Genomic DNA, 57671 nt, shown 5'->3' with positions numbered 1-57671 from the left:
GGCCGATCCGCCCGGCCCCCACCCCGTGATCGAGTCCACGATCAATGCTGCTCTCACTCACCCGTCCATCCCGAGTACGGACCAGTTGCCAAACAGACGGAGGCGACTGCCGCAGAAGCCTTGGCCGGTACCGCGCGACTGGAACCCTTGGCCGACGAGTGGAGCCCCGGTCGCCCTGCGGCCAGGGCAACGTCGTTGTTGGTCTCGGTTGTGGAGCGTCGGATGCGCCGCGTCCGAGAATCTATCGAGTACGTGCTCCGCTACGTCGCAGTCTCCCGGCGGACCCGGCACCGCCTCCTCGTCAAGGCGGTGATTTTCAAGCGTGAGTGCGGCAGTTCGTGGGAGGATCTCGCCGCTGACGCACCCGAGCTCCTCACCCCGCCGTCGACCGATGGCAGCGCGCGTTCGACGAGCCGTACTCCTTGGACGAAACCGGCCGCAAGTGCATCCCCCAGTTGCCGACCGCGGCCTACGACCCCGGGACCGAGTGGCTCCACGTCCGCATCGCGAACGACACAGGTGCAATGGACTCCGAACCGCGCTTGCAAATCGACACTATGTTCGAAAGGTTGAGCCAACCGCTCATTCACTCCCGGGCTATTCCGTGATTGGGCCGACGTCGTTGTGATCGCCGCAGCGCCTACAGATTGCTCCATAGCCAACTGACGTTCAGGAGGCACCACGCTTGGGAACGGGTCGGCGATCGATCGGTGTCAGCCCGTGCATCTACGTTAGCCCTGCGGCACAGCCCAAAAGCAGGACGTACGTGCGTCCCCTGAACCGGGAAACCAGGTGGATCTGCTGCGTTCCTCCACCAGTCGCTACTCTGCATATGTCGAGGGGCCATGAACGAGACCGAACTCCGTCGGGCGGAGCAAGAGCTTCGGGACGCTGTGACGGGCAGTCAGCTTGCATGGGTGCTAGATGAAGTCGACGCAGCCATCGCTGACGGCGTGCCAGAGGAGAAGGTACTTCGACGCCGATCCCAAGCTTCCGCCGCAGTAGCTGTCGGAGGCCTTGAAGCTGAGGCCGCCCGTTACGAGACGGTATCTCGGCTCGCAATCGGCGACACAGAATACGAAACGTTTCGCAAGAGGGGCTCACTTGTGATTACGACTCGACCGATGAGCCCGCAGGAACGGCTCCAGCTTCTTCACAGTGCCCTGCAACGGGTCTTGATCGAAGTACCGTCGATCGAAGCCGAAGCTCTCAAAACTCTTCGCGAAGTTCCTGCCACAGATGCAGACTCAGACAGGCGCGATGCGGTAACCAGCGTGAGATTTATTCCCGATGGAGACACCCCACGCCGGACCGAGCGCGAGGTCAATCTTTCCGGCACACGTCTTCGGCCGACTGAACGAGAGCACTTGGCCGACCTGTTCACCGACGCAGGACGAGAGTCAACTCCATGAGTAAAACCGAAGATCTCCTCAAAGAAATCCGTGCCCTGCTGGCGACCGGCCGCATCTCGTACCAATCGGCATCGGATATTTGGGACGTTTACGAAGGATTCATATTCTCTCTGGTCGTAGCCACGGCCAGCAGGCATGGCGCCACAGTCACGTACGAAAACGTAAAGGGCGTTCGAGTCAAGGACCTCGTCTTCCGTACGAGCCCGGGTCAGCTGTACAGCGACGGTGCCGCCTACACGCACGCCGTCGTCCGCTTTGACGGGGCACCACCGCTGGAGGTACATGTCGGGGTACGAGTCCAAGGCACCTCGGGGGTCCTGCACGAGTGTGACGTGCTCGTGCTGCCTGCAGCCGAGGCAACACTCAGCCGTGTGCAGCGGATTGCCCCTCGCGGCAGCCAGTGCGTCCTCGTAATCGAGTGCAAGTACTACACATCGGGGCTCGGGATCGGCCAAGCCAGGAACTTCGAGGGACTTCGTGCCGATATTCGGACTCAAGATGAGTTGTTCGTCTCCAATATCGGTGCGATGAGCGTGGTGAAGTATCTGGACGCCCGCAAACGCCAGTTCGAGCGCAATGTGCTCCCCGGCACGTCGCAAACCGGATATGTCCAGGCTGGAATTCGTAACGCGTTCAAGAGCTACCTGAGCAAAAATGCGCCATCGACACTCATCTGAGCCTAGCGCCGGCCTAATCTGAAACGAGCGCCATACTTGACACCTGCGTCCGCGCCGGTGTGACCGCGGCCGTGGTTTGTCAAGCCCCCGATCCGGCCGTCATCGTCGATCTGCGAAGACAGGAGCAAGAAGCGGGAACCCATGACGGTCTGGTCTCACTTCTGGTCTCATTCGCTGATGTTCACCACCGGCCACCGCCCGGATGATGACCCACTCCGCACCAGGTCAGAATGCTGGCGAATCGCCCATGGCACCACGATGGTGAATTGGAAAGCGTGTTGGGTTCACCCCCTCACGAGTTCGAATCTCGTATCCTCCGCCAGCCTCAACAGGCAAAACGTTGCCCCCGGTCGCCCTGCGACCGGGGGCGACGTCGTTGGCGGTCTCGGTTCTGGCCTCGGTTGCAGCGCGTCAGCCCCTCGCTCCCGTCCCCGGCCTTCGCGCGCCGAGCCGGCGCCGGGCGCGGCGGCGGCATCGCGGGTTGCGGCGTCAGGCGGCGTGCAGGAGCCGGGCGAGCCAGTCGGTGCGGGTGCGGCGGGCCGTGGCCGAGATGTGCGCCTGCGGGTACAGGGCGTCGAAGCCGTGGAAACCGCCTGCCCAGACGTGGAGTTCGGCCTGTCCGCCGGCCGCCCAGATCCGGGTGGCGTAGTCGGTGTCCTCGTCGCGGAACACTTCGGCGGAGCCGGTGTCGATGTAGGTGGTCGGCAGGTTCGAGAGATCGTCGGCCAGCGAGGGTGAGACATACGCGGGCACGTCGTCATCGGTGAGGTCGCCGAGAACGCAGCGCCAGCCGAAGTCGTTCATCTCGCGAGTCCAGATGCCGGGCCCGCCGGAGTACTGGTGGCTGGAGGTGCTGGTGTTGCGGTGGTCGAGCATGGGGCAGGTCAGTATCTGCGCGGCGATCGCCGGAGTGCCGAGGTCGCGGGCCAGCAGGGTGACGCCGGCCGCCAGGCCGCCGCCCGCGCTGGCTCCCGCGACGATGATCCGGGCGGGATCGACGCCCAGTTCCTCGGCGTGTTCGGCCACCCAGAGCAGTCCCCGGTAGCAGTCGTCGACGGGGACGGTGCCGGTGGCCTCGGGCGCCAGCCGATAGTCCACGGACACCACGACCGCGCCGAACTCGTCGAGCCACTCCAGCGGGATGTCGATCTGCGAGAAGCGGTCACCCATCACCATTCCGCCGCCGTGGATCCAGTACACGCAGGGCGCGGCGGTGGTGCGGTCGGCGCTCCCGGGGGTGAAGACCGACAGGGGTATCGGAGTGCCGTCCTTGGCGGGCACGGTGACCTCGCGCCGGTCGACCCGTCGGTCGGCGAGCAGGGACTCGACCGGCGTCGAGGGGTACTGCCGCAGTTGTGCGAGCAATTCCATGGTGAGCTCGGGCATCAGCGGCATGTCGGAGAGGAGGTCGCGCAGTTCGGGGTCCAGGGCGGGGCGCGCTGTGGTCATGGTCGTCGGCCTTTCGCGGGGTGGTGCGGGGGCGTTCGGGCGGGATCTCGGGTGGAGCGAGGGCCGCCTCGGCAGGCGCAGGGGCGGCCTCCCCGGGGCCTAGAAGGCGGCCTTGCCGCAGACCGGGACGTAGTCGGTGTTCTCCGGCTCCTTGGCCAGCAGTCCGCCGATCCGCGCCACGATCGCCTGGGCGGCCTCGCCGGCGAACGTCCGGTGGTGGTCCTCCTCGCTGGTCCATCCCTCGGTGACGTGGACGACGTCGGGGTCGGAGGCGGAGCGCGAGACCAGGTAGACGACGCAGTGCTCGCTCGCGCCGGGGCTGCCCTCGTCCAGGCCCGTCGACAGCAGATCGACCAGCCGGTCGCCCATGCCGGGAGCGGCGGTCAAAGTGGCATTGAATCCGTAGTTGGCAATCATGGGGAGCCTTCTTCGTTTCGGTGGAATGGGCTGGTTCCATTCAATGCCTCTGACCTGCGGAAACGTTAGAACGATTCTCTCCCGCTCTTGCACGATCCTCGCGAACCTGGGAATGCTCTCGCGCATTGCTGCTGAAATGGGCGCATGTCCCTCGATGAGTTCCGCGACCTGCTGGCCCGGCACGCCCGCCCCGACTGGACCACCGCCGTCGACGGGGTCCTGATCTCGAAGGTCGACCGGCCCGACCCGCCCGCGCCCTCCATGTCCGGCACGGTCCTGGCGGTCATCGCCCAGGGCGCCAAACGGCTCGCGCTGGGCGACCGGGTCTACGAGTACGGCCCGGGGCAGTACCTGGTCGCCTCCGTCGACCTGCCCGTCACCGGACAGTTCACCCAGGCCGACCCCGGCCGCCCGGCGCTGGGTTTCGGGCTCGTCCTCGAACCGTCCGCCGTTGCCGAGCTCCTGCTGCAGGCCGGCCCCGGAGACATGCCCCGCACCGGCGGAGGCCCGCCGTCGGGGATCGCCGTCAGCAATGCCCCGCCCGCCCTCCTGGACGCGGTGGTCCGGCTGCTGCGCCTGCTCGACGAACCCCGCGACCGCGCCGTACTGGCCCCGCTGATCAAACGCGAGATCCTGTGGCGCGTGATCACCGGCGAGCAGGGTGCGACGGTGCGCCAACTGGGCATCGCCGACAGCGGCCTCAGCCATGTCTCACGCGCCGCAGGCTGGATCCGTGAGCATTACGCCGAGCCCTTCCGGGTCGAAGACGTGGCCCGCTTGTCCGGCATGAGCGCCTCCGCGTTCTACCGCAACTTCCAGGCGGTGACCGCGATGAGCCCCATCCAGTTCCAGAAGCAGATCCGGCTCCAGGAGGCACGACTGCTGCTGGCCACCCACCCGGGCGACGTCGCCGGGGTCGGCCGGCGCGTCGGCTACGACAATCCGTCGCAGTTCAGCCGCGAATACCGCCGCCGGTTCGGCGCGCCCCCGGGCCGGGACGCGGTCCGCCTGCGGGACGTCGCCCGCAGCCCGGCAAGCGTCACGCCCTGAGTACGGCCGGACAGAATGGGAGAATCGTGCAAGGAAGGGCGAGGATAGTTCTACTGTTTTCCCAGCTCAGAGCGATTCAATGGGATCACTGAAACCTCAGCCGAGCAGGAATGAACATTCCGGTTCGCGGATCCCACCGCATCGCAAGGGGCACGACATGAACACCGTTCTGATCACCGGGACCTCGTCCGGCTACGGCCGCGCGACTGCCCTCCACTTCCACGCGCAGGGGTGGAACGTCATCGCGACGATGCGCAGCCGGCGCCCGGATGTCCTGCCCGAGTCGGACCGGCTGCGCATCGTCGAACTGGACGTGACCAAGCCCGAGACGATCACCGCCGCGCTCGAGGCCGCCGGGCCGATCGACGCCCTGGTCAACAACGCGGGCGTCCCCTCGATCAGCGTGTTCGAGGGCACCTCGATGGCCCGTGTGCGGGAGGTCTTCGAGACCAATACGTTCGGCGTGATGGCCACAACGCAGGCGGTGCTGCCCCAGTTCCGCGAGCGCGGATCCGGCGTGGTGGTCAACGTGACCTCCAGCGTGGTGCTGGGCGACATGCCCCTCTCGGCCGTCTACAAGGCGAGCAAGGCGGCCGTCGAGGGGTTCACTTCGTCCCTCGCGCTCGAACTCGCACCCTTCGGCGTACGGGCCAAGACGGTCCAGCCGGGCGCCTGTCTGACGACGAACTTCGCGGGGAAGGCCATGGACGGCGGGCCGCTGGACGAGCTGGTCCCGCCGCCCTACACGCCGTTCGCAAGGAAGGCCATGGCCGACTTCACCGGCCAGGATCTGTTCACCCAGGAGAGCGACGTCGCCGAGACGGTCTGGCGCGCCGCCCACGACACGACCGGCCGACTGCGTTTCCCGGCCGGCCCCGACGCCGTCCGGCTCGCTCAGGCGACGTGACCGAACCGGACGCACGCTCACGTGCACCGGCGTGGGGCTGTCCGAGACAGGCATGGGGGGACTCGACCCGCTGGGCGCGGCGACCGTCTTCACCCGCCGGCAGCGGCGCTGTACGCGCCTTCCTCCCAGAGCTGCCACAGACCGCCCGCAGCATCACCGAGTCGTGGAGCGCGGGCCCGAGAACCCCATGGGCGCAGGAGAGGCTGTCAGCTTGATCAACTGCGACCAAGAGCCACCACCCTGGTTGCGGTTCTGGTTGCATTCACCGGCGTACAGCGGTGTTCGCGAGGCTGACAGCCGCCGACTCCACCGCGCGTCAGGACGTTGGCGAACGTCGCCGGAACGACAGATGACCCCGTGGAAGCGTGTTGGGGGCAACCTCTCACGAGTTCGAATCTCGTATCCTCCGCATCCGCCCACCTGGGCAAACGAAGGTCCCTGCCGCTGAAAGGCAGGGACCTTCGTTGTTGTGTGGTCTCAGTTTTGGTCTCAGTCGCGCAGGGTGGCCAGCGGCGGGACCCTCAGCCAAGGGACCCCGGCCAGGCACAACAGCGTCATAGCATCAGGACGGCGCGCACCCCTATGCAGTAGCGAATCCACGTCCACCCGGAGGTTCAGTTTCATGGTCCCCAGCGACGCAGGCCATGCGATCGACCGGTTGCGCAAGCACCTGACCGGTGCCACGCGCGTGGACTCGCTGTCGGAATCGTTCTCCCTCTTCGTTTACGAGGCGCTCCAGGACGAGCTGACCGATGTCGACTTGCGTCTGCTTCTGCACGGCCACAGCCTTGAGGACTTCCCCCTCAATGGGCTCGAGCAGGAAAACCTGAAGCGTGCACGCCTGGATCAGCATCGCATCGCCCGTGCGTTCGTGGCCTGGGCCGAAGAACATCTCCAAACCAGGACACTCAAGCGACGCGCTCGCGGCACCTGGACGAGCGTCGCCGGCCCATTCCCCTACGTCGTGGACGGTGCGGGTTTCGAGGCCGAGAGTCTCGGCCTGGTGGCGCCCCAAAGCCTCTACTTCCCTCAGGAGTCCACGGACGCGGACAAGGTGGCGCAGACTGTCGTCAACTTCGAGCGGATGTGGCACGACGATGCAACGACCTGCACCATCCAGAAGGAGTTCCTCGACGCAGCCCGGGCCCTCTTCGAGGACAGAGCCCCTGAGTCCGTCTACTTGCGTGTCCTGACCTCCCTGTTCCGGGATTTTGTCGAAGAGTCCGGCGAGGAGACTGCCGAGCATGGCAAGACCGGCTTCTATGACTCCGTCGTGTGGAACAAGCTCTACAAGTTCCAGCGTGACGGAGTGCTCGGCGCGATCGAAAAGCTTGAGCGCCACAACGGCTGCGTCATCGCCGACAGCGTGGGTCTGGGAAAGACCTTCGAGGCTCTCGCGGTCATCAAGTACTACGAGCTCCGCAACGACCGCGTCCTTGTCCTGGTGCCCAAGCGGCTGCGGGAGAACTGGACCGTCTACCGCGGCAACGACAACCGCAACCCGCTGGCTGACGATCGCTTCCACTACGACGTCCTCAATCACACCGACCTCAGCCGCACGAACGGACAGTCCGGGGACATCGACCTGGCCAACATCAACTGGGGCAACTACGACCTCGTCGTGATCGACGAGTCCCATAACTTCCGCAACAACCCACAGGTCAAAGGGCGGTTGACGCGGTACCAGCGCCTCATGAGCGAGGTCTTCAAGAACGGCGTCAAGACCAAGGTCCTCATGCTCAGCGCCACACCAGTGAATACCCGCTTGGCCGACCTCAAGAACCAGGTCCTGTTCGCCACGGAGGGGGACGACCAGGCCCTTGCCGCAGACGGGATCAAGAGCATTGAAGCCACCCTGGCCAGGGCACAGAAACACTTCAACGAATGGCAGCGCACGCCTGCGGCTGCCCGGAGCACGAGGTCCCTGGCCGGCACCCTCGGCATGGACTACATCCGCCTGCTGGACCTGGTGACGATCGCCCGCTCGCGCAAGCACATCCAGAAGTATTACGGCACCAAGGACGTAGGGGAGTTTCCCGAGCGTCTGGCCCCGATCAACCTCACCCCACCCATAGACGCGGCCAACGCCATGATCCCGCTGGAACAGATCAACCAGTCGATCCTGCGCCTGAACCTGGCGGCCTACAAGCCCACCTCCTACGTCAGCGCGAAGCACGAGAGCAAGTACGCCGCCCTCTACGACCAGAAGGTGCGTACCGGCGGCCATCGCGTATGGAAGCAGACCGACCGCGAGAACAACGTCGTCCATCTGCTGCGGGTGGGACTACTCAAGCGCTTGGAGTCCTCGGTCAACTCCCTGGGTGAGACTCTCGGAAAAATCCTCGGCACCATCGACCGTGCCATAGCCAGCATCGACGCCTACGAGGCGACCGGAGGTGAGAGGACCTCCATCGACAACCTCGCAGACCTCGAGAACATCGACCTGGACGACCCCCAGTTCGAGGACACCGTCGGCGGCAGCGTCAAGGTGTTCCTCGCCGACATAGACCGGATCAGATGGCGGCAGGAACTCCAACAGGACCGGGACACCGTGGCCACCCTGCTGGCCGAGGTGTACGCCGTCGATGCCGCCCGCGACGCCAAACTGGCTCAGCTCAAGGAGTTCCTGCGCGACAAGGTTGAGCATCCTACCAACGAAGACAACCGCAAGGCCCTGGTGTTCACAGCGTTCAGTGACACCGCCCAGTATCTCTACAAGCATGTGGCCGGCTGGGCCAACGACGAGCTGGGCGTGCACGTCGCCCTGATCACGGGGCAGACCACCCGGACCACGCTCCCTATGCAGCGCACCCACATGATCGACGTGCTCACCGCATTCTCCCCACGCTCCAAAGGCGGTGACCAGGCTTCCCCGCAGATCGACATCGTGATTGCCACCGACACCATCTCCGAGGGCCAGAACCTGCAGGACTGCGACACGGTGATCAACTACGACATCCACTGGAACCCCGTACGCATCGTCCAACGCTTCGGACGCGTGGACCGCCTGGGCACCACCAACACCAGTGTTCAACTCGTTAATTTCTGGCCCGACATGGCTCTGGACGCCTACATCAACCTCGAGTCGCGCGTATCGAGTCGCATGACCCTCTTGGACGTATCCGCAACCGGCGAAGAGAACGTCCTGGACGTCGCCTCCGGTGACATGAACGACCTGGACTACCGGCGCAAGCAGCTGCAGCAGATGCAGAACGCCGCCCCCACCATGGAAGACCTCGCCGGCGGGCTGAGCATCACCGACCTCACCCTCTCCGACTTCCGCGTGGACGCCGCTGCCCGCCCGCACGAAGAGGTCCGGGAGATCACCGGCTGGCCCTTGGCCCTGTTCAGCGTCACCCGTTTCGACAAAACGCTGGCCGAAGACGGGCTCGCTCCCGGGGCGGTCTTCCTTCTGCGAGTGCGGGACAACGCATTCGGCTTCTCCAAGGCGTACCCGCTGGCCCCGTATGTGCTCGCCTACGTGACCGACGACGGCGAGCTCGCCCACCCCATCGAGGAACCCAAGCCGGCTCTCGACATCTTGCGCCACCACTGCCTCGGCAGCGCTGAACCGGACAGCACCGTCTTGGCAGAGTTCGGCAAGACAACCGGGTCGGGCAGATCCATGAAGCACTACCGCGATCTGCTGGACGTCGTGGTCCGAGCGGCGTCCGGCAAGACGGAGGAGAGCATGGTGGCCTCCCTGTTCTCCGCGGGCCCTTCTCAGCTCGGAACAGACGCCAGCGCGCCCGGACTGGAAGTCGTGGATGTGGTCGCTTGGCTGGCGGTCATCCGGTGACCGACACACCTCGTGGACTCGACGGTGCCGACCTGCTCGGCTTGCCAGAGGCAGCACGCCAACAGCACCGAATCACGAAGAAGATGCTCGCCGCGCAGTTCGAGGATCAGGCGCCTGCCGATGCGCGCCTGATCACCAAGGCCGTGGCCTCAGCACAGCTCATCGGGATCCTCCGCCCAGAGACCATCCAGGTGCCGGCGCACCGGGGCACCGAGCGCACCGTCGTCGATATCCCGGTCCTGGAAGTCGTCCTGGCCGACACGACAACCGCAGCCGATCGCAGCCGCGTGATCCAGCTCGTCCATCGCAGCATGTCCAAGCCAGTGGTGCTGTTCGCGCTTCTGCCGGACGGCACCACGACGCTCTCGTTGGCACTCAGCCATGTCGGCCGCACGGACCCCACTCGGTCGACATCCGTGATCGACGCACACGTCCTGGTGCCCGCCGGGCAGATCGAACCCGGCGCTCTACAGCTGGATCGGCTCGACCGCACGGACATGTGGGCGCTGTACCGCGACCTCGTACGCACCGCCGCAGCGGACGGACGACCCGCCAGAACAGCCCTGCAAGCGGCAGAGGCCATCTCACTGCGCCGGGGGCTGACCGACCTGGAGACGGAACTGATCACCGTCGTACGGGACGCCAGACGGGCGAAGAACCAGCAACGACGTATCGAGCTCAATACACAGGCGCGGACGCTGCGTGCACAGATCGAGATCGTCCGAGACACCCTTTACAGTGCGGATCGCGACCAAGGCGTCACCTGACAGACGGCTCCCAACTCCACCCCTCCACAGAGAAGAAAGACACCCGCTGTGACCCTGGACTTCGAACCGGTCAACGACGTGACCGGCCGCGGCGAGGCCAAGTCGAACCTCGACCTTCTGGCCCGTCTCTTTCCTGACGCCGTCATCGATGGCACCGTCGACATCGACGTGCTCCGGGACCTGCTGGGCGACGACGCCGCTCCCAGCAGCGCCGAAGCGTTCGGCCTGCGCTGGCCCGGTATGGCTGAGGCCCGTCGCCTGTCGACCCTCCCCGCGACAGGAACGCTCTTGCCTATGCCCGGGGAGTCCGTGGCTTGGGATACCACACGCAACATCGTCATCGAGGGCGACAACCTCGAGGTCCTGCGCCTGCTGCGCCGCGGACGCACCAACTACCAGGCCGACGTGATCTATATCGACCCGCCTTACAACACCGGAAGCGACGACTTCGTCTACGCCGACAAGCGCGCCACCTCCCAGAGCGAGCACGAAGCAGCGGCAGGTCAGCGCGACGAGGAGGGCGCGCTGCAGACCGGCCGGGGTTCGGATCGCGCGCAGGACCGCAGGGCGGGGGCGTCAAGGCACACAAAGTGGCTTTCGATGATGTATCCGCGTCTCTTGGTGGCGCACCACCTGCTCAAGGAGACGGGCGTCATCATTGTCGCCATCGACGATACGGAGCAGGCCCGACTGAAGCTACTTCTGGACCGAGTATTCGGCGCGGAGAACTTCGTCGCGAATGTCATCTGGCAGGGTGGCCGGAAGAACGACTCCCGTTATGTATCGGTCGGCCACGACTACATGATCATCTATGCGAAGAACGAGAGCTCACTTCGCGAGAAGGGCGTCCGCTGGAGGGAAGAACGGTCGGCAGATGAGGCCACCCGCGAGGCGGCAAAAACCGCCTGGGCCGAATCCGGTCAAGATCAGAAAAAGGCAACCACCCTCATGAAGGCGTGGATCTCCGCACTGCCAGAGGGGCACCCCGCAAAGGAGAACAACAGGTTCTACGAGTTCGAGCCGGATGGCAGAGTTTTCCGCAAGCGTGACATCTCCTGGCCTGGCGGTGGTGGGCCTCGGTACGATGTCGTTCATCCAGTCACCGGTCTTCCCGTGAAGGTTCCCAGCCGAGGGTGGATCTACTCCAAGCCCGAGCGGATGCAGCAGGACATTGACGCCGGCCTCATTGTCTGGGGCAAGGATCACAACGAATACATCAACCGAAAGACCTACCTGGACTCCGAGGAAGGGGTAGTCCCCACCTCGGTCTTCGAGAAGAAGCGGACTAGTGCATCGAAGTCACTTGATTCACTTCTCGCCCCCGGGGTCTTTGACTTCCCCAAGGATGTGAACGTGCTCTCCCGTTGGCTTGGGCTCGTGACCGAGGGCTCGAAAGACGCTCTCGTCCTCGACTTCTTCGCGGGATCCGGCTCCACAGGCCACGCGGTTATGGACCTTAACGCCGCCGATGGCGGCAACCGCCGATACATCTTGGTTCAGCTCGACGAGTCGGTCGACAAGGACGGCTACGACACGATCGCGGACATCACGCGCGAGCGGCTGCGTCGCGCGGGCCGGCAGATTGCCGCCAAGCAGACCCCCGATGCCCCGGACATCGACACCGGCTTCCGGTCGTACCGCCTGGCAACCAGCAACGTGAGGGCCTGGGACGGCACACCCGACCAGCTCGACCTGCTCGGAGCCGTGGACAACCTCGTCACGGGGCGCACCACGGACGACCTCTTGGTCGAGATGATGCTGCGCCTGGGCGTGGACCTGACCACGCCGCTGGAGACGCGCGAAGTTGCCGGCAGCACGCTGTACAACCTGGCTGGCACGCTGTTTGCGTACTTCGGCACCGACATCACGGTCGAGCGTGCGAACGAGGTCGCCAAGGTCTTGGTGACGTGGCGAGACGAAGACCCCGGCGACGCCGACACCACGGTCGTCGTCCGTGACACGGGCTTCGTTGACTCCGCCGCCAAGCTCAACTTCGCCGCTGCTGTCGAGCAGGCGGGCTTCACCACGGTGCGGAGCCTCTGAATGAGGTTCTCCTTCGACGCGGACCTCGACTACCAGCGTCAAGCCATCGACGCGGTCACGGGCCTGTTCAGGGGCCAGGAGGTCATGGCCTCGCAGTTCACCGTGCACGCCCATCCCGCCGCCCACGCCGCCTTCGAAGGGTTCTCCGACCTGGGCTACGGCAACATGCTGCGTTTGGACCCCGAAACGATCCTGGCCAACCTGCATGAGGTGCAGAACCGCACCGGTCTCGCTCCGGAGCACTCACTGGACTCGATGAACTTCACCATCGAGATGGAGACCGGCACCGGCAAGACGTACGTCTACCTCCGCACCATCTACGAGCTCAACCAGCTCTACGGGTTCACCAAGTTCATGGTGGTGGTCCCGTCGGTGGCCATCAAGGAGGGCGTCGAAACGTCCATCCGGATGCTGCGCGAGCACTTCAACACCCTGTACGGCAACCCGCCGATGAGCTTCTTCCAGTTCGATGGCAGCAACCCGTCCCGCGTGCGCTCATTCGCGACCTCGCCGAGCATCGAGATCATGATCGTCACCGTCGCGGCGATCAACAAGAAGACCAACAAGGTCTACCAACCGGCCGAGGACCTTGACTCCGAGGTACCCGCTGACCTGATCCGTGCCACGAACCCGATCATCATCGTCGACGAGCCGCAGAGCGTGTACGGCGACACCGGTACCGGTAGGAAGAAGGGCGCAGGCCGCAGCGCGCTGGAGGAATTCAACGCGCTGGCCACCCTGCGCTATTCGGCCACTCACCCCAAGGCTGACAAAGCCAATCTCGTCTACCGCCTGGACGCCATCGCCGCCTACGAGAAACAGCTGGTCAAGCAGATCGAGGTCGACTCTCTGGTCACCTCTGCCAGCGGGACAACCCCGTACGTCAAGCTGCTCGGAGTAGCGCGAGGCAAAGGCGGCGCGATCACGGCACGCGTCGAGGCGGATGTCGAGCAGGGCAACGAGATCAAACGCAAGGCTGTCACCGTAGACACCACGTCGCGCAACAACCTCGCGGACCTCACTGGCCGTGACCTGTACAAGGACCTCACCGTGGTCGCCATCCACGCGACCCCGGGGCAGGAGAGCGTCTCCTTCGATACCGTCGCGCAGCCGCTGAGAGTCGGGGACAGTATCGGCGCCGAGGTGAGTATCAGTGAGCGAGCCCGCCAGATGATCGCCCAGACCATCCGGCAACACCTGCTCAAGGAGCAGGAGTTCGCGATCCACAGGCGCGACATAAAGGTACTCAGCCTCTTCTTCGTGGACTCCGTGCCCAAGTACCGCGAGTACGGCCCCAACGGAGAGGCACTTCTGGGTGAGTACGCGCGAATCTTCGAGGAGGAGTACGCACGGATCGCCTCCGAGCCGGAGTTCAACACCCTGCTGAGCGGCTCCGCCGCCGACACGGTCGCGAAGGAGGCACACCAGGGGTACTTCTCCGTGGACCACCGCAAGGGCGGTGCCGAGGTTCTGGTGGATACGAAGGAGACCACCGACAAGGGGCGCCAGCAGGCCGGCCGGGCTTACGAGCAGATCATGCGGGACAAGGTCGGGCTGACCACCCCCGGCACCCCTCTTCGGTTCATCTTCAGCCACTCCGCGTTGCAGGAAGGCTGGGACAACCCCAACGTCTTCCAGATCTGTGTCCTGCGAAACATGGGCACTGAGCGGTGGAGGCGCCAGTCCATCGGACGTGGCCTGCGCCTGTGCGTGGACGGGTCGGGAAACCGGGTCCACGGCTTTGACATCAACCGCCTCACCGTGATCGCGAACGAGTCCTACGAAGAGTTCGCAGATCGTCTGCAACGCGAAATGGCCGACGATTTGGGCATCCAGTTCGGTCTCATCACCGTGGACAGCTTCGCGCGCCTGTCCTTCAAGGCCAAGGACGGGACGGTCGTTCCTGTTGGCTCGGCCGCCGCGCAAACGCTGTACCAGGCTCTGTTCTCCGAGGGGTACATCGACGTCAAGGGCAAGGTGCAGGACAGCCTGCGCCAAGCCGTGCAGACCGGCGATGAGAACCTCACAAAGGTTGTCAGCGATTCCGTCGGGTCCGAGGCCGCGGCCAAGGCAGTGCTCGGACTGATCAAACGCTTGGCCAAGCCAATGGATGTCAAGAAGGCCGGCGAACGCGTGGCGGTGCCCCTCGTCCAGGAACGCCTGGAGAGCCCTGAGTTCCAGGAGTTGTGGGACCGCATCCAGCACCGCACGGAGTACCGCGTCGAGGTCGACGAAGCCAACCTGCGTGCCGCGATGGTCAAGGCTCTGCGGAGCATGCTTCCGATACCCAAGCGTCGCGGAGAGTGGGTCACGCACCGTGTGGAGCGCATCGACCAGAGTGGCCTGACCGCGGAAGCCGCCGCAGCGCGCCGTGCGGACGTCACTTATGCCGACAGCGAGGACCTGCCCGACATTCTGTCCGTCCTTGCAGACCGCACCCAGCTGACCCGTGCCACGCTCGCTCACGTCCTCACCGAGTCCGGCACGCTCGGACAGTTCCGGGACAACCCACAGGCATACATCGACCAGGCAGGCCGCCAACTCAACATCACCAAGGCCGAATTCCAGGTCAAGGGGCTGCGCTACGAGCTGGTGGATTCCTCCCGCCCCGAAGCAGACCGCCGGTATGCGCTCAGCCTGCTTCGCGAGGCCGACCTCGCCGGGTACACCGGCCCGGGAGGAAACATCATCACCAATGCAGACGGCAACGCGATCTCGTTCGAGCAGAAATCTGTGTACAAGTATCTGGTCATCGACTCGAACACGGAGAAGGACTTTGCGCTCGCGCTCCTGCAGCGCTCTGAGGTCAAAACCTTCGTGAAGCTTCCGTCCTCGTTCAAGATTCCGACTCCGCTGGGGAGCTACAACCCCGACTGGGCCCTGACCGTTGAACGTGCCGATGGCAGCCGCTACATCGTCTTCGAGACCAAGGGGACCAACCAACTCGAACTGCTCCGCCCCGCGGAGCAGGACAAGATCGCCTCCGCCCGCATTCACTTCGACACGGTTAAGGACAGAGTCGGGATCAACGACCTCGAGTACGAGGTCGTCAACGGCATCGAGACTGCGACTGCCATAATGGAACGAGATTCTCAGCCGTAACCTCACCCACCTCACGTCTACGCAGGGCCTCGGCCAGATGGCCGAGGCCCTGCGTGGGTAACGGCATTCAAGACACGCCGATCGTCAGATCTTCGCTTCGCCGTACCTGCCGGGCCCCTTCGCGCGATCCACAGCCTGTTCGCCCGCAGGGAGTGTCTCCCACCGTGCGCTCTCGACGAGACGAGACGATCCTTCATGAGCAACCCGGCGGATCGGGACGCCTCGACGATCTCCGCCCAGGACTCCATCCGCCGGCGCCCCAGCAGCGCGGCCTCCTCTGGCAGATCCACTCGGCACTCGGCCCCCGAACTACCCCAGTCGGCGGGCTTCATGGCCGCATCGACTTCCTCGAACGACCGCCGCACCTGCGCCGGCCCGGCCGGCGTGGACCGTGGGCTCGAGGGCGTCGGTTGTGAATGTGCCGGCAGGGTCCGATGGGGGACGCTGTCGGCGGCGTCACCCGGATGGCAGGCCACAGGCGTGCCGGCGGGGCGTCCGGGGCACACGGGCCCGGTCAGGAGCATGATCGAGAACCAGTTCAGTGGGAGAGCCCATCATGCGGACGAACACGGTGCTCCGCGGTGTCGCTGTCGCGGTGGGGCTGATCCTGATCGCCTGCGCATTCGTGCTCGCGTACGTCATCACGCCGAATTATGTGGTTCGACTGCCCGACGACACCGACGCCAAGCGGTCCTACATCGGCAGTTTCAGAACTCTGCTCGACGCCCAGGAGGTGGCGAAGGGCAGCCTTGCGACAGCCGTCAAACGAGACGTCCCCCTGGCCATCGAACGGACCGTGAAGGTCGAGGCGACCTCGGGCAACACGGCCCTGGCCGGCGACGCCCGGACGACGACCGCCGCAGGCGTTCAGGTCGAGAAGACGGACTGGAAATACGCCGTCAACCGCAAGACGCTCGAGCCGGCCGGCAGCCACCCGGCGGACTGGACGGTGGTCGAGGCCCAGGGCCTGACGGTGAGTTGGCCGCTCGGCGCGAAGAAGCGGACGTACACCGGCTGGCGGCCGGAAACCAGGAGCACGACCCCGCTGACCTACACACGCACGGAGAACAAGTCGGGACTCGGCACCTACGTGTACGAGGCGCGTCTGCAGCCGACTCGGATCACCGACGCCCAAGTGCTCGCCGGTCTGCCGCCGGCCGTCCCCAAGGCCACCCTGGCCCTGGTCGCCCAGCTCGGGACCGTACCGCCCGCCGCCAAGGAGCAATTGGCGGCGCTGTTGCCCACATTGAGCGATCCGGTACCACTCGCCTACACGCTGGCGAGTGCGGATACCTTCTGGGTCGCCCCCGAGACCGGCATCGTGATCGACACGCAGCGGTCCCAGCAGCGCGTGGCCGGAGTCATCGCCCCGAGCGGCGGCGCCTTCCTCCCGCTGTTGCCGGTCTCCGATGTCTTCTACCAACAGACCCCCGGGTCCGTGAAAGCCGCCGCGAACGACGCCCGTGACGGCCACGACTTGATCGTGCTCGTCGGTACCACCCTGCCCATCGTGCTGGGCGTGGTCGGCGCGCTCCTGGTTGCCGCGGCGCTGCTCATCCGACGTCGTCGCCGCCCCGAACCGCTGCGGACGCCCGACACCCCTTGAGTTCGGCCGTCTTCGACACCCGTCCACCAACCAGGCTTGCACCTGCTCCCCGCCAGGCCAGGAGGCCGGCGGAGCGCCCCGGGCGCCACGACGGCGACTTGGAAAGCGTGTCGGGTTCGCCCCCTCACGAGTTCGAATCTCGCATCCCCGTCGGCCTCAACAGGCAAAGCCTTGCCCTCGGTTGCCCGGCGACCGGGGGCGACATCGTTGTTGGTGGCTCCGGCGCATGGCGGCAACCCCTCACATCCCGCGTCCGGGGGCGAATCCCTCGCGCGACTGAGGCTCGGTGGTGGGCTCCGCCCACATACTGACTGGATGTCAGGTTGGTTTGGTGGGGTTGTTGCGCGGCTGGGTGTTGGGCGTGGGGACAGTCGGGTTTTGGATGTGGTGGTTGCGGGGGCGGTTGGGGCGGCGGTGTTTGTGCCGTTTGCTACTGCGGACGATGTGACCTTGCTGGGGTTTGTGGTCAATCTTGGGACGGTTGTGCCGTTGGTTTGGCGGCGGCGGGCGCCGTTCTTGGTGACTCTGGTCGTTGCCTTTTTTGCCACTGCCGTGTCGTTGCATGATCGGCCCGGGCAGACGTTGCAGTACGGGGCGTTGGTGGCCATCTACACGTTGGCCGACCGTGGGCGGCATCGGTGGCAGCGTTGGGGGTTCATCGGCACACTCACCACCACCACCCCGTTCGGCGCGCTGTTGGTCAAGGGCAACGACGCGGGGCAGTTCATGTTCACGCTGCTCCTGCCCGTCATGGCGTTCCTCATGGGCATGCTCGCTCGGGCGGCTCGGGAGAGGTCGGATGCGTTGATGGAACGTTCCGCTCAGCTGGAGCGTGAGCGTGAGGCCGAGGCGGCGCGGGCGGCGGCCGAGGAGCGCGCGAGTATCGCCCGCGACATGCACGACATACTCGCGCACGCGGTCAGCATCATGATCGTCCAGGCGGAGGCCGGGCCCGTGGTGGTACGAACGGACCCCGACCGGGCCGAACGCTCCTTCGACGCGATCGCGGAGGCCGGACGCGACGCGATGGAGCAACTGCGCCGCATGCTGGGCGTCCTCAAGGACGATCAGGACCAGGACATCGGTACCCGCGCGCCCCGGCCGACCGTCGACACGATCGCCCAGCTCATCGAGCACGTCGACCGTACTCACGTCCACGTGCGACTCGTCGTCGAAGGGGACCGTCGCGACCTGCCCGCCGACGCGGACCTGGCCGCGTACCGCATCGTCCAGGAAGCCCTCACCAATACGGTCAAGCACGCCGGCGCCTCCACGGCGGAGGTACGGCTGAGCTGGACCGGCGACGAACTGGAGATCACTGTGACCGACGACGGCAGGGGCGGCGGCGAAGCGAATCCCGCGGGGTGGCGGCGCGGCGGGGACGGCCTGATCGGCATCCGCGAACGTGCTCTCGCCTGCGGCGGAACAGCCGATTCCGGTCCGCTGCCCGAAGGCGGGTTCCGCGTACACGCGCGTCTGCCCTACACCCCGGCCGCGGCGGTGACCTCGTGATCCGCGTGGTACTCGCCGACGACCAGGAGCTGGTGCGCAGCGGCTTCGCGATGATCCTGGACGCGCAGCCCGACATCGAGGTCGTGGGCGAGGCGGCGGACGGCACCGCCGCCGTCGCCGCCGTCCGCGAGCACGTCCCCGATGTGGTCCTGCTCGACATCCGTATGCCGGGCCTGGACGGCATCGAGGCCGCGAAGATCGTATGTGCCGAGACCCCGGCCCGCGCGATCATGCTCACGACGTTCGGTCGCGACGACTACGTCTACGACGCCCTCTACGCGGGAGCGAGTGGCTTCCTGCTCAAGGATGTGCGGCGGGACGATCTCGTGCACGCGGTTCGGGTGGTCGCCGCAGGGGAGTCGTTGCTGGCGCCTGCCATTACCCGGCGGCTCATCTCGGACATCACCCGCAACCGGCCGCGCGCCGGGGCGACCGCGTCCGAACGCCTGGCCGTGCTGACCGCGCGCGAACGCGAGACCCTGCGCATGCTCGGCCGTGGTCTGTCGAACGCGGAGATCGCCACCGCCATGGTCGTCAGCGAGCACACGGTCAAGACGCACGTGAGCAACGTGCTGTCCAAGCTCGGTCTCCGCGACCGGGTCCAGGCCGTCATCGCCGCGTACGAAACCCGGCTGATCGAGCCGGCCTGACGGGCCTTCAGGCGGGCGTACCGGGGCGACGGGATGGCCGGGCCATCGGTCGCGCGGGGGAGCCGGGCGTCGCTTCTCCCCCGCGCCGGCCATAGCCGGAGATCACCGGCCGCGGCGATCTGCGGGACCGTCGTTCTCCACAGGATTGAGGACATGGGAAACACCCCGTTCCAAATCCCGGGAGAACCGCTCATGACCAGGACTGCCTTCCACCTCGCCCCGGCCCTCATGGGCGCCTACGGTGTCGTTCGTCTCGTCGACGGCATCGACGGGCAGCACGGTCCCGGCCCCGCCTGGACCATCGGCCACCTGCTCTTCCTCGGGTCCCTGCTCCTGTACGGCGTGGTCATCGCGGGACTGCGACGCCGGATCCTCGACGCCGGAGCCGGCGGCCCGGCCCGCCGGATCACCGCCGGCGTGCTCACCACCGTGGCCGCCGTCGGGCTGGCCGCGTTCGTCCGCGTCGCCGTCCTCGACATCGTCGTCGGGCTGAAGGCGGCCGACGCGGCCGAGAAGAGCGCGTTGTCCGACCGGTACGCCGATGTCCCCGCGGTGATCCCCCAGGCGTTCTACGAGGTCGGCCCGGTGTTCTTCATGCTCGGCCTGCTCGCGCTGTTCGTGCAGTACGCGGTCGTCGGCCCCCGGCGCGGCCTCGCCTCGGCGGCTGCCCCGGTGCTGGTCCTCGTGGGCTTCGTGGCCATCATGGCCGACCTGAACCTCCTCCCGATCGGCGCCGCGCTGATCTGGGTCGCCCTCGTCCCGCTCAACCGTGCCGACGCCGTGACGCCGGCCCACCGGCACGCTTCGGTCACCGCCACGGCCTGAGGGGTGGTGGCGCGGACGGTACGGCGCAACCGGTGCTTCCCCGGGTCGCGACCGTGACGTTAACCGTCAGGTTAACGCGCCTTGCGGAAACGGCCGTTGCCGACGATCCACCCCAGATCAGATGGTTGACCTGCGGCGACGCCCTCGTGGCCGCGTCGTCGAGGTGACTCGCAACCAGGAGGACGCGCCATGGAACACCTGCAGACCGGTGTGCTGCTCACCGCCCTTGTCACCGCGGGGCTGATGGCCGGACTGTTCGCCGCCTTCTCCTACTCGGTCATGCCGGGTCTCGGCCGGTCGTCCGACCACACGTTCGTCGAGGCGATGCGGGGCATCAACAAGGCCATCCTCAACCCGGTCTTCATGCTTCCGTTCATGGGCACGATCCCGCTCCTCGGTCTGGCCGCCGTCCAGGCCTGGCGCGACCAGGGTCGGCCCGTGTTGCCCTGGGTGCTGGCGGCGCTCGCGCTGTACCTGGTCGCCTTCGTGGTCACCGCCGGCGTCAATGTGCCCCTCAACAACCGACTCGCGGAGGCCGGTGATCCCGACCGGACCGGGCAATCGGCCACGATCCGCGCGGACTTCGAGGGCACGTGGGTCACCTGGAACATCGTCCGCGCGTTCCTGCATACGGCGGCGTTCGCCTGCCTGGCCTGGGCGCTGATCGTGCACGGCGCGCACCGGTAGTACGACGGCGGGAGCGCCGACGCATCGGCAACGCGGACCGTCGATACCCCGGGTATGCCTGGGGATACCCGGGATCCGCCTGCCTCCCGGAGTGCCCCCGGCCGCCCGTGTTGATGGACTTCGCATACCGCCCGAACCGTGGCGGCGAGCGGTGGCCGGGAGGACGAAGTGGGCGGCACAGGTGGCAAAGTGGAGTACGCGCCGAGGGGTTCGGAGCCGCTACGGCCCGCCCCGGCGCGGCCCGATGTACCGGTCCTGGAGATGCGGCAGGCGGTGCGCGGGTACGGCAGCGGCGACGCACGGGTGCGGGCGCTGGACGGTGTGGACCTGTCGCTCGCGGCCGGCGCCTGGGTCGCGGTGATGGGGCCGTCGGGATCGGGCAAGTCGACGCTGCTGCACTGCGCCGCCGGACTCGACACGCTCGACTCGGGCCGCGTCACCCTCCTCGGTGAGGACATGACGGACGCGGACGACCGGCGCCTGACCCGACTGCGGCGCGGCACGGTCGGGTTCGTGTTCCAGAACTTCAACCTGGTCGCGTCCCTGACCGCGGAACAGAATGTGGCGCTGCCGCTGCGGCTGGCGGGGCGCAGGGTGCGGCGCGAGGACATCCGGTCCGCGCTCGCCGACGTCGGGCTTGCGGACCGGGGACGGCATCGTCCCCGCGAATTGTCGGGTGGGCAACAGCAGCGCGTCGCGCTGGCGCGGGCGATGGTCACCCGGCCCAGGGTGCTGTTCGCGGACGAGCCGACCGGCGCGCTCGATTCGGCGTCCGCCCGCACCGTGTTGGGGCTGTTGCGGGGCATGTGCGACGACGCGGGACAGACGATCGTCATGGTCACGCACGATCCGGTCGCCGCCGCGGCCGCCGACACCGTGGTGTTCCTCGCGGACGGGCGGGTGGTCGATCGCATCGAGCGGCCGTCCGCGCGGCACGTCGCCGATCGCCTCGTGTCGCTGGAGGTGTGAGCCGATGTTCACGCTCTCCTGGAGCACACTGCGCGACCGCAAGCAGTTGTTCGCGGGCGCGCTGGTGGCCATCGCGCTGGGCGTCGCGCTCGTCCAGGCCTCGCTGCTGGTGTTGATGTCGGTGTCCGATCCGGTCATCCCGTCCGACCTGCCGCACGCCGAACGCAACGAGATGCGCGAAGGCTTCGTCGGCGCGGCGATGCTGATGGGGCTTCAGGTCCCGCTCGTGGTGTTCCTCGCGGTCTTCGTCGTCGGCTCGACCTGCGCGTTCGCGGTCGCCCAGCGCCGTCGGGACCTCGCGCTGCTGCGCGTGCTGGGCGGTGGCCGCGGCCAGGTGCGGCGGTTGCTCGCGGCCGAGTCGCTGCTGCTGGGTGTCGTCGGTGCGCTGTGCGGTGCTCCGCTGGGGCTGATCGCCACGTGGGTCCAGGCACGACTGCTTGAACACGTGGGCTTCGTGCCGGCCGGGTTCCGACCGACGTACTGGGATTGGAAGGCCGTGCTCGTCGCGGGCGCCACCGGGACCGGCATCGCCCTGCTCGGCTCGTGGAACGCGGCTCGGCGCGCGGGGCGCATCCGCCCCTTGGAGGCCATGCACGACACCGGCGCGGCGGCCCGCGTGATGACGCCGGGCCGGTGGTGCCTCGGCCTGTCGTGCCTCGCCCTGTCGATCGTGCTCGCCGTCGGCGCGCAGGCCGCCGACATGATCGGCGCGGTCACCATCGCGATGGTGCTCGCGGTCGTCGGCGCGGTGGCGCTGTCGGCGCTCGCTCCGCTGGTCGTGCCGCTCGTGGCACGGGTGTTCGGGCTGATCTTGCGGCGCAGCGCGCTGGGTGCGCTGGCCGAGGCGAACATCCGCGACGGTGCGCGTCGCAACGCGGCCGTCGCGGCGCCGCTGATCACCCTCGTCTCGCTGGTCCTCGGATTGTCGGGCGCGTTGGGGGTATTGGCGCGGTCGATCGGTGTCGAGCAGGAACGACTCACCCGCGGCGATCTCGTCGTCACGTCGGCGGACGGCGCGCGGGCGGCGCGGCTGGCGGGCATCCCGGGCGTCGCGGACGTGTCGACCCGGCTGACCGTACCGGTGCCGGTGACCGCCGAGGTGCGCCGGGACGGCGCCGGGGCCGCCCGGCCGCACGTGTTCGACGAGCGGGTGATCGCCGTCGACCCGGCCGCCTACGCACGGGCCCGTACGCTCGCGCCCGCGTCCGGCTCGCTGGCGGACCTGCGCGGCGACACCGTGGCCGTCGGCTCTGCGGTGCCCGCCGAGGGCTACCGTCCCCCGCGCGTCGGAGACACGGTGAGCGTCGACGTCGCGGGGCACGAGCGCACCCTGCGGGTGGTCGCGGTACTGCCGGAAACGCTGGACATCGGCGACGAGTTCCTGATTCCGCGCGAGGCGCTGCCCGCCGATCTCGTCGCCGTCGCGCCGGCGGAATCCGTGCTGACGGTCGCGCCGGGCGTGTCCGTCGCCGAGGTCGCGAAGCGGATCCGCGCGGCGGGTCTCGGCGAGTCGACCACCGTGGCGCGCTGGGCACGGGGCAGAGCCGATGCGCAGCAGGACGGCAACGACAAGATCTTCGCGGTACTGCTCGCACTCGCGGGCGTCTACGCCCTGATCGGCGTGGTCAACGCGCTGGTCATCGCCACGGCCGAACGCCGCACCGAGTTCGCGGTCGTCCGGCTCGGCGGCCTCGAACGCCGGCAGGTGGTAAGGATGGCGCTCGTCGAAGCCTGTGCCGTGACCACGATCGGCCTCCTGCTCGGCGGTCTCGTCGCGGCGGCGGGGATGGCCGGCACGGCCAGGAGCACGGCGGCCGCGACGGGGACGGCGATCGTGGTGGTGCCATGGGGCATGGTGGCGACCACCGTGTCGGGGGCGTTCGCCGTGACGGTGGTGGCCGCCGTGGTGACCACGCGGAAGGCGACGCGGGAGCGGCCGGTGCGAGTCGCCGGGGCGCGTACGTGAGGACCGGGGTCCGTCGGAGCGGGCCCTTCGAACCGCGCGAGCCGCGTCGACGGCCGCCGGGCGCGCAACCGTGGGGCCGGGCAGGGGCGGCGGGCTCGACGGCACGGTAGGTACGGTTTGCGCACCGCCGCCAACGATCACGAGAGGACCGCCGTGCCGTTGTCTGCCCTGCTCCGCAGTCGACGGTCCGCAAGCCGCGCGACCGCCGACCACGTGCCTGCCGACCACGTGCCTGCCGACCACTCGCCTGCCGACAGCAGGACCGGCGCGGGCCTGCGGCGACGGCTGCGGCGGATGCGACGCGGGCTCGCCTACCTCGCCCTCGGCCTGCCCATCGGCCTCCTCGCGCTGGTCGTCTTCGGCACATTCGCGACACCGGTGGCGATGGCGTGCACCCGGCCGGCCGACATCTCCTCGTGGGCGGACGCCGTCCGCCGTGCCGCGCTCCTGCTGTTCGGGATCCTCCTGACCGTCGGTCTCGCGCCCCTGGCCGCGGCTCCGCTGGCCGCCCTGGAACGCCGCCGGCTGCGCGTACTGGCATCCGCGCCGGCCACGCCGGCCGAGCCCGAGCCGGCCGAGCCCGAGCCGAGCTCCCGCGCCGTTCGATTCCGCGCGAGGTACACCACGGCCCGCGCCTGGCGCGAGGTCGCCGCCGGGTACCTGGTCGCCGTCGCCGGGCCCGGGCTGGTGCTGCTCGCGGCGATCTGGGCGGTCCTGTGCCCGGTATGGCTCGCCGCGCCGCTCGTGGTCGCGCGCAGCAGCGGCGGCCCGGTGGCGCTCGGCATCGGCCACGCGCGCAGCGTCCCCGACGCGCTTCCGTACTGCGCCGCCGGGCTCGCCGCGGGCGTCCTGGGCCTCGTGGTTCTCACCACCCTCGTCCGCGCGCAGGCCGCCCTGTCCCGGACCCTGGTCGAGCCCCGCCCCGACCCGCTCGCGACCCGCCTCGTCGAGGTCACCCGCTCCCGGTCCCGACTCGCGGACGGCTTCGCCGCCGAGCGCCGCCGCATCGAACGCGACCTGCACGACGGCGCCCAGCAGCAACTCCTCGGCCTTACCCTGCAATTGGGCCTCGCCCGAATGGACCTGCCCGCCGACTCCCCTGCGGGGCAGGCCGTCGCCAGGGCGCACGACCAGGCCAAGACCCTGATGGCCGACCTGCGCGAACTGATCCGCGGCATCCACCCCCAGGTGCTGACCGACCGGGGGCTGGGCGCGGCCCTGTACGAACTCGCCGAGTTCTGCCCGCTGCCCGTCGGCACGGACATCGACCTGCCGCACCGTCCACCGCAAGCGGTCGAGACCGCCGCGTACTTCGCCGCCGCCGAGGCGCTGGCCAACGCGCTCCGGCACAGCGCCGCCGACACCATCCGGCTCACCGCCCGCGTGCGGCACGGCCGGCTGACCGTCGACGTCGAGGACGACGGACGCGGCGGCGCCCGCCTCGCCGACGGCACCGGGCTGACCGGGCTCGCCGACCGGGTCGCGGTCGTCGACGGCACGATCCGGGTATCCAGCCCACCGGGCGGGCCGACCCTCGTGCGGGTGACGATCCCGTGCCCGCCCCATCCACAGGAGGACGACCGGTGAACCCGCTGCGCCTGATCCTGGCCGAGGACACCGTCCTGCTCCGGGCAAGCCTCACCGGGCTGCTCGAGCGCCTCGGCTTCGAGGTGACCGCCGTCGCGGACGGCGCGGCGCTGACCGCCGCCGTCCACGAGCGGGTCCCCGATCTCGTACTGACCGACGTTCGCATGCCCCCGGCGTATGCCGACGAGGGCCTGCGCGCCGCACTCGCGCTGCGCGCCACGTTCCCGGCCCTGCCGATCGTCGTCCTCAGCCAGTACATCGAGCCCGACGGCGCCGCCGAACTGCTCGCCGGTGGCGGCGGACGCGCGATCGGCTACCTCCTCAAGGACCGCATCGTCGACGTCGAGGAGTTCGCCGCCACCCTGCGCCGCGTCGCCGCGGGCGGCACCGCCGTCGACCCCCAGGTCGTCACCCGCCTCCTGCGCCGCCGCGCCGAACCCGTCGCCGCACTCTCCCCGCGCGAACGCCAAGTCCTCGCGTTGATCGCCGAAGGCCGCTCCAACGCCGCGATCATGCGCGCCCTGGAAATCTCCGAACCGGCCGTCGGCAAGCACGTCCGCAACATCCTCACCAAGCTCGGCCTCCCGCCCGACGACGACACCAACCGCCGCGTCCTCGCCGTCCTGGCCTACCTCGGCTCGTCCGAAGGCCCTTCGATTCAGGGCCGGTTCGGCTTCAAGGGGCCGAGGGTGCCCGGGTAGAGGTACTTGTCCGCAAGGGCCGTCGTGCCGTGGGCCCAGGCGTCGAAGAACGCCGTGTCGCCGGTGGTTCGGCATAGCGCGTGCATCTTCATCGAGCCCTTGAAGTACAACCCGCCGTCGAGTTCCCGACCCCGGCCCGGGTCGTAGAGCTTCGTGGACCAGAACCGCGGGTCGTTTCGGCTCTCTTCGAACATGTACGGGTAGAAGCCGGTGTCCAGGTCGGCGCCGACGTGCTCGTCCCAGAGTTGGTTGGCGTACTGGGCAACGCACTCGGCCAGGCAGCCGTCGCGCCAGTCGGTGAACGAGACGCCGTTGCCGAACCACTGGTGGGTGCACTCGTGGACCAACAAACTGTCGAAGGGCGCGCCGAGACAAAAATCCGCAACCAGCGGAGCCATCCGGGCACCAACCGGCACCCACAAACCACCCTCGTCGCCCCATGTCAGAAGCCTGTCAGAAACCCATAACCACCCGATGCTCCCTCACCCACCACCCCGATCGCCCCCGCTATACCCCGCTCGGCGCAAACGTTCAATACGAACCGCGTGGTTCGGGTGGAACCCCCGCACAGCCCCGCGCAACACCTTTTGCCCACCCGCGTACGTCGGCCCCGGCCGCGTTGCCGCCGCAATGACCTGCGGTACGCGCGGCCGCGACCCGCGCTCCGTCCCCACCGACATCCGCGCCATCCCCGGCGTCACCCGCTCCCGCTGTTCCCGCGCAAGCACCGTCACCAACTCGGCACCGAACCCGAGCCCACCCGCATAGTCGTCCGCCCGGAACTCGGCCCGGCGGTGGAGCCCGGAGAGAAGCAGCGGGCCGATCGCGACCGGCAACATCAACCACCACATCCCCATTCGGAAGGCCAGTGTGTAAAGGAAGACCAGGGACAGGCCGATCGCCCAAAAGATGCCACGTCTGTTGCTCGAGGCCATGAGCGTGGTAGCGCCGGTGACAATCCACCGCCCCACCGTCCGGGCGGGCAGCGAGTACCAGTTCGCGAGCATTCCCGCCCACGTGTGGCCGCCCACATGGTGACCCAACTCGTGGGCGAGGATCGCGGCCAACTGGGAATCCGGCAGCCGATCCACCGCATGCCGGGTCACCCCCACGATGTGCCCCGCCGCCGCGGAGGCGTTGAGTTCGGCGGCGTCCTCGATCCAGAGCTCGTAGGTCTCCTGGCGCACGCCCGCCCGACGTGTCACCTCTCCCCAGATTCCGTCCAGCCGCCGGGCGTCTGTCGGGCAAGGCCGTCGCATGCCGAGGACGTATCGGGCGATGGCCGCCTCGGTCGGCCGGTGGAAGACCAGCGTTCCGGACAACAGCCAGGCGACCGTCGTCACCAACCCCAGAAACGGACTGATCAGGGCGAACAGGGCAACCACGCCGAGCAGGCTGAGCAGCGCGGTCGGCAGGGTCACCACGAGCTGCCAGAACGCCGCTCCGTCAACGCCGCGTTGACGCGCCTTCAGGTATCTGCGCCCCGATCGCAACGCGAGATCGCCTCGCTCGGGACGAAGGGGGGAATCGGCCGCCCCACGAGCCTCGCGACATACCGGGTGGACCGGCTCCTCGACACCGGTGGCCGGTCCGTTCGAGCTGATCGAGTAATCCGGATACGCTGGCGGATCCTCGGCCCTCGCGCCGCGCTTCCGGTCGTGATTCGGATCGTGCACGGGCATGACTCGGCATCTCCCGGAAGTCGTAGTGGAGTTCGAATCCGATGTGACGCCGCTCTTCAGACGGCAAGCAGCGAGCCCGGCAAGAGAATCAGGGCGACCACAAAGCAGGCCGTACCAACCCGCAGCCACCGATACTTTCCGGCGACTATCCGGCTGTTTTCCGTAAGCGCGGCGAGCAGCATCACCTGCGGAGCGCCCTCGGTGTCCCGTAGCGCCTGCTCCAGCACCGTAGGACCGCGCCCGGCAGCGCTACGGATGTCGGCAAAGTGCGTGATGGGCATTCCGGGTCGCCAGGCACGAGCCCCGTAACGCGGGATGACCGCCATCAACAGTGCCGACAGCGACACGAGCAGGCACACCGAGCCGGACCACCACAACGACTGCCCGAACACGGTCAGCACGCCAGGACGCCATCCCTGCGCGGTGAGCACACCGACGAGCAAGGCCGCGACCATCCCCTGGGCACCGACCAGCACGGAACTCTTGGTGTCCGCCCTGGCCGCCTCTTGGCGCAGGTCCTTGAGCAGCCGTTCGGCGGTACGAAGATCCAACGGCCGAGCCGACTCCGACCCCAGGGCGGTCATGGCCGAGGCGGAGTCGGGGACGACCGGCCGAAGATGGCCTCCGCGTCCGGGGGTACGGCGGCAACATAGCGGGCCCGCGTCGGACCATCGGGCGCCTTGCCGTCCTCGATATCCCGCTCGGCGCGGCCGCCGGTGGTGCCTTCGCGGCGTGCGCCCGGCAGGGCAAACTCCCCTTCGTCCGTCACGCAGGGCAACTCCACACGCAGGATCTCCTCGATGACGGTCGCCGCGATTCGGCGCGGCTCGGCCAACTGGTGTTCCTCCAGCCCGCCGGGGCCGCCATCGAGCGCTTGGAGGGCGATCTGCAACTTCGCCTGAAGGAGCCGGAGTTGATCCGACCGAAGATTCTCCATCACCAGCCGCGCGTCCTCCGGATGGCGAGCCAACCGGAACGCCAGCGCGATCGGCCCGTCCTGTTCCAGGTAGTAGGCGTAGTACCGGATCTTCTTCGCCTCGATATCCTGCAGTTCCACCTCCTGGGCGCCCCGCATCAACTCCCGTTCATGGCCGAGCCGCCGGTCCTGGACTTCTAACTGATGTCGGTGTCGCCCCTGCGCAAGTGCTCGCTCCGCCGTCAGTCGGTCCTCACGGAGCGACAGGGTGTGTTGTGGATCGAGCCGCTGCCGGGCGAACTCGATCTCACGCAACCGACGCGCGTGCTCCAAGGCGGCCTCGTCCCGCGACACCTGGATCTCGCACCGCACGCGCAGTCCGGCTGCCACGCCCAGAGGACCGGCGGCAACCAATGCCTCCTGCGCATCCTTCTCGGCGATCGTGCTGTCCTCGATCGCATACGTGCGCAGCACCGGCCGGACCGAGTCGTCCACGAACCGCCGCATCAGGGCCGGGACATCGCGTTCGCCACTGGCCACGAAGATCGCCGGATCCGCGACCCGCCAACGAATGTTCATGGTGACGTCGAAGCGGAAGGCATCGTCCCGACTCGGCAGTGTGAGCGTGCTCTCGGCCTCGTGCAGGCCCACGTCGACCGCGTACACGCTGGTCCAACGGCGAGTGGCAACCTCCATTCGACTCGGCCGGTGGGGCGGAAGGAAGCAGTGAAACTCTCCCCGGGCGGTGGTGAAGACCAGGGCGTAGTCGATGCGTGCGGTCTGTAGCGGTGTGAACCGCGAGAGTTCCTGGATGGTGACGACCGGGTCGACGATTTTGGTGTCCCGGTTCGCGTTCTGTTCCCACTGCGGGGACCGGCTCGTCATGCGTTGCTCTCCTCGAAGAGATCGGGACGGCACGAGCTGTACGGATCAGCGCATCGGGTGCCGCAACGTCGCCGCGTCGGGCGCCGACAACCCCACCCGCAGTCGGCGGGCGACCGCCGACGGGGATTGCGCGCCCTCGCCCCCACGCGGGTTCTCGAGGAGGTACACGAGGCGACGCGCGTCCTCGGTGGAAACGATGAGCATGGGAAGCAGTTCCGCGAGAGCGTGTTCGGCCTCCGGATCTTGCTCGGCGGCACGAATCCAGCCGCGCATTGCCGCCACGGCGTCCTCGGTCGACGTGGGGTCGTTGAGGACCATGCGCCAGAGATCCGCGAGGGACTGTCGCAGGAGCGTGCCCGGCTTCTGCGGCGTGCTTCGCGAACGCATGAACAGGTCGAGCAGGAGCGGGCGTGCGGCGTCGGGGGTGTCATCGGTGGGCGCGCACGCATGGATGACCGTACGCAGAACGAACTTCCGCGTGGCGCCCCCACGTGCCAACGACACCAGCAGGGGCCACAGTGCGAACACGGAGCCCGGGCCGTCGTCGTCGGTTTCTTCCGTGCCCCGACCGTCCTCGGTGTGCCGCTCGCCGTCGGACGCGCCGACGTTTCGGCCCGCCGCGAGCAGCAACGTCGCGGCGGACTGGGCGATCTCGTCGATTTCCTCGGACCATTCGTCGATGGTGTCCCTTCCCTCCGCCTCTGCGGCACGCACCGCCTCGATCAGCGCCGTGATCGCGTCGGCGGGGAAGGTCTCACCCACGAGCCCGTAGGTGCGCACCGCCGTCCAGCGCAGATGCTCGTCGGGCGCGGTGCACCATTCCCGGAGAATGCGAGGCACATGTGGAGTGCCGAGGTGGTGCGCGAGCGTGAGCGTGTTCGCTGCGGCGAGCCGTGGGCGAAACAGTCGGTCGGCGGCCCAGCGCTGGATCAACAGAGCCATGGTCGACGGTAGGTCGGCGCGGGCGAGGATGGCGGTCGTGGCGGCGGCGCGGTTGCGCACGAGCGGGCGGGCGTCGGTGGCCAATTTGCGCAGCCAGGCGACCAGGGCGGGGCGCGCCGACGGATGTCCGGTCCAGACCTCGTGCAGCAGCGTGATCGCGGTGTACCGGTCACGGAATTGGATCTTGGTCTGCCGTACCGGCCCCCATTCGGTCTCCTCGGGTTCCTCGTAGCGATCCGCCTGGGCGAGTTCGACCCGTTGAGCGCTGGAGGTGCCGAAGACGGGAATCCTGGCCGGCCGTTGTGGATCCTCGATCTGCTGCAATAGGACGAACAGCACGTCCCCGAGTTCCACGGTGACCGGGTACGGGGCTTCGTCGAACGCGGCCAGGGCAACCAGGAATGCCTTGGCATGCAAGGTCTGTTCCGAGTCGTCGAACCACTGTCGCACCTGCCGTTCCGCGGCGCTGAGGCCGAACCGGGCCACCTCGGCTCGCGTGCATTCGCCGCGCGCGTACTCGGCGATGCGCCGGGCGAACCGCACCAGTTCCGACACTGGGAGTCGGTTGCCGAGTACCGTCCGAACCTCAGGCAGGGCAAGCAGCTCCTCGATGGCGTGTCCATCCAGGTTCATGTCGCCCAGGTGTCCGCGGATCACCTGTTCGGACTCGGGCGGTCGCCATGGCACGACATCGACGCCTTGGACCATCGGGTGAGGTCCGACCACGATCACGAGGTGACTGTCCAGAGACCGCAATTTCTCACTCAGCGCCCGGATGTGGTGTTCACGCAGGGGCTGTTCCGCGCTGGTCGTGTAGTCGACGAGTACATGGCCGCTGTGCTCCCGGAGATCCCCGACCTGACGACCCGGCCGCAGCGTGGGATCGAGCTCGCGGTATCGGGCCGATCCTGCGGCGCGCAGGAGCATGAGAGCGCCGGTACCGCGACCCGTGGTCGCCGCCCCGGAGATGATCACAACCCGTCTACGCCGGAGTTGCTCGAGCGCCTGGTCGAACGGACCGTCGGGCCGCCGAGCGTCGTTGGCGGATTCCGGCGCGACCGGCGAGCCATCCGGTTCTTCGGCACGCGGACTCACCGGGCGAACGAAGTGCGCGGCCAGGGTCTCGACGTCGCGGACAGGGATGTCGCCGGACGTCTCCCCGTCGAGCCCGCTGAAGTGGTATTCGTTCTTGCTCCCGACGACGACGTCACCGAGGACTTGACCACCGCTCACCCCGTGCTGATCACCGCCGACGAGCGAGCCACCGAGGCGCACGGCGTGACGGAACATGATCCCGGGGCTGTGCCGGTACAGGTCGCGCCGAGAATCCCAGGCGGGTTCACCACCGTCGTCGCCCTCTGCTTCCCGCTCCTCCCGCTCGGGTTCGGCGGGCTTCTCCGGAGCACCGGGGCCGGCCTTGGCGGCGTCCGGTGGCGCGGATTCCCGTCCAGTACGCGCCGGCGCCTCGTCGCGTGCCGGGGCCGGTGCCGGGGATGGGGCGTTCACGACGACTTCCCGACGCCCTCGCCGGTGGACGGCGCGACCCCGTCGGTACGGGAACCACCGAGGACCACATCGCCCGTGACTCGACCGCCGCTGACTCCGTGCAGGTCGCCACCGACGATGGAGCCGTGTACCACCGGTGCCGCCTGAAAGTGGAACACCGCTCCGGCGGGCCGCTCACGAACCGGCACCCCGGCCGGCCGCGGCCCCTCGTCTCCCGTATCCGCCACATTCGAAGCCGGGTTCGAGGACCGCCGATCCGATGCGGTCCTACGCATATCCTCCGGATCGGAAGCACCGGACGACTCGCGTCGGCCGTGCAGCCACGCGCGAAGTACGCCGTCTTTGGTCGGCACCTCGACATTGTGGAAGAGTTCCGGCCGAACTCCTCGGTATCCGTGCCGGACCACACCGTCGTAGACGGCCGTGCTGACCATCAACACACATTCCTCGTACGCCCGTTCGGTCAGCGCGTCGCGCAGCACGTCCGAGTCGAGCAGCCGGCATGCCTGGTTGAGGTCGTGGCCGACGATCCCACCGACGGTGCCGGCCTGCGGGTCGTGGGTGATCTCGCCGGCGGCCAGCACCATCCGTACCCGCATCTGTGCGCTGCCCGATGCCAGGCGATTGTGGTCGTAAAGCAGTTCGGGAGTGACCGTCAGGAGGGAGCGCAGCACCTCCGTCTTGGCCACATCGGCGCCCAGCAACACGATCATGCCGTCGCCGCGATCCTCGCGGTACTGAAGCGTGGCCTCCACCCCCGCGGCCACGAGCGTCCGGTCGACGACCGTGTGCAGACTCCGCCGCAGCACGGTCTGCACCACATCGTCGCGGCGACCGAATCGCTCGGTGTCGAAGAGCAGAATGGTTCGGTTGACGGGCTCGCCCATGGTTGCCTTCCGTGGGAGGAGCGGGCCCCGCAGGGCCCGATCGGACACCCACGACCGTGACAGAGAAAGCGTTCGCGACACGATGTACCCGGACACTCTCGCAATGTGACCACCTGCACACAACGGGGTCGGACGGACCCCGGCTTCCGCTCGCTCAGCGCGTCGCCTGCCGCGCCATCCTGCGGAGCGCCTCCGGTCTGATCACCACGAGATTGCGGCGTTCGGTCCGCACGATTCCGCGTTCACGCAAATCCTTCAGTAGGCGCGCCACCGCCTCCCGGGACGCACCCACGGAACCCGCCAACTCGCTTTGGGTGAGCCCGGGGGTGAGCCGAACCCCGCCTGCAGGCTCCAAGCCGGGTCCGCGCATCAACTCCAGGAGGAGCAGAGCGAGTCGACCCTGCACGTTCAACGCCCCGTACTGTAGGCGCCGATCGTCGCTGTCCCGGGTGCGATCGGCGGTCAATGCCAGCAACTTCTTGGTGATGGACGGCCGTTCGTCCAGGAGCGCGCCGAACCGATCCGTGTCCACGGCCAGGGCCTCCACCGGCCCCAGGGCGGTGACAGTCGCCGAACGATGGCGCCCGCTCACCGCGGCACCGTCGCCGAGGATGTCGCCGGGTCCGCGCAGTGCGAGCAACGCCTCGTAGCCGTTGGCTGCGGCCGAGGTGACCTTGGTCCAGCCGGAAAGCAGAATCAGGATGTGCGCCGACGGTTCGTGCTGGCGCAGGAGCACCTGACGGGCCGGGAAGACCAGTCGAGTTCCACAGGCGAAGAGCGCCTGTCGGTCCTCCGCCTCCAACCGAACCACGAACGGAACCCGATCCTCGAACTCCATCGACTGCCCCCGTCACCGCGTCGCCCCCGACCGCCCCGACGTGTCCACCGCGACGGTCCCACATCCGACTCGACCGGAATCCTCCCAGGAACCCGGTCGCATCGGAACGTTCGATGTACCCGTTGCAGCAGATCCCACCGTATGACCGGAAGCCCCCGAGTGCGCTCGGGTCAGGGGTTGGTGCGGAGCCAGGTGAGGACTGCGAGGACTCGGCGGTGGTCGTCGTCGGATGGGGGGAGGGCGAGTTTGTCGAAGATGGCGGAGATGTGTTTTTCGATGGTGCCCTGGGTGAGGGACAGGGTGCGGCCGATGGCGGTGTTGCGGCGGCCCTCGGCCATCAGGGCGAGGACTTCGCGTTCGCGGGGGGTGAGGGCGGCCAGCGGGTCGTCGCGGCGGCGGGTGAACAGGGCGGAGACGACCTCCGAGTCCAGGACGGTGCCGCCGGCCGCGACGCGGGTGAGCGCGTCGGAGAGTTCGTCCAGGCGGGAGACGCGGTCCTTGAGCAGATAGCCGACGCCGCCGCCGTCGGCCAGCAGGTCGCCGGCGTAGCTCTCCTCGACGTACTGGGACAGCACCAGGATCGCCGTCCCCGGCACCTCGCGACGGATCCGCAGGGCCGCCCGCAGGCCCTCGTCGGTGAAGGTCGGCGGCATCCGGACGTCGACCACCGCCACGTCCGGCCGGTGCGCGGTCACCGCCTCCACCAGGGACGGCCCGTCGCCGACCGCCGCGACCACCTCCGCGCCGGTCTCCTCGAGGAGGCGGACCAGGCCCTCCCGCAGCAGCAGCGAATCCTCCGCCAGCACCACCCGCATCAACGCTCTCCCACCCCGCTCAACGGAATCTCCGCGGTCAGCGTGGTCGGCCCACCGACCGGGCTCACCACGTCGAGCCGACCCTCCACCGCGGCCAACCGGTCGACCAGCCCGGCCAGGCCGTGTCCCTTGCCGGGATGCGCCCCGCCGCGCCCGTCGTCGCGAACCTCCACCGACAACGCCCGCTCGTTCACCCACACCCGCACCCGACACCGCTCGGCCCCGGCGTGCTTGGCGACGTTCGTCAGCGCCTCGGTCACCACGAAGTACGCCGTATTCTCCACCGCCGGGGCGAACCGCCGCCCCTCCGGCAACTCGGCCGTCAGCGTCACCGGGACCGGACACCGCGCCGCCGCCGCGGTCAGCGCCGGCACCAGGCCCCGGTCGGCCAGGATCGGCGGCGCGATCCCCCGGGACAACGCCCGCAGTTCGGTCAACGCCTCGTGGCTCTGCGAGATCATGTCGGCGACCAGCGGCCGGGCCCGCTCGGGGTCGTCGTCGAGCCGACGGGCCACCGTCTCCAGGTCCATGGTGAGCCGCACCAGCCGCTGCTGCGGCCCGTCGTGCAGGTCCCGTTCGAGCCGGCGCAGCGTGTTCGCCTCGGCCGCCACCGCGCTGCGCCGACCCTGGGCGAGCTGTTCGGTACGCAGCTGCAACGCCGCCGTCTCGTTGGTCAGCAACACCCGGGCCGGCCCGGCCTGGACCGCCACCAGCGTCCGCATCATCGGCGCCGCCGTGGCGAGCAGCACCACACCGATCCCGGTGTTGAACGCGATGTCGGCGGCCCGCGACGAGACGCCGAACATCAGGTCGAGCAGACCCTGCTTGCCCTCGTCGCGCGGGATCGGCCACGACCACGTGACATACAGCACCTCCCCCAGCCCGCCCACGGTCCAGGTCAGCGCGAGGCAACAGCCCACCACCCGCAGCGGGAAGGACACCACCGCGTGCGTCAGATCGCGCCAGGACTGCGGGTCGCGCAGCGCGCGCAGCCACGCCTTGAAGCCCGTCCCCGTCGACGCCCGGTAGCCGTGCGGCGGCAGAGCCCGACCGGTCACCGCCTCCACCCGCCGCCGCTCCACCGAGGCGAACCACCCGGCCGCAGCCAACACCCCGACCAGGACCGGGATCCCGAACACCAGGACCGAGCCCACCGCGCCGATCGCGAATCCGCCGAGCCCGACCACGAAGGCGGCGACACCCAGCGGCAACCCGCCCAGCACAAACCCGAGTCGGCGCAGAAAGAGCCGAAACGCCCCTGCGTCCTGTGCGAGTTCACGCGGCGCGGCCGTCGCCGGGGATGATGTGGTCGTCTGGGTCATGACCACATCCTCGCCGCCGCAAACGACCGCGCCCAGCGGGTATTCCGGGCCCCGGGGGTAGGGCACACCCCCAGACGCCCCGGTCGGCCCGAACCCGCGAAGGCCGGCCCTATCGCGCGGGCACGATGTTCTGATTCGCGTGGAAGAGGTTCCCCGGGTCGTACTTCCGCTTGATCTCGGCCAGCCGGTCGTAGTGCCCGCGATACGTCGCCTCGACCCGATCGTGGCCCTCCCCCTCACCGATGAAGTTGACGTACGCGCCACCCATCGAGTGCGGATGCAGGTCCCGCCAGTAGTCCACGCACCACTGCCGAATCGTCCCCGCGTTGGCCGGGTCCGGATCGACACCGCCGATGACCCCGGACCAGACCGCGTCCCGGTAGTCCCACGCGGTGTCGTCGCGGTCCACCCGATGCGCCGCCCCGTCGATCGGATACAGGTGCATCGTGGACAGCGCCGTCGGCAGGTTCTCCGCGTACGCGGCGTGCACCTCGATCGCGTCGTCCGTGATGCGATCGAAGAAGTCCCCGCGCCAGTACCACTGGAGGCCGGCGGGGATCAGCTCGTCGAACATGGACTGGAACGCCGGGTACGGCATCGGCGCGGCGAAGTGGAAGGCCGGCGCGCCGGGTTCGCGCACCACGGCGAGTACCCGCTCGGCCGCGTCCGGATCGCCACTCCAGCACCACACCACGCCGCACATCGCGCGCCCGTGGATCTCCTCGGGGAACGGCGGCCCGGGCGGCACCGTCAGCAGCGCGAAGAAGCCGTACAGCTCCTCGGGCGCCTGCGGCAGGAACTCGCGGTACCAGCGCAGCACTTCACGCGTGCGCTCGGCCGGCCACACGGTGACGCCGCCGGTCACCATATGCACCGAGTGGAGCCGGAAGCGGAACGAGGTGACCACTCCGAAGTTGCCCCCGCCGCCCCGCAACGCCCAGAACAGGTCCGGGTGTTCGCTCTCGCTCGCGGTCACGAAGCCGCCGTCGGCGAGTACCACGTCCGCGGCCACCAGATTGTCCACGGTCAGCCCGTACCGGCGAGTCAGATATCCGTGTCCGCCGCCCAGGGTGAGCCCGCCGACACCCGTCGTCGACATGATTCCGGTGGGGGTACCCAGGCCGAACGCGTGCGTGGTGTGGTCGAGATCGCCGAGCAGGGTGCCGCCGCCGACCCGGGCGGTGCGCGCGGTGGGATCGACCCGTACCCAGCGCATCGGCCGCAGATCCACGGTCACCGCGTCGTCGGCCACACACAGCCCGCCACCGCTGTGGCCGCCGCCGCGCACCGCGAGTTCGAGGTCGTGGTCGCGGATGAAGTCCACCGCGGCCATCACGTCCGCCGCGTCCGTGCACCGCACGACGGCCGCCGGATGCCGATCGATCATCGCGTTGTAGATCCTGCGCGCCGCGTCGTACTCCGCGTCGTGCGGCCCGATCACCGGCCCGCGCAGCGCGGTGCGCATGTCTTCGAGAGTTTTGCCGTCCATGACCATCTCCCTGCCGGGACGCGGACCGCAAACCCGCCCGGTCGCGCGCCGACCGGCCCTCGGGAAGCAATCATGCGCCGATCCCCCGGCGCCGCCGGGCCTGCAGGACTCGCCGAACGCCGCAGGGCTTACCCGTCCAGCGTCCCGCCGCGCCCGGCGACGCGCAATTCAGGGGCGAACCGCCCGACCCGATCACACGCACGAATCACCACACCAAAGCACTCCAACACCGCACTCCCACCAGCCGAAACGCCGCCGGCACACGCACGCCCTGCCGGGCTCGGGCCGCCGACGATCACTGCGCGCCCCGACAGCGGTTGCCGCAGATCGCCAGGCTGCACCAGCGCCGCCGCCCACTCGCATCCAGGAACAGCCAGCCACACGCCTCGTCCGGACACCTGCGGACGAGGAACCGGCGCGGATCCGCCAAGAGTTCGGCCGCGCTGCGAGCCACCGCGTACACCGGCAGCGCCAACCCCGCCGCCGGCGACAACCGCCACCGCCCCAGCCCGTCCTCGCCGCGCCGGAACACCGCTGCCCCGGCCGCCTCCCGAGCCGTCTCGGCCACCGCGTTGAACGCGCGCACGTCCTGCGAATCGGTCAGGCAGGCGTACAGATCGGCCCGAAACTCCCGCGCCCGCGCCAGTGCGGCGGCGGCCTCGTCGGGCCGCTCCTCAGCCCGCCGACGCAGCCACGCGACCAGCCGCTCGTCGGCCAGGTCCAGATGCCCCGTCCACACCGCGAGGGTGGCGTAGCCGCGCAACCAGTCCGCACCGGGGCGCTCGGGGCCGCCCCAGCCCGCGTACGTGTTGCAGAACTCCAACGCCGGATGCCCGCTCGTGTTCCAGGGCAGCCACTCCTCCCCGACCCGCACCGCGTACACCGGCGCCGAGGGCCGATCCAGGCTCGGGTCACCACACAGGATGCGCTCGTGCAACGTGGTCAGCGCCGCTCCCGGCTCGATGCCCAGTTCGCTCACCAGCACCTTGTGGGTACGCCGGTACGCCTCCAACGCCTCGGCCCGCCGACCGGCGCGACTCAGCGCGGTCATCCGGGCCGCCACCAGCCGCTCTCGAGCCGGGAACTCGTCGGCCACCGGCGCCAGATCGGCCAGCACCCGATCGTGCAACCCCATCGCGAGCCGAGCCTCGGCACGCTGTTCCAGCGCGGACACACGCAGTTCGTCCAGCCGCCCGGCCAGCCGACCGCGCAGCCGATCGTCGATCACATCCGCGAGCAGCGGACCCCGCCACAACGCCAGCGCCCGATCCTGACACCGCATCCGCTCCGCCGGATCCGCGGCGCCGCCCGACCGCCCGACCAGCTCCAGGAACTCCCGTACATCCACGGCATGCGCGTCGGCGTCCACCGTGTAACCACCGTGCCGGGTCCGCACCCGCAGCCCGTACGGCGCGAGCCGGGCCCGCAACCGACCGATGTAGGTGTGCACCGTGCCGCGCGCCGAGGCAGGCGAACTCCCCTGCCACATCAGGTCGATCAGCCGCTCCGTGGTGACCACGCGCCCGGCTTCGAGGAGCAGCAGGGCCAGCAGACACCGTTCCTGACGTCGGGTGCCCACCAGCACGCTCCGCCCCTCGTGGCACGCCTCGAAGGCACCGAGCAACCGAAACTCCATGACCACCTCCACCGGACCCGCGTGGTGAGAATCCGGTCAGCGCGCGGGCGGAGGCTGGGCGATGCCCCCGCATCGGGCGGCCCCACCGCACCCCACCCCACCTCGCAAAGGAACCCCATGCGCCGAACCTTCGTCACCCTGACGGTACTTGCCGCCCTCCTCGGCGCCGCCGCAACAGCACCCGCGTCGGCCGCCGACCCCACCGCGACCGCAGCCGAGACCATGACCGAGGCCCCCTCCGCCTGGGAACCCGCGCCGCCCACGCCGCCGTTCGACTACCCGGCCGGTGCCCGCTGCGACTTCCCCGTACACGCGGAGGCGATCCTCGACGAGGTGGTGCAACGTGTCCTCGAAACCCACCCCGACGGCAGCCCGAAACGGGTCGCGTACAAGGGCCCCCTGGTCATGCGGGTGACCAACACCGACACCGGCGCCCACTTCGACGCCGACGCCGGTGGCAGCGCCGTCGTCGAATATCGCCTCGACGGCTCCCAGCGCTGGCTGGCGCTCGGCCCCGTACTCACCACGTTCCGCACCAACGGCGGCAACGTGCCGCGCGGCGTCTACACCATCGACGGCGTGTACATCCTGGACATCACCGCCGACCGCACCAAGACCCTGACCATGCTGCACGGCCGCACCGACGACATCTGCGCCCGCGTGGCCCGATAGGCAACCCACCGCCCAGGGGGATGCCGGCGGAAAACCGCCGGCCGCGGCCCGGTCGGGCTGATGGAGTGGGGCCATGACGAGCCCGCGTGACACCGCCCTGACCTTCCGCGCCCTGCACACGAGTGCCGCGCCCCTCGCCCTGGCCAACGTCTGGGACGCCGCCGGCGCCCGCCTGGTCGTCGAGGCCGGCGCCCGTGCGGTGGCCACCACCAGCGCGGGCGTCGCCTGGGGCCTGGGCGCCGCCGACGGCGACCTCCTCGGCCGCGACCGGGCCCTCGAACTGATCGCCCGCGTGGTGGCCGCGGTCGAGGTACCGGTCACCGCGGACATCGAAAGCGGCTTCGGCGTCGACCCGGACGGCGTCGCCGAGACCGTGCGCGGCGTGCTCGCCGCCGGCGCCGTCGGGATCAACCTGGAGGACTCCTCGCACGGCGGCCCGACACCGCTGCGCCCGATCACCGACCAGGCCGCGCGCATCGCCGCCGCACGGGCCGCCGCCGACGCCGCCGACGTCCCGCTCTACCTCAACGCCCGGGTGGACACCTACCTCCGAGGTACCGGCGAGCCCGCCGATCGCCTGCGCGAGACGCTCGACCGGGCGAGCGCCTACCTCGCCGCCGGCGCCGACGGCATCTTCGTCCCCGGCGTGGTCGACCCGCCCACCATCGCCGCGCTCACCGCGTCCCTGACCGCCCCGCTCAACATCCTGGTCGGCCCCGGCGCCCCCGACGTCGCCGAACTCGGCCGGCTCGGCGTGGCCCGGGTCAGCCTGGGCTCCGCCGTCGCCGAGGCCGCCTACGCGGTGATCCGCCGCGCGGCGCGGGAGCTGTACGACAGCGGCACCTACACCGGCCTCGCCGACGCGATCCCGTACGGCGACCTGAACGCGCTGCTCGCCCGCTGACCCGACCTTCGGCGGCGGCCGGCCCACTGCGGCCGGCCGCCGCCGGCTCAGCCGAACGCCAGGGTGTCGCCGCCCGCCGGTCGGCGCAGCAGGGCCAGCCGATCGGCCAGGTCACCGCCCGGGGCCGGGGTGTACAGCACCACCCGGCGGTTGTCCTCGGGGGTGCTCAGGACCTGGCAGTCCACCTCCACCAGACCGAGCACCGGGTGCAACACCCGCATCCGGCTGTGCCGGCGCACCGCCACCTCGTGCCGATCCCACAACTCGGCGAACTCGTCGCTGGCCGCGCGCAACCGGGTCACCAGCCGCGTCACCGCCGCGTCGTCCGGCCGGTGCGCGGCGGCGGCCCGCAGGTCGGCCACGTGCAGCCGGCTGTAGTACTCGTGCTCCTCGGCCGGATACGCGGCCCGCTGCCGGGCGTCGCCGAACCACCGCCACACCACGTTGCGGCCGTGCTCCGAGACCGTACACACCCCGCCGAGCAGGGCCTGCGCCATCGCGTTCTGGGCCAACACGTCACCGAGGTCGTCGAGCACCTGCGCCGGCGTGGCGTCCAGCTGCTCCAGCAGATGCAGCAGCGCCGGCGCCACCTCGTCGCCGGCGGTCCGCGCCGCGGGCGGGCGATGCCCGGCCAGCAGGTACAGGTGATCCCGCTCGTCGTCGCTCAACCGCAACGCCCGGGCCAGCGCGCCGAGCATCTGCGTGGACGGCTGCGGCCCGCGGGCCTGCTCCAGGCGGATGTAGTAGTCGGCCGACATCCCGGCGAGCTGCGCCACCTCCTCCCGGCGCAGACCGGGCGTACGCCGCCGAGGCCCGGCGGGCAGCCCCGCCTCCTGGGGTGAGACCCGCTCCCGCGAGCGCCGCAGGAAGTCGGCGAGCTGGTCCCGAACAATCTTCATGCGCCCATCGTCGCGCATCGCCGCATCGCCAGACTGGGACCGCCGATCCCAGGGTCGGCGATGCTCTCCCGGGCCGCAGGCCCCGGCGGCAGGGTTACGGGTGTCGGAGCCGATGCCCGACGTCGTTCGACACCGGCCGTTCGTCGTTCGACACCCCCCGTTTCGTGAAGGAGTTCGCCATGCCCGTCGTCAAGGTCGCCGACGCCCAGGTCCACTACGCCGTCTCCGGTTCCGGCGCGGGCCCCGCGCTGCTGCTCGTGCACGGGACCGGGTCCGTGGGGGCGCCGGTGACCTGGGGCTCGACCATCCCCCTCCTCGACGGGGACCGGGTGGTCATCGCCCCGGACCTGTCCGGGACCGACGCCACCGTCGACGACGGCGGCGAGCTGACCGTCGAGATCCTGACCAACCAGGTGATCGCGGTGATCGAGGACGCCGACCTCGGCCCCGTGGACCTGCTCGGCTTCTCGATGGGCGCGACCGTGGTCGCCGCGGTCGCCGCGCTGCGGCCGGACCTGGTGCACCGGCTGATCCTGGTCGCCGGGTGGGCGTACACCGAGGGCGAGGAATACCTGCGCAACACCTTCGCGCTGTGGCGGCGGCTCGGGGACACCGACGCCGAGTCGTTCTCCCGGTTCGTGACGATGACCGGTTTCGGCCGGGGCTTTTTGAACTCGATCGGTCGCGACGCGGTCGAGGCGATGACGCGGAACATGACACCGACCCCGGGCACGCTGCGGCACGTGGACTACGACGTGGCCCTCGACATCCGCCCGCTGCTGCCGCGGATCCGGACCCGGACGCTGGTCGTCGGGTGCGCGCAGGACGCCACCATCCCGGTGGAGCACAGCCGGGCCCTGCACGACGCGATCGCCGGCAGCTCGTACGTCGAGATCGACTCCGGACACGTGGTGATGTTCGAGAAGCAGGACGAGTTCGTCGCGAGGGTCCGCGAGTTCATCGCCGCCGGGTGAGGCGCGAACGCGGGAAAACCCCCTGACCCTCGCCCCCGGTGCGGCCCACAATGTGGAACCGACGGCGGTGTCCGAACCACCCGAGCGGGTGTCGGTCGGCACTGGGATCATCGAGGGACACCGAGGGGAGGTGACGGACGTGGCGTACGGCGAACGTGCCCCGCAGGCACCGATCGTGAGCCTGACCGACCGTCGGGCGCTGGAGGCCTGGCGACCGGCCGACGACGAGGTGATCGCGCGGGCCCGCAAGCTCAAGGAAGAGGCGCTGCTCGACTTCGGCATGGAACTGTCGGTCATCGCCTCGTGGTTGTACACCAAGTGCCACCACCACATCCCGACCACCGCGATCGACACGGCCGCCGTGATGGCCTCCGGCGACGGCACCTGCCTGCTGCTCTACAACCCCCGGTTCTTCTGCGATCTGGGCTTGGACGGCGTCAAGTTCGTGCTCTTCCACGAGGCCCGACACCTGATCCAGCGGCACCTGTTCGCCGAGGCCGACCTGCGCGCCGACCCGGTGTTCACGCTCGCCGCCGAGGTGACCATCAACCACGTCGCGATGACCCGCCTCGGCCGCACGTCGCTGCCGATCGTGCGGCGGATCGACCCGGACACCGGCGCGCAGATCGGCGAACCGACCGGCATCGACCCGCGCGAGATCCACCGCGCCTACGTCAAGGACCTGCAGGACCAGGGCCTGGAGTCGCTGCCCTACGACGACTTCGTGGACACCGACGCGACGGTCTACGCCGAGCTCAAGCGCATGAAGCACCCGCCGGTCCCGCCCCCGCTGTGCGTGCACGTGATCCTGGGCGAGGGCACCGGGCTCCACGACGGCATGGACGGCGAGACGGTCGACCGGGTGGCCTCGGAGGTGTTGCGCAGCGTGCTCCTTGCGGCGCGACGGGGCGAGCGGCTGGCCCGGCGGGAGCTGCTCGACCTGCTCTCCCGCACCGACGGCGCCACCGACCGCACCTCCAAGCTCTGGGGCGATCTGGGCGCCGGCTTCCTGCGCGGCGAGACCCAGCGCACCCGTCGGGTCGAGTGGTGGCAGCAGTGGCTGGTCGACGTACTGGCCTCCAAGCTGCGCGAGGGCGAGCGGCTGGTCTATCCGAAAAAGCGCGGCGCGCTGCTCGCGGCGCTGGGCCACGACCCGATGCTCGCCCGACGCGGCCTGGAGCGCACCAAGGTCGTGGTGATCGCCTACGACACCTCGGGCTCGATGCCCGACCACGTGGTGGGCTGGTTGACCGAACTGGTCGGCAAGGCCGAGGGCGTGGAGACGCACTGGCTCAGCTTCGACGGCACGGTGACGCCGTTCAAGCCGGGCGAGCGGGTGCTCGGCGGCGGCGGGACGAACTTTCAAAACGTCGCCGACTACGTCGAGGGCCGGCTGGCGATCGAGGGATCGGGCCGGTTCGAGGAATCGGTGGACGCGGTGGTGATGCTCACCGACGGCTACGCGCCGCCGATCACCCCCGCCGACCCCGACAAGTGGATCTGGCTGATCACCGAGGGCGGCGACGACTGGCCCGAGCGGCACGACCCGCCCATGGACTGTCACCGCGTCGTCACCGGCGACCACTGATCGGGGCCGCCGATGCCGACACACCTCGCCGACCGATGCCCGCGCCGACCGACGCCCCCGGCCGAAGAGCCCTCCGCGACAGCACGCCGTGCGCCCGCCCCCGGAAGGAACCATGACGATCACCGCTGACACCACGCGCGCCGGCCGACCCGCGTCCGAGCCCAAGTGGAAGGTCACCGCCACCTTTCCCGAGCGCCCCAAGGGCTGGAAGGGCGTGTCCAAGCTCGAGGAGTTCATCGACGCGATGATCGACCTCGGCCAGACCGGGCAGATCTTCGGCGAACACGGCATCGGCAAGACCGCCACGTTCTTCAGCCACATCCCGGACCGACACGAGGACACGGTCCTGGTCTTCGTCCCGGCCGCCAACCTGACCCCCGACGACCTGCTGATCAACGCGCCGGTCCGGGACGCGCGCACCGGCGAACTGGTGCTGCGTCAGCTGATCATGCGTCAACTTCGGCCCGGGAAACGCTTCGTGCTGTTGATCGACGACGCGTTGCAGGCGGGCGAGACGATCCAGTCCCAACTCATGCAGATCGCCTGCAACTGGACGCTCGGCGAACACGACCTGCGCGAACTCGGCTGCGTGGGCGTCTTCCTCACCGACAACGAGTCGCTGGCCGAGACCGCGACCCGGCGTACCGACCTGGCCATCCTGGACCGCATGGTCACGGTCAAGATCACCGCGACCGACACCGCGTGGCGCTACAAGCTCGCCGAGCGCTTCGCCGGCACCGACCTGACCCAGGTCTTCCAGGTGTGGACCAGCCTGTCCCCGGCGCTGCGTCAACTGATGTCCCCGCGCACACTGGAGCACGTGATCGACTGCGCGCTGGCCGGCTTCCCGCTGGTGTGGGGGCTGCCGCTGGTCAACGGCGAGCGGCTGGCGCTGACCGAGACCAAGAAGGACGGCTCCCCCGGCCCGGACCGCACCGACGAGGTGCTCGACCGGATCGCCTCCGGCCTGGGCGTACGCAACCCCGACCAGACCCCCGACGCGGTGCGCCGGATCGTCCGCGAGGCGATCCACCGCCGCTGGTCGGTGCTGGTCCAGGGTCCGCCCGGCTGCGGCAAGACCGAGGTGGTGCGCGAGGTGGTGCGCGCCGAACTCGGCCACGACCCGCTCTACTTCTCGCTGCCGGTGACCAACGTCGAGGACCTGTGCGCGCCCGTGCCCACCCCCGACGGTTCGCTGGAGAACCTGCTGGCGGCCAAGTTCACCGATCCCGGCGCCAAGGTGATCGTCTGGGACGAATACAACCGGCCCAAGGACAAGTCCACCTTCGCCAAGCTGATGGAGGTCACCCAGGAGTGGTCCATCGCGGGCCGCCCGATCCCCGGCCTGCGCGCCCAGATAGCGCTGCAGAACCCGCCGTACCACCTCGGCCGCAAGATGCTCGTCTCGCGCAACAACATCGCCCAGGCCACCCGCTTCACCGCGTCGCTGACCATTCGTCCCGAGGACATCCCGGCCAACGAGTGGCTGATCGCCACCTACGGCCCGGTCGCCGAGACGGTGCTGGAGTGGTGGAAGAACGACATCGACGACGAGGGCCGCGACTGGATCACCAAGCGCACCCTGGAGCGGCTGATCAAGCTGCACCAGCGCGAGCTGCCGCTGGAGATGGCCAAGGTCTACCTCGGCGACGGCGAATACGCGCCCGTGCCGCTGAACGCCCTGGAAGCCAGGTTCGCGGAGAACCCGGCCACCGGCCTCGGCGACATCTCGGCCAACCTCGCCGAATGGGTGCGCCGACTCGACGCGGCCAACGAGGAGTCCGGCGAGGGCACCGACGACACCGACATCGTGCACCAGGTGCTGGCCAACGCCGAGTTGTCCCAACTGCGCGAACACATGGACACCGTCGCGCAGTTGCTCGCCGGCCTGCCGCCCAAGCTGCGCTCCAGCTATCTGGTCGGCCAGTCGGTGGACAAACAGCGCTTCTGGATCGAGGCGTTCGCGAAGATGCCGCGCCGCTGAGCCGGGCCCCCGTCGGCCCGCCCGTCAGCGTTTGCGGCGGGCGGTGCCGAACAGGCTGCGGGTGATCTCCCGGCCGATCTGCGTGCCCATCGAGCGCAACATCGACTTCACCGCGGAGTTGCCCATCATCTGCTCGACCATCCCGGGCTTCGGCTTCTCCTCCCGGGCCCGCCCGCGCGCGGGTTCGTCGGGCGCGGGCGGCTGTGCCGGCTCCGCGGGCGCCTCGACCTGGGCCTGAGCCGCCGTCAGCTTCTCGAACGCCGACTCCCGGTCGATGGCGGTGCCGTACGTGGGGAACAGCGGCGAGTTCGCCACGAACGTCCGCATCGCCTCCTCCGGGATCGGCGCCATCAGCGACCGCGGCGCCCGCAGCCGGGTCCAGGCCACCGGAGTCGGCGCGCCCTTCTCGCCGAGCACGGTCACCACCGCCTCGCCGGTGCCGGCCTGGGTGAGCACCTGGTCCAGGTCGTAGGACGAGCGCGGGAAGGTGGACACGGTGGCCTTGAGCGCCTTCGCGTCCTCCGGGGTGAAGGCGCGCAGCGCGTGCTGGACCCGATTGCCCAACTGGGAAAGCACATCGGCGGGCACGTCACGCGGCGTCTGCGTGACAAAGAAAATCCCGACCCCCTTCGACCGGATCAGCCGCACGGTCTGGGTGATCGCGGTCAAAAACGCCTTCGACGCACCCGTGAACAGCAGATGCGCCTCGTCGAAGAAGAACACCAGGCGCGGCCGATCCGGGTCGCCGACTTCGGGCAGATCGTGGAACAGGTCGGCGAGCAGCCACATCAGGAAGGTGGAGAACAACTGCGGCTTGTCCTGTACCGCCGCGAGTTCGAGCAGCGAGACCACGCCCTGCCCGTCGGAGGTGATGCGCAGCAGGTCGGCGGTGTCGAAGGCGGGTTCGCCGAAGAACGCCGCCCCGCCGTTGTTCTCCAACGTGATCAGCGCACGCAGGATCACCCCGGCGGTGGCGGCGGACAGACCGCCGATCCGCTTGAGCTCCGCCTTGCCCTGATCGTCCGTCAGGAACTGGATCACCGCGCGCAGGTCCTTCAGATCCACCAGTTCCAGGCCGCGTTGATCGGCGAAGTGGAAGATCAGCCCGAGCGAGGACTCCTGCGTCTCGTTCAGATCCAGCACCTTCGCGAGCAGCGTCGGCCCGAAGTCGGTGATCGTGGCCCGGATCGGCACCCCGGTTCCGATCCCGCCGAGCGCGTAGAACTCGGCCGGGCATCCGCCCGGTTGCCAGTCCTGCCCGACCTCGGCCGCCCGCGCGGCGACCCGCTCCCCGGGCTCCCCCGGTGCAAAGATGCCGGAGAGGTCGCCCTTGACGTCGGCGAGGAAGACCGGGACGCCCTGCGCGGACAGTTGCTCCGCGATCAGTTGCAGCGTCTTGGTCTTGCCGGTGCCGGTCGCGCCCGCGACCAGCCCGTGCCGGTTGAGCACCCCGAGCGGGACACGCACCCGCGCCCCCGGGTGCGCAATGCCCGCGACGACGGCTGCGCCCAACTCCACCGCGGGTCCGGTGAAGGCGTACCCGGCTGTGATGGTCGCGATGGTGTCGTCCTGATCGGTCATGCGCTCCTCCGCTCACCCGGGATCCGGGAAGCGAATACACCGATAGCGCAAGAAATATCCCGATTGCCCCGGCGGATCGGCCATCCGAGCCGACCCGATCCGCGACGCCGCTCCCTCGCTTCGGCACAGGGTGGGGGTTCGAGGACCACGATCCCGGTAGGCTGAGCCTGTGATCTTCAAGCGGATCGGTGACGGCAAACCGTACCCGGACCACGGGAGGTCGGGTGCCCGGCAATGGGCCGACATCGCCCCGCGGCCCGTGCGTCTGGACCAACTCATCACGACGAAGCGGCAACTCGACCTCGACACGCTGCTCGCCGAGGACTCGACCTTCTACGGCGACCTCTTCGCGCACGTCGTGAAATGGCAGGGCGACCTGTATCTGGAGGACGGCCTGCATCGCGCGGTCCGAGCCGCCCTCCAACAACGCCAGGTGCTGCACGCGCGCGTGCTCGAACTCGGCTGAGCACGCAACCTCGGCGGCCCGATCAGGTGGTCGTCACGAGTACGGCCGTGCCCGGATACGCAAGGTGCCAGGTCGGCGCTAACCTCGACTCCATGGCGACCGGGACCACGGCCATGCCGTGCAGGAGGAGGACGGGGGCACACCGATGAGCATGCTCACTCCCCGCGGCATGGGAGGCCAGTACAAGATCACTGGCAAGCTGTATCCGCGGATGACGCGGCGCAGGCGACGCATGCCCGTGGTGATCGCGATCGTGGTCGGCCTGGTGGTCCTGGCGACCGCCGGCTGGGGTGTGTACCACTTCACGTCCGACGACGGCGGCACCGCCGCGGCCTGCCCCTCGCCCACCGCCTCGGCCCCGCCGCCCACCCAGGCCGCGCCCCTGCCCGAGCCCAAGACGATCACGGTGAACGTCTACAACGCCACCAAGCGCACCGGCCTGGCCAAGACCGTCGCCGAAGCGCTCAAGACGCGCGGATTCACCATCGGCAAGGTCACCAACGACCCGCTGAACGCGCCGATCGCGGCCACCGCCGAGATCCGCCACGGCTTCCCCGGCGCCACCCCCGCGAAGGTGGTCGCCGCCCAGGTCGCGGGCTCCACCGACAAGGAGGACCAGCGCACCGACGGCTCGGTGGACCTGGCCATCGGCGACGCGTGGACCGACCTGGCCACCCCGGAGGCCGCCGCGGCCATCCTGTCCCCGCCACCCCCGCCCCCGCCCAGCCACACCCCCGGCTGCTGACCCGAAGCCCCGCTGCCGCCCCACTCCAAAGGGGCGGCAGCCCCCGCCAGACCCCCGAGAACGCCGAAGGCGCCACCCGGAATCCGGATGGCGCCTTCGACTTGCAAGAGCGGTAGCGGTGGGATTTGAACCCACGGATAGCTTGCACCATCACACGCTTTCGAGGCGTGCTCCTTAGGCCACTCGGACACGCTACCGAGAGAGAGCTTACCGGATGCCGGGGTGTGGTTCGTAACCGGATTCGTCGGTGCGGTTGAGGGTGAAGAAGTCGCGCAGGATGGCGGTGCACTCCGCCGCCGCGACGCCGGCCACGACCTCCGGGCGGTGGTTGAGGCCGCGGTCGCGGAGTACGTCCCACAGGGAGCCGGCGGCGCCGGCCTTGGGGTCCCAGGCGCCGAAGACCACGCGGTCGACCCGGGCCAGGACGATCGCGCCCGCACACATCGTGCACGGCTCCAGGGTGACCACCAGCGTGCACCCGGACAGGCGCCACTCCCCGACGGCCTTGGCGGCCTCGCGCAGCGCCACGATCTCGGCGTGCGCCGTCGGGTCGCCGTGCGCCTCGCGTTCGTTGCGGCCGCGGCCGAGCACCGCGCCGTCCGGGCCGAGCACCACGCACCCCACCGGCACGTCTCCCGTGTCCACCGCGAGCGCCGCCTCGGCCAGGGCCAGCCGCATGGCCGGCTCGTACCGCCGCAGCGCGGGATCGAATCGGGGCTCGGGCACCGGTGGGGGCATCGTGCTCAGCGGACCGTCTCCAACTCGTCCGCGCAGCCCAGCCGTTCCGCTATCACCGCGATGGCGTCCGCGGGCAGCCCCGCCTCGCCCGCGAGGTCGGCCAGCAGTTGGGCCGACACCCCCAGGTCCACCAGGACGGTCTCGTCGCCGGCCGGACCGGTCGGCAGCACGGCCTCGTCGTCCTCCTCCAGGCCGTCGAGCACATCGGCCGTCAGCAACGCGTCCGCGTAGGCGCTGCGGGACACCGCGGCCACGTCGGAGACGTAGATGCGCGGATCCTCCTCACCGTCCACCCGGACGACCGCGAACCAGGTGTCCTCCTGTTCGACGAACAGCAGTACCGGTTCGTCGTCCACCGCCGCCGACCGTGCCAGGGCGGTCATCCCCGCCGAGTCCTCGACATCGTCGAGGTCGGCTTCACGGGCCTCCCACTGCTCGTCTGTACGTACGAGCACTGCGGCGAAGTACGCCACGGGACTCTCCAAGATCGTTCGCTTCGGCGTTGTCTCTCGCATCGTGGCAGATACCGGACCACCACGACGGGAATTGGCGCACGTTGACGAACAAGGTCGCCGCGACGATCGCACGCGGACCGTTTTCAGTAACGGAACGTACGCATCCGCATCATCTGTCGTAGCCGCTCATTGCGTGCGCGCCGCGGTTGGATGCGGGCCCGCAACTCGCGCGCCTCGGCGAGTTCGCGCAGGAAGAGGGTGCGCCGGCGACGGCGAGCGGCCTCCGCCTCGCGGCGCTCGGCCGCCGTCGTTCGAGGTTCCCGACTCTCCATCACCACGCCCCTGGACTCGAAAATCCACCGAAACCGACGTGGCAGTAGTTCCCGGGACACGCCGGCTCAGTCATCGCACCGCCGGACCGGGCCGGATGTGCGTTCACAAACCGGTTCAATCACTCCAATTTACCCGGGATTCCCATAACCGCCCGGCCCGGACCGCCCGCCGGACCCGCGCACGGCCGACGAATGCCACCGAACACACCCCGAAACCGACAACCCCGCAGGGTCGCGGGAGGGGCCGGCGGGCTACTGTCGCTCCATGCGGATTCACGTCGTCGACCATCCTCTGGTGGCCCACAAACTCTCCACGCTGCGCGACCGGCGCACCGACTCGCCCACCTTCCGGAGGCTCGCCGACGAACTCGTCACGCTGCTCGCCTACGAGGCGACCCGGGGGGTGCGCGTCGACCCGGTCGCGATCAGCACCCCGGTCAGCGAGACCACGGGCGTCAAGCTCTCCTACCCCCGGCCGCTGGTGGTGCCGATCCTGCGCGCCGGTCTGGGCATGCTGGACGGCATGGTGCGCCTGCTGCCGACGGCCGAGGTCGGCTTCCTCGGCATGATCCGCAACGAGGACACCCTCGAGCCGTCGACCTACGCCACCCGCATGCCCGACGACCTCGGCGGCCGGCAGGCGTACGTGCTCGACCCGATGCTCGCCACCGGCGGCACCCTGATCGCGGCCACCAAGCTGCTCCTGGAGCGCGGCGCGCTGGATGTGACCGCGATCTGCCTGCTCGCCGCCCCCGAGGGGGTCAAGGTGATGCAGGAGGCGTTCGCGGACACCGAGGCCAACGTCACCGTGGTCACCGCCTCGATCGACGAGCGGCTCAACGAGCACGGCTACATCGTCCCGGGCCTCGGCGACGCCGGCGACCGGCTGTACGGCACCGCGGGCTGACCCGGGCCGCGACCCGAGCAGACCCCGAACCGACCCACGCACCGCGTACGGCCGTTCGAGGCCGATCCCGCGGCCCGTGTCCCGCGCGGGACCAAGGCCCTGCCCCGACAGGCCGAACGCCGGATGCGCACGGCCACGCCTCGGCGCATGCTGGAGATGTGCCCGGGGCTGGGCAGGAGCCCCGCAGGCACCCCGGGACTGTTTGCCGATGCTGCGAAGGTACGACCCACCTTTGCTCCGGCGGGGGTCCCACAGGGGAGAGGGAGTGGCCGGTCCCCCCGCGGCCGCTCCCTCTCCCCTATTGTTTCTCCCCGACACCTCATAGGGGAGGCGGGGGATATGGCGGGGCAGACCAAACGGATCCTGACGCTGCTCCTGATCGTTTTTGTCATCTACACGATCATCGCCACGCCCGAAAAGGCCTCCGACCTGGTCGCGCAGTGGTTCCAGGCGATGTCCTCCGCCGCCAAGTGGTGCGGCGACCAGATCAGCAGGCTCACGGGCTGAGGTCGTGCGCCGAGCGGCGAGCGCGGCGTCGGGGCCGGAGCCGGCACCGGTCGACCGCTCCACCACCGAGACCCACGCGATACGCCGCTACCTGCTGCCCAGCGAGACCTGCGCGATAGCCGTACGCCGGCACTGGGCGATCATCATCGGCCCGCTGGCGATCACCGTGTTCGGGATCGCCTTCCTGGCGCTGCTGCTGTGGTATTTCACGTCCGCGAACCTGATGGTGAAGTACGGCGTATGGCCGGTCGGCACGGGCCTGCTGCTGTGGTGCTCGGGTCACATACTGACCTGGCGCAACGACTACTTCATCGTCACCGACAAGCGCATCATCCTGGCCACCGGGCTGATCGGGCGGCGGGTCAACATGCTGCCGCTGACCCAGGTGACCGACATGAGCTACCGACGCAGCCCGGGCGGCAGATTGCTCGGGCACGGGACGTTCGTGATGGAGTCCGCGGGGCAGGATCAACCGCTCAGGGAGGTCGAGTTCGTCCCTCGACCCGACGCCGTCTACCTGAAGGTATGCGATCAACTGTTCGGCCCGAATGTCGACTGATCGTCAAAGACCGACGAGTAATGCGAAACGGCTGGTAAAACCTCGAATTTTCTTTGCGGTGATTCGCGGCTTTCGTACTGTCGACATGCCGCTAGATACACCCGCATCACCTGACAAATCGGGGATGTCGCAAGGGGTTTGGGGCGGTGACCCGCGCCGGTAAGGGGGTACCGAACGACGGGCTGCCGTTCCACCATGGCCGGCAGCGGACAGGTTCCGCTCCAGGACCGACGAGGAGGTGGGCTCTCCAGTGCTGCTGCGAGATGCTTCCCACGAGGGCACAGCCGGCTCGACCGCCGACCGCGCCGCGCCCGCGCGCCTTCCCCGTACCGGCATCCCCCGCGCCCGCGCGCTCCGGGGTTCCGGCACCGACACCCCCCAGGACACGCGCACGCTGTCCCGAACCCTCCTGCTCCGCCTCACCGACGTCGTCGAGGGATCGGCCGAGCACGCCTACGTGCGCAGCACCCTGGTCGAGCTGAACCTGCCCCTGGTGCGCTTCGCCGCGAACCGCTTCCGCAGCCGCACCGACCAGTACGAGGACGTGCTCCAGGTGGGCACGATCGGGCTGATCAAGGCGATCGACCGCTTCGACCCGCATCGCGGCGTCGAATTCCCGACCTACGCCGTGCCGACGATCATCGGCGAGATCAAGCGGTTCTTCCGGGACACCTCGTGGAGCGTGCGGGTGCCCCGCCGGCTCCAGGAGTTGCGGCTCGCGCTCGCCGAGGCCACCGAGCAGTTCAATCACAAGTACGACCGGGCACCGACCGTGGTCGAACTCGCCAAGCACCTGAACCTGACGGTCGAGGAGATCCTCGAGGGCATGGAGGCGGCCAACGCCTACTCGCCCGCGTCGCTGGACGCGCACGACCTCGACGACGATCGCGACAACGCGCTGATCGCCCGTCTCGGCCAAGAGGACGAGGCGCTCGACGGGGTCGAGTATCGCGAGGCGCTGCGGCCGCTGCTGGCCCGGATGAGCCCCCGCGACCGGCAGATCATCATGCTGCGCTTCTTCGGCAACATGACGCAGTCTCAGATCGGCGAGCGCCTCGGCATCTCCCAGATGCACGTCTCGCGCCTGCTCGCCCGCGCGTTGGCGCGGCTGCGCGCCGACCTGTCCGCCTGAGCGAGCGCGGCCCGGCCGCGGTGCACGCGGCCTCGACCGCTGTCCGGTGAGGCCCCTGACGGATCATCAGGGGCCTCACCGGGCGGACGACCGAGACCACCCGCGCCCGGCGTGCCGGGGTTCGGGCGGCGGCTCAGTTGGTGAGCAGCCGGGCCCGGAGCCGCAGTTCGGTGATCGGGTCGATGTTCAAACCCTTGCGCAGGTACGCGTCGAACGAGCCGTACTTGCTCTGCACCTGGGCGAACGCCGTGTCCAGGTACGACTTCTGCACGTAGAGCAGCGGGTCCATCAGGCTCGGGTCCTGCATCAGCCCGGCGGCCTTCAGGCCCGCCTTCGTGGCCTCGTTGCGCGCCCGCAGGTTGTCGTTGCTGGCCAGGAAGTCGGCCTGCACGGTGGCGTCGTCGACGCCCAGCGCCTTGAGCACGATCGCGCTCATCCAGCCGGTGCGGTCCTTGCCCGCCGTGCAGTTGTAGATCACCGTCTTGCCATCCGCGAGGTCGCGCAACACGGTGGCGAACTGCGCGCGCTGAGCCGGGTCGTCCACGAAGCCCCGGTAGACGTTCTCCAGCGCGGCGGCGGCCTTGCCGTCGCCGAGCAGCTCCTTCTGCCGGATCGGATCCCGGCTGCCCACCGCGGCGTTGGTGATGGCGGTGAGGTTGCCGTCGGCGATCGGCAGGTTCTCGACCGGGGTGCCGGCGGGAAGCCGGTTGACGCCGTTGCCGGCGATCTCGATGTCGGTACGGAAGTCGGCGGACACGTCCAGGCCCAGACCGCCCAGGCGGGCCACGTCGGCGTCGGTGAGCTTGCCGAGCGCGTCGGCGCGGAAGACCTGGCCGTACTTGACGGTCCGGCCCGAGTCCGCGCGGTAGCCGCCCAGGTCCCGGGCGTTGGGCGCGCCCTGCAGGCCGAGCGAGCGCGGGGCGGTGACCACGCCGCCGTTCGGGCCGGCCGGAGTGATGGCGAAGTACCAGCGCTTGGCCGGGTCCAGGCCGGACACGGTCAGCGAGGTGCCCTTGGTCGTGCCGACGAGCCGGGTGAAGCGGTCCGCGTCGGTGGACGCGTACACGCGCATCGGGCCGGGCCAACGATCGGTCCAGGTGATCGTGTACGTGCCGTCCGGGCCGACCGTGGCCGAGGCCCCGGTGACCGAGCCGAGACCGGCGCGGGCCGAGACGCCGGAGTCGCCGTTGCCTGTGGCGGCCGAGGCCGGGGACGAGGCGACCGCGACGGTGCCGCCGAGCGTGAGCGCCGCCGTGACGGCGAAGGTCGCGAGGCGGGTGGTGCGTATGCGCATGCGGTTGTGCTCCCGAGGAGGAAGTGTTCGTGATCGCCCGGGAACGACCTGGGAAAACAACCGGTCGTCGCTGCCGAGCGACGGACACACTGTAGTGACGACCGGGCGCCGACTCCAGACGGTGCCGTATGGAGGGATGGTGCGATGGGTCACCGTACGAACCGGTTGCCCGGATCCGCCGATCACCGGGCGGACCGACCGCCCGACGCCGTCCCTTCGCGGCCCGAATCCGCCGCATCCGCAGGCCACTTCCACACGAAGCCCACCGAACACGCCGGCGAAAGCGCCCAGTCGCCACATCCGCCCCCTCGACGGGGAACGCCGGCACCCGGTTCGGGAGTTTCCCTGATACGCCGTCAAATAGGTACCGAGCGACGGGATTCCGGGTAGAACGCCGCCATCCGCCCGGTCATCGGGCGGACCCGGGGCAAAGTGGGGACCAACGCGCGCGCGTGCGCCCACGGGCACGGGCCGTGCACGCTATACCTGTTGATACCGGTCGCACGGGTGGGAGGACGTCCACTCACCGGCGACCCGAAGGGACCGGCTCGCCGGCCGGCCCGACGCGAAGGAGGAAGCCGTGCCGGACGGTACCAGCAAGCGCCACACCCCCGGCGATGGTTCGCCGGGCCGGCCCGTCCCGCGAGCCCAGGGTCCCCGGCGCTCCGGTCCGGGCGATCGTGAACGCCCCGAACCCGACTGGGATCGTCGGCCCGACCCCGACTACGACCGTCGGGCGGACCCGGACTACGACCGTCGGCCGGATCCGCTGTACGACCGCGAGGTCGAGGCGCCCTCCGGACCGCCGGGCTTTCCCGACTCGGCGCCGCCGGACCAGGGCGGGCGCCGCTCCGGGCGGGCCCGCCGGGTGGCCAACTGGTTCGGGTTCGGCGCGCCGGCCGAGGAGGACGAACCGGATCAGTACGACCGCCGGCCCGGCTTCGGCCGCCGCGATCCGTACGAGGCCGACGCCGGGGTGTACGACTACGGACGCGACCAGGGCCAGGAATACGACGCCGACTACGATCCGGCGCCGCCCGCGTCGGGCCGCAATCGGCGGCGCACCGGCTCCTCGCACTGGGAGGACGTGATGCTCGGCTCGTCGCCGCCTCCGGGCACGCCGATGTCGGACAGCATCCCCGGCGACACGATGCCGCCCGATCGGCTGCACCGCGACGCGCAGGGGGTGTTGCCGCCGTCGCGCGGCGCCGCCCGCCCGGGACGGCGCGAGGATCCGCAGCAGTGGCGGCCGGAGGCCGACGACGACATCGAGCCCGCCGATCCGATGGATCCGGTCGACCCGCTCGACCCCGGTCCGAGCCCGTCCGCCGAGCGTCGTCCGAACTACCCGCCGATCCCCAAGCACCGGCCCGCACCGGCCGTCGAGTCGGACAGCTACTCGTCGATCGACGCGAGCCCCGGGTTCGGCGACGATCCAACGGAACGACGGCGCGACGTCGGCGGCGAACCCGCCCCGGACGACGCCGGCGAGCCGGGCACCACGTTCCTCAAGGTGCCCCCGGCCCAGCGCACGCCCCACCGCTCCGCGCACGCGGACAACCCGGCCGACGAGGTCCCGCGAAGGATGTTGCGCATGCTCCCACCTCCCGCCCTCGCCGACGGCGGCGGCATGGTCGTCGACGGCGGCCGGCTGGGCCGGTTGAACGTGCGCGCCGCCGGAGTCCGGGGCGAACTGCACCAGCAACAGGGCCTGCCCAGACAGAACTGCTTCGCGGTCGGCCCGGACCCGAGCGCCCGCTGGACGATCGCCATCATCTGCGACGGCGTCGACAACGCGCACGCCTCCGAACTCGCCGCCCAGATCGCGGTCCGCAGCGCCTACCGCACCGTCGCGCGGATGGTCGCGCGCGAACGGCACGAGAACTGGGACTGGGCCGGTGTTCAGACGGAGGTCGAGGAGGACCTGCGCTCCCGCCTGACCGGCACCGCCGACCGCGCGCACGAGCTGGGCCGCTCCGAACCCGCCACCCGCCTGGCGATATTGGTCACCGCCGCCGATCCGCTGGAGGACGACCGGGTCGACATGGCCGTACTCGGCGACAGCACCGTGCTCCGCCTGGCCCAGGGCGGCTGGCGCGCGCCGCTGGGCATCCGGGACACCTCGCTGGAGGCCGCCCCGGCGGCGATTCCCGACCAGGCCGGCGACGACCAGCTCCGCATCTGCCGGACCACGTGGCGGCCCACCGACGTACTGGTGATGATGACCGGCGGCTTCGCGGAGGCACTCGGCCAGCCGACCGCCGGTCTCGCCCCGCGCCTGGCCGAGGATTGGCGGACCCCGCCATCCCTGTTCGACTACCTGCGTGATGTGGACGAGGGCCTGCGGCTGCGCGAGGAGGACGGCTGCGTCGTCGCGCTGTGGCCGTCGACCTGACCGGAGGTATCGAGCGACGAACCGCGAATACCGGATACCGAAGTATTCGCGGAATGTATATCGCGGGCGGGACCCGGAGGGATGGGGTCCCGCCCGCGGTATGTCGGCCCGTTGGTACGGCGGTCGGTATATCGACCGATGGGTGGGTCAGGTGACGGCAATGAGCACGACCGCCGCGACCACGATGATCGCGATCACGACTCCGGCGATCAGTAGCACCGGCGGGGTGCCGCGCCGGGCCGGTTCGCCGGGAGCCGCGGGGCGGTCCTCGGCGACGAAAGCCCGGAACATCTGAGTACTGGCTGCAGGATCCATCTCGTTGTCAGGCATGCGCAGACCATACCGCACCCCGGAAAACGCAAAAGGCCCATCCCTTTCGGGATGGGCCTTTCACACGTAAATTCCGGCGGCGTCCTACTCTCCCACACCCCTTCGAGTGCAGTACCATCGGCGCTGGAGAGCTTAGCTTCCGGGTTCGGAATGAGACCGGGCGTT

The 57671-nt window shown here is 69.4% G+C and carries 49 protein-coding genes, 1 tRNA gene and 1 rRNA gene; 29 read left to right on the top strand and 22 right to left on the bottom strand.

Annotated features, from left to right (window positions below; translation table 11 throughout):
• Positions 1-845 precede the first annotated feature (845 nt).
• On the top strand, positions 846-1412 hold the full coding sequence (locus ACFXKZ_RS10910) for a hypothetical protein (protein WP_379998796.1): 567 nt from the start codon (positions 846-848) through the stop codon (positions 1410-1412).
• On the top strand, positions 1409-2089 hold the full coding sequence (locus ACFXKZ_RS10905; RefSeq protein WP_379998794.1) for a hypothetical protein: 681 nt from the start codon (positions 1409-1411) through the stop codon (positions 2087-2089). The genes ACFXKZ_RS10910 and ACFXKZ_RS10905 overlap by 4 nt, the downstream gene beginning before the upstream one ends.
• Before the next feature lie 489 nt (positions 2090-2578).
• Here ACFXKZ_RS10905 and ACFXKZ_RS10900 read toward each other — a convergent pair whose 3' ends face one another.
• The gene (locus ACFXKZ_RS10900; protein WP_379998792.1) at positions 2579-3538 is read right to left on the bottom strand and encodes an alpha/beta hydrolase; all 960 of its coding nucleotides are present in this window, start codon (positions 3536-3538) and stop codon (positions 2579-2581) included.
• Positions 3539-3637: 99 nt separating this feature from the next.
• Positions 3638-3955 carry a putative quinol monooxygenase gene (locus tag ACFXKZ_RS10895; RefSeq protein ID WP_379998790.1) on the bottom strand — a complete coding sequence of 106 codons (318 nt, stop codon included), beginning with the start codon at positions 3953-3955 and terminating at the stop codon, positions 3638-3640.
• A 144-nt stretch (positions 3956-4099) separates the two neighbouring features.
• On the opposite strand from ACFXKZ_RS10895, the gene ACFXKZ_RS10890 reads away from it, so the two are divergent.
• The 15 genes from ACFXKZ_RS10890 (at position 4100) to ACFXKZ_RS10820 (ending at position 26126) form a co-directional block, all read left to right on the top strand.
• Positions 4100-5005 (top strand): AraC family transcriptional regulator N-terminal domain-containing protein, encoded by a 906-nt coding sequence (locus ACFXKZ_RS10890; RefSeq protein WP_379998788.1) that lies wholly within the window; start codon positions 4100-4102, stop codon positions 5003-5005.
• Positions 5006-5162: 157 nt separating this feature from the next.
• On the top strand, positions 5163-5912 hold the full coding sequence (locus tag ACFXKZ_RS10885) for an SDR family oxidoreductase (RefSeq protein ID WP_379998786.1): 750 nt from the start codon (positions 5163-5165) through the stop codon (positions 5910-5912).
• Positions 5913-6534: 622 nt separating this feature from the next.
• Positions 6535-9711 (top strand): helicase-related protein, encoded by a 3177-nt coding sequence (locus ACFXKZ_RS10880; protein WP_379998784.1) that lies wholly within the window; start codon positions 6535-6537, stop codon positions 9709-9711.
• Complete coding sequence (locus ACFXKZ_RS10875; protein ID WP_379998782.1) at positions 9708-10478, top strand: DUF4391 domain-containing protein; 771 nt, start codon at positions 9708-9710, stop codon at positions 10476-10478. Before ACFXKZ_RS10880 ends, ACFXKZ_RS10875 begins: the two co-directional genes overlap by 4 nt.
• Positions 10479-10526: 48 nt before the next feature.
• Positions 10527-12521: a site-specific DNA-methyltransferase gene (locus tag ACFXKZ_RS10870; RefSeq protein WP_379998781.1), complete on the top strand. Its 1995-nt coding sequence runs from the start codon at positions 10527-10529 to the stop codon at positions 12519-12521.
• Positions 12522-15623 carry a DEAD/DEAH box helicase family protein gene (locus tag ACFXKZ_RS10865; protein ID WP_379998779.1) on the top strand — a complete coding sequence of 1034 codons (3102 nt, stop codon included), beginning with the start codon at positions 12522-12524 and terminating at the stop codon, positions 15621-15623.
• A 556-nt stretch (positions 15624-16179) separates the two neighbouring features.
• Positions 16180-17229 carry a porin PorA family protein gene (locus tag ACFXKZ_RS10860; protein ID WP_379998777.1) on the top strand — a complete coding sequence of 350 codons (1050 nt, stop codon included), beginning with the start codon at positions 16180-16182 and terminating at the stop codon, positions 17227-17229.
• Between the two features lie 552 nt (positions 17230-17781).
• The gene (locus ACFXKZ_RS10855) at positions 17782-18741 is read left to right on the top strand and encodes a sensor histidine kinase (RefSeq protein ID WP_379998775.1); all 960 of its coding nucleotides are present in this window, start codon (positions 17782-17784) and stop codon (positions 18739-18741) included.
• A 50-nt stretch (positions 18742-18791) separates the two neighbouring features.
• Positions 18792-19391 carry a response regulator gene (locus tag ACFXKZ_RS10850; RefSeq protein WP_379999981.1) on the top strand — a complete coding sequence of 200 codons (600 nt, stop codon included), beginning with the start codon at positions 18792-18794 and terminating at the stop codon, positions 19389-19391.
• A 192-nt stretch (positions 19392-19583) separates the two neighbouring features.
• On the top strand, positions 19584-20216 hold the full coding sequence (locus ACFXKZ_RS10845) for a hypothetical protein (protein ID WP_379998773.1): 633 nt from the start codon (positions 19584-19586) through the stop codon (positions 20214-20216).
• Positions 20217-20405: 189 nt separating this feature from the next.
• The gene (locus tag ACFXKZ_RS10840; RefSeq protein ID WP_379998771.1) at positions 20406-20903 is read left to right on the top strand and encodes a DUF1772 domain-containing protein; all 498 of its coding nucleotides are present in this window, start codon (positions 20406-20408) and stop codon (positions 20901-20903) included.
• 261 nt (positions 20904-21164) lie between these two features.
• On the top strand, positions 21165-21872 hold the full coding sequence (locus ACFXKZ_RS10835) for an ABC transporter ATP-binding protein (protein ID WP_379999979.1): 708 nt from the start codon (positions 21165-21167) through the stop codon (positions 21870-21872).
• Positions 21873-21876: 4 nt separating this feature from the next.
• A complete protein-coding gene (locus ACFXKZ_RS10830; RefSeq protein WP_379998769.1) occupies positions 21877-23838 on the top strand; it encodes an FtsX-like permease family protein in 1962 nt (653 codons plus the stop codon).
• A 153-nt stretch (positions 23839-23991) separates the two neighbouring features.
• Positions 23992-25425 carry a histidine kinase gene (locus tag ACFXKZ_RS10825; RefSeq protein WP_379998767.1) on the top strand — a complete coding sequence of 478 codons (1434 nt, stop codon included), beginning with the start codon at positions 23992-23994 and terminating at the stop codon, positions 25423-25425.
• Positions 25426-25439: 14 nt separating this feature from the next.
• On the top strand, positions 25440-26126 hold the full coding sequence (locus ACFXKZ_RS10820) for a response regulator transcription factor (protein ID WP_379999977.1): 687 nt from the start codon (positions 25440-25442) through the stop codon (positions 26124-26126).
• Here the strand turns inward: ACFXKZ_RS10820 and ACFXKZ_RS10815 are convergent.
• The 11 genes from ACFXKZ_RS10815 to ACFXKZ_RS10765 all read right to left on the bottom strand — a co-directional run bounded on the left by ACFXKZ_RS10815 (position 26084) and on the right by ACFXKZ_RS10765 (position 39044).
• Positions 26084-26524 (bottom strand): M1 family aminopeptidase, encoded by a 441-nt coding sequence (locus ACFXKZ_RS10815; RefSeq protein WP_379998765.1) that lies wholly within the window; start codon positions 26522-26524, stop codon positions 26084-26086. The two genes, ACFXKZ_RS10820 and ACFXKZ_RS10815, sit on opposite strands and share 43 nt — an antisense overlap.
• An 84-nt stretch (positions 26525-26608) precedes the next feature.
• Positions 26609-27547 carry a M48 family metalloprotease gene (locus ACFXKZ_RS10810; RefSeq protein ID WP_379998763.1) on the bottom strand — a complete coding sequence of 313 codons (939 nt, stop codon included), beginning with the start codon at positions 27545-27547 and terminating at the stop codon, positions 26609-26611.
• A 317-nt stretch (positions 27548-27864) separates the two neighbouring features.
• Complete coding sequence (locus ACFXKZ_RS10805) at positions 27865-28359, bottom strand: Pycsar system effector family protein (RefSeq protein WP_379998761.1); 495 nt, start codon at positions 28357-28359, stop codon at positions 27865-27867.
• 29 nt (positions 28360-28388) lie between these two features.
• Complete coding sequence (locus ACFXKZ_RS10800; RefSeq protein ID WP_379998759.1) at positions 28389-29609, bottom strand: SPFH domain-containing protein; 1221 nt, start codon at positions 29607-29609, stop codon at positions 28389-28391.
• A 45-nt stretch (positions 29610-29654) separates the two neighbouring features.
• Positions 29655-32057 carry a HEAT repeat domain-containing protein gene (locus tag ACFXKZ_RS10795; protein WP_379998757.1) on the bottom strand — a complete coding sequence of 801 codons (2403 nt, stop codon included), beginning with the start codon at positions 32055-32057 and terminating at the stop codon, positions 29655-29657.
• Positions 32054-32944, bottom strand: a complete 891-nt coding sequence (locus ACFXKZ_RS10790; RefSeq protein ID WP_379998755.1) for a hypothetical protein — start codon at positions 32942-32944, stop codon at positions 32054-32056. Before ACFXKZ_RS10790 ends, ACFXKZ_RS10795 begins: the two co-directional genes overlap by 4 nt.
• A gap of 154 nt (positions 32945-33098) precedes the next feature.
• Positions 33099-33782, bottom strand: coding sequence for a Crp/Fnr family transcriptional regulator (locus ACFXKZ_RS10785; protein WP_379998753.1), 684 nt, complete (start codon positions 33780-33782; stop codon positions 33099-33101).
• 170 nt (positions 33783-33952) lie between these two features.
• The gene (locus tag ACFXKZ_RS10780; RefSeq protein WP_379998751.1) at positions 33953-34597 is read right to left on the bottom strand and encodes a response regulator; all 645 of its coding nucleotides are present in this window, start codon (positions 34595-34597) and stop codon (positions 33953-33955) included.
• On the bottom strand, positions 34597-35919 hold the full coding sequence (locus ACFXKZ_RS10775; protein WP_379998749.1) for a sensor histidine kinase: 1323 nt from the start codon (positions 35917-35919) through the stop codon (positions 34597-34599). The genes ACFXKZ_RS10780 and ACFXKZ_RS10775 overlap by 1 nt, the downstream gene beginning before the upstream one ends.
• 109 nt (positions 35920-36028) lie before the next feature.
• A complete protein-coding gene (locus ACFXKZ_RS10770; protein ID WP_379998747.1) occupies positions 36029-37408 on the bottom strand; it encodes an FAD-binding oxidoreductase in 1380 nt (459 codons plus the stop codon).
• Between the two features lie 295 nt (positions 37409-37703).
• On the bottom strand, positions 37704-39044 hold the full coding sequence (locus ACFXKZ_RS10765; protein ID WP_379998745.1) for a BTAD domain-containing putative transcriptional regulator: 1341 nt from the start codon (positions 39042-39044) through the stop codon (positions 37704-37706).
• A gap of 117 nt (positions 39045-39161) precedes the next feature.
• Here ACFXKZ_RS10765 and ACFXKZ_RS10760 point away from each other — a divergent pair, with 117 nt between their 5' ends.
• Positions 39162-39716 carry a hypothetical protein gene (locus ACFXKZ_RS10760; protein WP_379998743.1) on the top strand — a complete coding sequence of 185 codons (555 nt, stop codon included), beginning with the start codon at positions 39162-39164 and terminating at the stop codon, positions 39714-39716.
• A 73-nt stretch (positions 39717-39789) separates the two neighbouring features.
• Complete coding sequence (locus ACFXKZ_RS10755) at positions 39790-40620, top strand: isocitrate lyase/phosphoenolpyruvate mutase family protein (protein WP_379998741.1); 831 nt, start codon at positions 39790-39792, stop codon at positions 40618-40620.
• Between the two features lie 47 nt (positions 40621-40667).
• On the opposite strand, the gene ACFXKZ_RS10750 is transcribed toward ACFXKZ_RS10755, so the two are convergent.
• Positions 40668-41519 carry a helix-turn-helix transcriptional regulator gene (locus ACFXKZ_RS10750; protein ID WP_379998738.1) on the bottom strand — a complete coding sequence of 284 codons (852 nt, stop codon included), beginning with the start codon at positions 41517-41519 and terminating at the stop codon, positions 40668-40670.
• 179 nt (positions 41520-41698) lie between these two features.
• On the opposite strand from ACFXKZ_RS10750, the gene ACFXKZ_RS10745 reads away from it, so the two are divergent.
• From ACFXKZ_RS10745 to ACFXKZ_RS10735, 3 genes are all read left to right on the top strand, one after another.
• Positions 41699-42493: an alpha/beta fold hydrolase gene (locus ACFXKZ_RS10745; RefSeq protein WP_379998736.1), complete on the top strand. Its 795-nt coding sequence runs from the start codon at positions 41699-41701 to the stop codon at positions 42491-42493.
• A gap of 172 nt (positions 42494-42665) precedes the next feature.
• Positions 42666-44081 carry a hypothetical protein gene (locus tag ACFXKZ_RS10740; RefSeq protein ID WP_379999975.1) on the top strand — a complete coding sequence of 472 codons (1416 nt, stop codon included), beginning with the start codon at positions 42666-42668 and terminating at the stop codon, positions 44079-44081.
• Positions 44082-44193: 112 nt separating this feature from the next.
• Complete coding sequence (locus ACFXKZ_RS10735) at positions 44194-46065, top strand: AAA family ATPase (protein WP_379998734.1); 1872 nt, start codon at positions 44194-44196, stop codon at positions 46063-46065.
• A gap of 24 nt (positions 46066-46089) precedes the next feature.
• Here ACFXKZ_RS10735 and ACFXKZ_RS10730 read toward each other — a convergent pair whose 3' ends face one another.
• Complete coding sequence (locus ACFXKZ_RS10730; RefSeq protein ID WP_379998732.1) at positions 46090-47646, bottom strand: helicase HerA-like domain-containing protein; 1557 nt, start codon at positions 47644-47646, stop codon at positions 46090-46092.
• Positions 47647-47815: 169 nt separating this feature from the next.
• On the opposite strand from ACFXKZ_RS10730, the gene ACFXKZ_RS10725 reads away from it, so the two are divergent.
• Both ACFXKZ_RS10725 and ACFXKZ_RS10720 read left to right on the top strand, forming a co-directional pair.
• On the top strand, positions 47816-48112 hold the full coding sequence (locus ACFXKZ_RS10725; protein ID WP_020556786.1) for a type II toxin-antitoxin system VapB family antitoxin: 297 nt from the start codon (positions 47816-47818) through the stop codon (positions 48110-48112).
• Positions 48113-48263: 151 nt separating this feature from the next.
• Positions 48264-48857 (top strand): LytR C-terminal domain-containing protein, encoded by a 594-nt coding sequence (locus tag ACFXKZ_RS10720; protein WP_379998730.1) that lies wholly within the window; start codon positions 48264-48266, stop codon positions 48855-48857.
• A gap of 110 nt (positions 48858-48967) precedes the next feature.
• Here the strand turns inward: ACFXKZ_RS10720 and ACFXKZ_RS10715 are convergent.
• From ACFXKZ_RS10715 to ACFXKZ_RS10700, 4 genes are all read right to left on the bottom strand, one after another.
• A tRNA-Ser gene (locus ACFXKZ_RS10715) sits at positions 48968-49054 on the bottom strand.
• Positions 49055-49064: 10 nt separating this feature from the next.
• Entirely contained in the window at positions 49065-49595 is a 531-nt protein-coding gene (gene tadA, locus ACFXKZ_RS10710; protein ID WP_379998728.1) for a tRNA adenosine(34) deaminase TadA, read from the bottom strand.
• A gap of 5 nt (positions 49596-49600) precedes the next feature.
• On the bottom strand, positions 49601-50068 hold the full coding sequence (locus ACFXKZ_RS10705; RefSeq protein ID WP_360315856.1) for a tRNA adenosine deaminase-associated protein: 468 nt from the start codon (positions 50066-50068) through the stop codon (positions 49601-49603).
• 125 nt (positions 50069-50193) lie between these two features.
• Complete coding sequence (locus tag ACFXKZ_RS10700) at positions 50194-50382, bottom strand: hypothetical protein (protein WP_078979378.1); 189 nt, start codon at positions 50380-50382, stop codon at positions 50194-50196.
• A gap of 265 nt (positions 50383-50647) precedes the next feature.
• Here ACFXKZ_RS10700 and upp point away from each other — a divergent pair, with 265 nt between their 5' ends.
• From upp to ACFXKZ_RS10680, 4 genes are all read left to right on the top strand, one after another.
• Positions 50648-51289 (top strand): uracil phosphoribosyltransferase, encoded by a 642-nt coding sequence (gene upp, locus ACFXKZ_RS10695; RefSeq protein WP_379998726.1) that lies wholly within the window; start codon positions 50648-50650, stop codon positions 51287-51289.
• 339 nt (positions 51290-51628) lie between these two features.
• Positions 51629-51796 (top strand): hypothetical protein, encoded by a 168-nt coding sequence (locus ACFXKZ_RS10690; protein WP_170222223.1) that lies wholly within the window; start codon positions 51629-51631, stop codon positions 51794-51796.
• 4 nt (positions 51797-51800) lie between these two features.
• The gene (locus ACFXKZ_RS10685) at positions 51801-52355 is read left to right on the top strand and encodes a PH domain-containing protein (RefSeq protein ID WP_379998724.1); all 555 of its coding nucleotides are present in this window, start codon (positions 51801-51803) and stop codon (positions 52353-52355) included.
• A gap of 250 nt (positions 52356-52605) precedes the next feature.
• The gene (locus ACFXKZ_RS10680; protein ID WP_078976446.1) at positions 52606-53487 is read left to right on the top strand and encodes a SigB/SigF/SigG family RNA polymerase sigma factor; all 882 of its coding nucleotides are present in this window, start codon (positions 52606-52608) and stop codon (positions 53485-53487) included.
• A gap of 133 nt (positions 53488-53620) precedes the next feature.
• On the opposite strand, the gene ACFXKZ_RS10675 is transcribed toward ACFXKZ_RS10680, so the two are convergent.
• Positions 53621-54781, bottom strand: coding sequence for a tyrosine-protein phosphatase (locus ACFXKZ_RS10675; RefSeq protein WP_379998721.1), 1161 nt, complete (start codon positions 54779-54781; stop codon positions 53621-53623).
• Positions 54782-55361: 580 nt separating this feature from the next.
• On the opposite strand from ACFXKZ_RS10675, the gene ACFXKZ_RS10670 reads away from it, so the two are divergent.
• Positions 55362-57176 carry a protein phosphatase 2C domain-containing protein gene (locus tag ACFXKZ_RS10670; protein ID WP_379998719.1) on the top strand — a complete coding sequence of 605 codons (1815 nt, stop codon included), beginning with the start codon at positions 55362-55364 and terminating at the stop codon, positions 57174-57176.
• A 147-nt stretch (positions 57177-57323) separates the two neighbouring features.
• Here the strand turns inward: ACFXKZ_RS10670 and ACFXKZ_RS10665 are convergent, their stop codons facing one another.
• Both ACFXKZ_RS10665 and rrf read right to left on the bottom strand, forming a co-directional pair.
• A complete protein-coding gene (locus ACFXKZ_RS10665) occupies positions 57324-57506 on the bottom strand; it encodes a hypothetical protein (RefSeq protein WP_379998717.1) in 183 nt (60 codons plus the stop codon).
• 71 nt (positions 57507-57577) lie between these two features.
• A 5S ribosomal RNA gene (rrf, locus tag ACFXKZ_RS10660) occupies positions 57578-57671 on the bottom strand; the annotation flags it as partial.

This window comes from Embleya sp. NPDC059237 (genome assembly GCF_042754105.1).
GTDB lineage: Bacteria > Actinomycetota > Actinomycetes > Streptomycetales > Streptomycetaceae > Embleya.
Note: the sequence above shows the minus strand (reverse complement) of the source record. Positions and strands in the feature narration are given on the sequence as shown.

Excerpts from the sequence above, each read along its gene's own strand:
- ACFXKZ_RS10910 (WP_379998796.1), top strand. The coding sequence starts at position 846 with ATGAACGAGACCGAACTCCGTCGGGCGGAGCAAGAGCTTCGGGACGCT.
- ACFXKZ_RS10905 (WP_379998794.1), top strand. The coding sequence starts at position 1,409 with ATGAGTAAAACCGAAGATCTCCTCAAAGAAATCCGTGCCCTGCTGGCG.
- ACFXKZ_RS10900 (WP_379998792.1), bottom strand. The coding sequence starts at position 3,538 with ATGACCACAGCGCGCCCCGCCCTGGACCCCGAACTGCGCGACCTCCTC.
- ACFXKZ_RS10895 (WP_379998790.1), bottom strand. The coding sequence starts at position 3,955 with ATGATTGCCAACTACGGATTCAATGCCACTTTGACCGCCGCTCCCGGC.
- ACFXKZ_RS10890 (WP_379998788.1), top strand. The coding sequence starts at position 4,100 with ATGTCCCTCGATGAGTTCCGCGACCTGCTGGCCCGGCACGCCCGCCCC.
- ACFXKZ_RS10885 (WP_379998786.1), top strand. The coding sequence starts at position 5,163 with ATGAACACCGTTCTGATCACCGGGACCTCGTCCGGCTACGGCCGCGCG.
- ACFXKZ_RS10880 (WP_379998784.1), top strand. The coding sequence starts at position 6,535 with ATGGTCCCCAGCGACGCAGGCCATGCGATCGACCGGTTGCGCAAGCAC.
- ACFXKZ_RS10865 (WP_379998779.1), top strand. The coding sequence starts at position 12,522 with ATGAGGTTCTCCTTCGACGCGGACCTCGACTACCAGCGTCAAGCCATC.
- ACFXKZ_RS10860 (WP_379998777.1), top strand. The coding sequence starts at position 16,180 with ATGCGGACGAACACGGTGCTCCGCGGTGTCGCTGTCGCGGTGGGGCTG.
- ACFXKZ_RS10850 (WP_379999981.1), top strand. The coding sequence starts at position 18,792 with ATGATCCTGGACGCGCAGCCCGACATCGAGGTCGTGGGCGAGGCGGCG.
- ACFXKZ_RS10845 (WP_379998773.1), top strand. The coding sequence starts at position 19,584 with ATGACCAGGACTGCCTTCCACCTCGCCCCGGCCCTCATGGGCGCCTAC.
- ACFXKZ_RS10840 (WP_379998771.1), top strand. The coding sequence starts at position 20,406 with ATGGAACACCTGCAGACCGGTGTGCTGCTCACCGCCCTTGTCACCGCG.
- ACFXKZ_RS10835 (WP_379999979.1), top strand. The coding sequence starts at position 21,165 with ATGCGGCAGGCGGTGCGCGGGTACGGCAGCGGCGACGCACGGGTGCGG.
- ACFXKZ_RS10830 (WP_379998769.1), top strand. The coding sequence starts at position 21,877 with ATGTTCACGCTCTCCTGGAGCACACTGCGCGACCGCAAGCAGTTGTTC.
- ACFXKZ_RS10815 (WP_379998765.1), bottom strand. The coding sequence starts at position 26,524 with ATGGCTCCGCTGGTTGCGGATTTTTGTCTCGGCGCGCCCTTCGACAGT.
- ACFXKZ_RS10800 (WP_379998759.1), bottom strand. The coding sequence starts at position 29,609 with ATGACGAGCCGGTCCCCGCAGTGGGAACAGAACGCGAACCGGGACACC.
- ACFXKZ_RS10790 (WP_379998755.1), bottom strand. The coding sequence starts at position 32,944 with ATGGGCGAGCCCGTCAACCGAACCATTCTGCTCTTCGACACCGAGCGA.
- ACFXKZ_RS10785 (WP_379998753.1), bottom strand. The coding sequence starts at position 33,782 with ATGGAGTTCGAGGATCGGGTTCCGTTCGTGGTTCGGTTGGAGGCGGAG.
- ACFXKZ_RS10780 (WP_379998751.1), bottom strand. The coding sequence starts at position 34,597 with ATGCGGGTGGTGCTGGCGGAGGATTCGCTGCTGCTGCGGGAGGGCCTG.
- ACFXKZ_RS10775 (WP_379998749.1), bottom strand. The coding sequence starts at position 35,919 with ATGACCCAGACGACCACATCATCCCCGGCGACGGCCGCGCCGCGTGAA.
- ACFXKZ_RS10770 (WP_379998747.1), bottom strand. The coding sequence starts at position 37,408 with ATGGACGGCAAAACTCTCGAAGACATGCGCACCGCGCTGCGCGGGCCG.
- ACFXKZ_RS10765 (WP_379998745.1), bottom strand. The coding sequence starts at position 39,044 with ATGGAGTTTCGGTTGCTCGGTGCCTTCGAGGCGTGCCACGAGGGGCGG.
- ACFXKZ_RS10760 (WP_379998743.1), top strand. The coding sequence starts at position 39,162 with ATGCGCCGAACCTTCGTCACCCTGACGGTACTTGCCGCCCTCCTCGGC.
- ACFXKZ_RS10755 (WP_379998741.1), top strand. The coding sequence starts at position 39,790 with ATGACGAGCCCGCGTGACACCGCCCTGACCTTCCGCGCCCTGCACACG.
- ACFXKZ_RS10750 (WP_379998738.1), bottom strand. The coding sequence starts at position 41,519 with ATGAAGATTGTTCGGGACCAGCTCGCCGACTTCCTGCGGCGCTCGCGG.
- ACFXKZ_RS10745 (WP_379998736.1), top strand. The coding sequence starts at position 41,699 with ATGCCCGTCGTCAAGGTCGCCGACGCCCAGGTCCACTACGCCGTCTCC.
- ACFXKZ_RS10735 (WP_379998734.1), top strand. The coding sequence starts at position 44,194 with ATGACGATCACCGCTGACACCACGCGCGCCGGCCGACCCGCGTCCGAG.
- ACFXKZ_RS10730 (WP_379998732.1), bottom strand. The coding sequence starts at position 47,646 with ATGACCGATCAGGACGACACCATCGCGACCATCACAGCCGGGTACGCC.
- ACFXKZ_RS10720 (WP_379998730.1), top strand. The coding sequence starts at position 48,264 with ATGCTCACTCCCCGCGGCATGGGAGGCCAGTACAAGATCACTGGCAAG.
- tadA (WP_379998728.1), bottom strand. The coding sequence starts at position 49,595 with ATGCCCCCACCGGTGCCCGAGCCCCGATTCGATCCCGCGCTGCGGCGG.
- ACFXKZ_RS10700 (WP_078979378.1), bottom strand. The coding sequence starts at position 50,382 with ATGGAGAGTCGGGAACCTCGAACGACGGCGGCCGAGCGCCGCGAGGCG.
- upp (WP_379998726.1), top strand. The coding sequence starts at position 50,648 with ATGCGGATTCACGTCGTCGACCATCCTCTGGTGGCCCACAAACTCTCC.
- ACFXKZ_RS10690 (WP_170222223.1), top strand. The coding sequence starts at position 51,629 with ATGGCGGGGCAGACCAAACGGATCCTGACGCTGCTCCTGATCGTTTTT.
- ACFXKZ_RS10675 (WP_379998721.1), bottom strand. The coding sequence starts at position 54,781 with ATGCGCATACGCACCACCCGCCTCGCGACCTTCGCCGTCACGGCGGCG.
- ACFXKZ_RS10665 (WP_379998717.1), bottom strand. The coding sequence starts at position 57,506 with ATGCCTGACAACGAGATGGATCCTGCAGCCAGTACTCAGATGTTCCGG.